Here is a 56213-nt window from a genome sequence, read left to right as displayed (position 1 = left end):
ACTTCAGCATGCCAGCGCTGACTGAAGGTGCCCCGCAGTGGCCGCAGCAGGTTGCGCCAGCCACCCAGGCGCCGGGCCAGCAATAGCGCACCGGACACCGACAGCATCAGCATGAACAGCGCGCCGACACCCGATACCCCATGGCCCGGTGTACCTAGAAACAGCGAGCGGTGCAGGTCTTTCACCCAACGTGAGAACGCGGATGGCTCGTAGGGCGTGAGGCCTTGGCCGGTCAACGGGTCGACCTTTTCGGCGCCGGCCTGACCGTTCTGGTTGTAGTAGACGATGATCGTCCCGGACGCTGTGCGCTGGATCTGCTCCACCCCCGGGAAGTGGCTGGCAACGCGCCCGGCCAGTTGGCCGACGTTGAGTTGCCCGGCCATGGTGGCGGTGCTGTGCAAGCGTTCCAGGGCCGGGTCGACAGACAGGAGCGCGCCGCTGATGGCCAACAGCATGACCAACAGGGCGGCGATCAGGCCAGGTAGGGAATGGAACTGGCGAAGCATGTTCAGCCTCCAGAAATGGCGGGTGCTACAGATCGTAAGTAAAGGAGTCGACGTAGGTGCTGCCGGCCGCCGGCTTGCCTGCGCCCTTGGACGTCAGGGGCACGCTGACATCGGCGCGGGCGTCACGTTTGTCCTCGACGGCGCTGTCGATGCGGATCTGATACCCGGCATCAATCAGGGTGTCTGCCAGTTCGACGCTGACTTTGAGCGTGCGCCCACTGCCGACACTGGCGCCGCTGACCCCGTCAAACTCGCTCTGGCTCATTGCGCTGCCACGGGCCCAATCGCCCAGGTGCTTGTAGTACTTGGCCTTCTTGCCGGCCACCCAGAGGGTTTTCTGATATTGGCCATTGGCGTCGGTGACGTAGATCGCCAGGTAGGCATCATTGCCGCTGTAGTCCTTGAGCTGTGTGGTCAAGGTCACTTCACGGGCCTGGGCCAACCCCGGCAGGGCAATGGCGCCGGCGAGGCAGGTTGCTGCGATGATCTTTTTCATGGAAGTGTCCTTTTGATCGTTAGGTCGAGAGCCTGGACCTGCTGGCTGACAGCAACCTGAAGGCAGGAAAAACGCGTCGACAGTTGGGGCGTCATTCGGTGAGCGGGCTGCCGAGGTAATCCCTGGCATCGCCGTCGTCCCGGAAATGGATCTCGAGTGTGTGCAGGCGCAGCGATGCCGGCGAATAGCTGGCTTCGATGGCATTGCCTTTGCGGTCCAACCCCTTGAGCTCGTAACAACCGTCGTCGACCTTGATGCGCTGTACGCTCCAGCCGTATTGCCGCTCTACCTGCTGACGCAAGGTTTCGCGCGGTTGCCAGTCGCTCACCGGGTCGCGGCAGTCGTCATCGGCAAGGGCGTAACCGCTGAGCAGCAGGCTCAACAGCGCGGCATTGGCAATAAAACCTGATTTCATGATCTGTCTCCTGCCGAGGTCGGCGTCTGTGGCATACCCTAAAGTGCATTCCTGACAATCAGCTGAATCTTCAGATTCACGTCAGGTAAGGCGATTAAGGTGCTGCATGACAACCATCACAGGAGGTGCCAGATGCGGGTTTTATTGGTCGAGGACGCACCAGGCTTGGGGGAGGCGGTGCGCGAACAGATCGCCGATGACGGTCACGCAGTCGATTGGGTGCAGCGTCTGGACCATGCGCGCAACAGCGTGCGCACCACGCCTTACGACCTGATCCTGCTGGACCTGATGCTCCCGGACGGTCGCGGGCTGGATTTTTTGCGTCAGCAACGCTCGGCAGGGGACGTGACCCCGGTGATTATCCTGACTGCCCAGGATCAGATTTCCGAACGCATCGCTGGCCTCAACGCGGGCGCCGACGACTACCTGGTCAAACCGTTCGACCTGTTTGAGCTCTCGGCCCGTGTGGCGGCGGTGGCTCGGCGCTATAGCGGCAACCCCAATCCGCAGATCAGGCTCGGTGATTTGCAGGTCGACATGAGTGCCCGTACGGTGCAGCGAGCCGGTGCGACGGTGGACCTCACGGCGCGGGAGTGGGCGCTGTTCGAGGCGTTTGTGCAGCGCCCCAGCGCGCTACTGTCCAAGTCGCAGCTTGAAGAACGGCTGTATGCCTTCGGCGCCGAAATCGAGAGCAATACCATCGAGGTCTATATCAGCCGTCTGCGTAAAAAACTCGGGCGCGACCTGATTGAAACCGTGCGCGGCATGGGCTACCGGTTGATGTCCGCATGAAGCCGTCATCAAGCCTGCAAAAACGTCTCGGCCTGGGATTAACGTTGGGCACGACCTTACTTTGGCTGGCGGCGACCGTCGGCGCCTGGCTGGTGGTGCAACATGAATTGAACGAGGCGTTCGACAGTGCGCTGGAAGAGACCGCGCAGCGCATCCTGCCCCTGGCCGTACTGGAAATCAGCAACCGGGAAAAACCTCGTGAGGCACAACATGTCGCCACCCTCAAAATGCACAAGGAATACCTGACGTATCTGGTGCGCGATGCCAAGGGCGAGATCCTGATGCAGTCCCACGACGCCAATCCGAAGATCTTCAATCAACAACCGGCCGAAGGCTTTTCAACCACTAAAAAATACCGTCTGTACGGCGCCAGTGCGCTGCGTGAGACGGTGTTCATCGAAATCGCCGAACCTCTTGAGCATCGCCGTGAAGCCGCGCGGGAAGCTTTGCTTGCCTTGTTGTTGCCGTTATTGGCGTTGATTCCCATCAGCCTGTTTGGCACCTGGATGTTTGTGCGCATCAGCCTGCGCAGTGTATTGGCCTATCGTCGTGCCGTGGAGGCTCGCGGCGTGGGTGATCTGTCGCCGATCAACGTGGCGCGATTGCCGGCGGAAATCGCCCCACTGGCCGAGGCGGTCAATCATCTGCTGGAGCGCTTGCGCAAGGCCTTGGAGACCGAACGCAGCTTTACTGCCAACAGCGCCCATGAACTGCGCACGCCACTGGCCGCGACGCTGGCGCAGATCCAGCGTTTGCGTCACGAAGCACCTGAAGGCCCGTTGCGGTTACGCGCGGCTAAAATCGAAAACTCATTGCGCGAGCTGACGCGGCTATCGGAAAAACTCATGCAGTTGGCCAAGGCCGAGGGGGGTGGGCTGTTGTCCGAAACGCCCCAGGACCTCATTCCGTTGCTGGCCCATGTGGTCGATGAATGGAATCACAGCAGTGGGCACCGGATCGAGTTGCACCTGCCAACCCAGACGAGTGTGTACTCGACGATTGATCCGGACGCCTTCGCAATCCTGTTGCGCAACCTGATCGAGAATGCGCTCAAGTATGGCGCCACGGATCAACCGGTCGAAGTCAGCCTCACCGACCAAGCGCTCCTACGGGTGGTCAATGGTGGCCCGACGGTGCCCGAGCCGGTGTTGCAGCGCCTTACCGAGCGCTTTGTGCGGGGTAACAGTGAAACCAGCGGCTCAGGGTTGGGGTTGGCGATCGCCAAAACCATTGTTCAGGGCGTCAACGCGAAAATACGGCTGGTATCGCCGGCGACAGGTCGAACAGAAGGATTCGAAGTCTGCGTCTGGTTTGCGCTCGCGTCGACTGTCGAAGGCTGAGGGCGATGCCAGATATCACCGTTGACTGGCTGTCCAGACACTCGATAAAGGGCAGGAGCGTTATGGCCAAGCTTGATGTCAGCCACTGTCAGATCGACAATCCATGAGTGACCGTGTGATGCGAACCGACAGGCGTGATCGCCTGAGGAGGTTTTCAAATGAGTCCCTCATCGCCCACCATCCTGCAGGACCGAGCCGCGGCCGGTCGACGTCTGGTGGAGCCGTTACTCCAATACGCGCATCGCCCCGATGTCATCGTCCTCGCCTTGCCCCGAGGCGGTGTTCCGGTCGCCTATGAAGTGGCCGCGGCACTGGACGTTCGTCTGGACCTGATGCTGGTCCGCAAGCTGGGCGTCCCATCTCATCAAGAGTTCGCCATGGGTGCCATCGCCAGCGGCGGAATCCAAATCCTCAATGAACATGCGCTGCGGGTTCACCCGATTGACCCGGCCACGTTCGATGACGTGGTCGCACGGGAAACCCGGGAGCTGCTACGCCGCGAGCAGGTTTACCGGGGAACGCGCGCGCCTGTGCAACTCAAGGATCAGGTGGTGATCCTGATCGACGACGGCCTGGCGACAGGCGCCTCGATGATGGCGGCGATCCACGCGGTGCGTGTGCACGCGCCGTCTCGCATCGTCGTCGCCGTGCCGGTGGCGCCGATTGAGACGGCGGAGGCGCTGCGCAGCGAAGTGGATGAGCTGATATGCCCGATCATTCCCGACTGGATGATGTCGATCAGTCGTTGGTACATGGACTTTACCCAGACCTCGGATGCCGAGGTCATCAAGCTGTTGCAGCGGGCGTGGCAGCGAGAGTCCAGCGCCGCGCAGCAGCGCTCCGGTCATCGTTGACAAAGATCAGAGCCCTCACTGGATAACGCGTTGCCCGGCGTGCTTCACTCAGCGTTATCGAGTCAAGGATTCTCAAAATGATGAGTGCTATCACCCCGGCAGTACTTGAAGATCTCGCGCCGCAAGGCGTCCTTCGCGCCGCGATCAATTTCGGTAATCCGGTATTGGCTCAGCAGGGCCAGGATGGATCGCCACAAGGTGTCTCCGTCGCATTGGCCAAGGCATTGGCGCAAGAGCTTGGCGTGCGTCTGGAGATGGTGACGTTCGATGCCGCCGGCAAAGTGTTTGCCGCGCTGGAGGAGGGGGCCTGGAACCTTGCGTTCCTCGCCATCGAGCCGGTGCGCGAGCAACAGATCGCGTTCAGTGCGCCCTACGTGATCATTGAAGGCACTTACCTGGTAGCGGCCGATTCGCCCTATGTGGCCGTCGAAGATCTTGATCAGCCAGGGTTGCGGCTGGCGGTCGGCAAGGGCGCGGCCTATGACCTGTTCCTCGCGCGCACCTTGAAACACGCGCAGCTGGCGCGGGCGGAAACCTCCGCCGCTGCGGTCGACCTGTTCTTCGACAAGGACCTGGATGCCGCGGCGGGCGTGCGCCAGCCGTTGCAGAAAGTAGCCGATGCGGACCCGCGTTATCGCGTGCTTGAAGGGGCCTTCACGGCCATTCGCCAGGCGATGGCTGTGCCTCGAGATCGAGAGGCAGGTGCTGCTTATGTGAGGGCATTTGTGGAGCGCAAAAAAGCAGAAGGCTTCGTGCACGCGGCGCTGAAGGCCAGCGGTCAGGCGGATGTCACGGTGGCGCCGCAGGCTTGAAGAGAATATCTGAAGGCTTACGTGACGCCATTGCAGACGATCTGTTGATGCTAATCCGCTATCGACGCCTGCTCATCGAGATGGCTCCTGTCGACCTTCTGCCCGCTCCAGTGTTTTTTTACCAGGCTGGCCAATAGCCCGGCGATTACACCCAGCGCCGATGCCGTGGCCAGCTCGACAAAGGTGTCGAGCGTCGGGGGCAGGTGCGAGGCGAAGTAGCCGACCACTCCCAGGAAGAAAGCCAGCACATTATTGATCACGGGCAGCACTTGCAGGGACAGCACGATCAGCGTTACCACCAGCACCAGCGGGGCGATGCTCCAGGCGCCCAGATAGGGCGCCAGTACCACGGCGGTCGCGCCCGCCACAATGCCGATGGCCAGGCCAATGAGGACGCAGGTCAGATTAATCGCCCCGTCGCGCGCCGTAATGCCGCGGGTAAAAAAGGCAATCCACCCAATGAACATGGCCCAGACGGGGACGTCGATCAGCAGCGCACAGACGGTAGCGGCGAGGCAGGCTACAACCGACTCGCCGAAAATGGCCTTGAATTGATTCATGCTTATGGAATGGCTCATGGCAATGTCACCTCGTCGCTGGTTTCACAGTCTGATTTCAGCGATCAACTGATCGACCCCCGCCAGCATGAACTCGATCGTTGTTTCGTCGACGAAGTGGCCGTTGTGGATTTTTTGATTAACCCCGGGAATGACGATCTGCGGGCCGCAAATGACCCTGGACAGCGTGGCCGACAGCGTTTCACGCAGTTGAGACTGGGCACGCACCCCGCCGAGCACGCCGGGTGAAGAGGTCATGATCAGCACAGGTTTGTTTTTCAGCGGTGAATTGAAGCCCGGGCGGGAGGCCCAATCCAGCGCATTTTTCAGCACGCCGGAAGTGCCGTAGTTGTATTCAGGCGAGCAGATGATCAAACCATCGGCTTGTGCGATGGCCTCTTTCAACGCCGCCACGGATGCCGGCAGCGCTTGCGTTTCAATATCTGCGTTGTACAGGGGGATGTCATTCAGCGCGAAGAGACTCATTTCTGCCTGATCGCCCAATCGAGCGCAAAGGGACTTGAGAATCGCAGTATTCGTTGACTGTGAACGCAGGCTGCCTGAAATACCGAGTAGACGAGGGGTGGCCATAAAAATCCTTCAATCCGAGAGATGAACAATCAAACAACTACACAGCCTGTTTCTCTGCGGGTGACACCCCGATCATCACAAACAGTGCCCGGGCAATGCGCTCACTTTTGTTGCGCCACGCGTGCCGTGTGCCATTTTGAATAACGATGTCGCCTGCCTTTACCAGACGGCTCTGACCGTTATCCAGCTCCAGCCACATTTCACCTTCCAGAATGATTCCGTAATCAATGGTGGCGGTGGTGTGCATGCCCGGATGGTCCGGCTCGAAGGTTTCGATCAAGCCCGGCAGTGCAGCGCTCAACTCGCCAAAGGCCTGGACGCCATCGACAAGGTTCTGCATGACGGTGTCGGGTGGGAAATCAAACATGGCGATGCTGGTGCCGCCCTGAGGAGGAATCAGCGACGCGTGATCAAGCGTCGGGTCGCGCTCATTTTCGAGGAGCGTCGGCTGGGCGGGAGTCGCCCACAGCTGGGCCATTGCGTGCCCCGGGATTGAGGCAAAGGACTGGGCCCTAGGGGCAAAGTCATCTGAAACGAACACGGAATTACCCTGTTCGTCGTGGCCGGTCACGATTCTTCTTATTTTCATAGGGATTACTCAACGGGCAGTCAAAGAGACAGCGAGGGGCGGTTGAACCGCTCCGCTCGCTGAGTTTAGTCAAGGACAGATGACGTAGTTGCTGAAACCGCCATGACGGTTTTCGATACCGGTAATCGCGCTGTTGACGTCCTCCAGATTGAACGCTGTGTTTTCGAAGAACGAAAGATCAAGCACTCCGGATTCAACCATGTCCGCCATGGCTTGGCCTTGTCCGGTGGTGAACCAGGCCGATCCGCTGATCTGGATGTCGTTGTCCATGATCCAGTGCAGATCGATCGGCACTTCGCCGGCGATGGCGCCGACGTTCACCAGGTGCCCACCGCGGTGGAGGGATTTAAGCGCCTGAGTCAGGCTCTCATGCGGTGCCCCTGGCCCCAGGGCGTCAATGACCACATCGACACCTTCGCCATGGGTAACTTCATAGGCCCACTCGTTGGTGGGAATCGTGCCGAGGGTGTGAATTTCGATCCGGCCCGGGGCGGCCAGGTCTTTCACCTTCTGGAACAGGTCCTGGTTTCGGGCGGTGCCGAGGATTTTGCGAACGCCCATGGCCAACGCCAAAGCGACGGCACCCAGGCCGAGTGTCCCGCTGATCCCGTTGATCAGCACCGTGCTGCCGGGGCCAGCGTTGGCCTTGAGCAATGCTTTGTAGGCGGTGCCCAGATAACCCAGTCGCGCGGCGGTTTCGAAGCTGATGTTGTCTGGCAGTTTGACCAGGCTGTATTGCGGGGCAGGGATGTACTCGCAAAGACCACCGTAGGGGTAGTCTTCGAACATGCGCGGGCTTTTCGGTGTGAAGCCGAAATAACCGTTGAACGTATAGGCGGTGCACGCAATGGTGTTGCCCGCGCGGCAGGCCCGGCATGAACCGCAGTGCCTTCCCGGGTTGACGTAAACCCGGTCACCGACCTTGAAGTCGTAGACCTGGGCGCCGACGGCTTCGACGACACCTGAAGGGTCCAGTCCGAAAATGGCAGGGAGTTTCGGCAGGGGGTTATGCGGGAACCATTTGACCCAGTTGGTGAGGATGTTGTGCAGGTTCGGCACGATCCCGCAGGCCTTGATCTTGACCAGCACCTCGGTCGGACGAATCTCGGGGACGGGCACTTGCTCGATGACCATGGGTTTACCGCCTTCATACAGACGTGCGGCGCGCATAGTTTTTGCAGTCATGATGTTCTCCAACACACATATTGTTTTTGTAGTGGTATGTAACCTGCAGCACGCTTCAAATCTTCGGCCCTAACGCAGCCCGTCTTCGCCCTTCACCTCGCTGGCAGCCAGACCACCGAGTCGCGCATGAATCCGCCCGCCCGTGGCCATGGCCAGGCCAAAAGCGATTTCACCGCGACGAGGGCCGTCCCATACGGTCATTTCAGCCACGCCGAAGTGGCTGCGAACATAGGCCGCCTGGATGTGCCCGAGCGGGATCATCACCCGGCAACCCGGGCCACCGATGGTCTTCGCCGCCGGCACGATCGCCTTCGGATTGCCGAGGGCTTCGCGCATGGCCCAGCCACCGGCTTCGTGCCAGACCGCACCGTGTTCCAACTCGCCGTCTTCGCCGACGATTGCACCCTTGCCATAGGCTTGTACATGCCTGGCGCCGCCCAGTGCATGAATCAGTTGCTCGGACAGCTGCGCGCCCAACGCTCTCAGTTCCTGCATGAACGGCAGCAGGTCCTCTACATATTGACCTGCGTAGGGATTGGCGACCACGGCGGTGGCGACCGCAATCCTGAGCGGGACCGACGAGCGAGGCCCGCCTTCATGGAACACTTCTTCGATGTCCAGTTTTACCTTGCGAACCATCACTAGCGACATGCCTAACCTCCAGAACCGAGAGCCTCAAGCGGCTCGTTATTTTTTTTAAAACCGGCCTTTTGCATTATGCATTTTATGATGTATGGTGCAAGAAATTAGTTTTTGTGCATAAAAAACAGGAGAAGAACATGAAGCTGATTTCGTACTGCAAAGAGGGGAAGGCCCATTTCGGCGCCGTGTCCGGTGACGGGGTGGTCGAGCTGACCCGGCGTTTTACGCAGGTTCCGGACCTTGCATCGTTTCTGGCCGACCCGGCCCTGATGCAGCAGGCTCGGCGGATCGTAGACGCCGCGCAACCCGACTACCCGTTTTCAAGCGTTGAACTGGAAGCCGTCATCCCTAACCCCGGAAAGGTGATTTGCGTCGGTATCAACTATGTGGCTCACGCCGAAGAGGCCGGCAGAAAGGTCGGGGAATTCCCGGTGATCTTTCAGCGTTTCGCCGAAACCCTTCTGCCCCACGGAGAACCGCTGGTAAGGCCGCAGGTGTCAGAGCAATTTGATTTCGAAGCCGAGTTGGCCGTGGTAATCGGCAAAGGAGGGGCGCATATCGATCCGGCCGATGCGATGGATCACGTCGCGGGTTACACCTGCTTCAACGACGCCAGCGTTCGCGACTGGCAGTTCCATACGCACCAGTACGGCATGGGCAAGACCTTCAGAAAAACCGGTGCGCTGGGCCCATGGCTCATTCCCGCTTCGGAAATTTCCGATTACCGTAAGCTGGTGGTACGGGGGGTACTCAATGGCGAGCAGTTGCAGGAAGGCAGTCTTTCAGAGTTGGCTTTCGACATTCCGCATTTGATTTCGTACGTGTCGAAGGCACTGGCGTGGAACCCGGGCGACATTCTGGCCACCGGTACGCCGAGCGGGATCGGCTTCAAGAGGAATCCACCGATCTTCCTTAAACCCGGTGATGTTTTCGAAGTGGTCATTACAGAGATCGGGACGCTATCGAACGGCGTTATTGACGAAGCCTAAGCGTTGTCCTCTACACAATCATAAAAACTGGAGGTTCCAAATGCCCGCCTTACCGACTATCAATTTCACTCACTCCGGCGTGTTTTGCGCAGACCTTGATCGCATGGTCGATTTCTACTGCCGCACCTTAGGCTTCATCGTCAGTGACAAAGGTGTCGCCTCAACGGGGCATCGGCTGTTTTTCATGACGCAAAACCCTGAATTGCATCACCAGGTCGTGCTCTTCGACGGCAAACCCGTCGACCTGCCTTTCAACCCGATCAATCAGTTGTCGTTCCTGCTGAACTCGCTGGATGACTTGAAGACTTACTACCAATTCGCCAAGAGCAGCGGCGTTGAAGGAATCGCTCAGGTGGATCACGGCAACGCCTGGTCGATGTACTTCAAAGACCCTGAAGGCAACCCCATCGAAATGTATGTGGATGCACCGTTCTACACCGCACAACCTTGCAAGGAACCCCTCGATCTGGAGCTACCGACCGAGGTCATCCTGGCCCAGACCGAAGCCATGTGTAAGCGCCGCCCAGGCTTCCAGACGCGAGAAGAGTGGAAGAACTCCATCCGCGCGAAGATCGAAGAACAGCGGGTTCGAATCGGCTGACAACGCGCCGATCTGTGAATGTTGAAGCCTGGTTGATGGGCACGCACACGCCTGTTCATCAACCAGAAGTCGCACTGGATAAAAACAAAAAGCGGAGTAGACGATGGACTACGATGTCATCATTGTTGGAATGGGTCCGGTGGGTGCTCTGTGCGCAAATCTGGCTGGCATGTGGGGGCTCAAAGCCCTCGTCGTGGACAAGTCCGAAACGGTGTACACCAACCCCAGGGCCATGGGGTTTGACCACGAAGTGATGCGTGTCTTCGGCAATATTGGCCTGGCCAATGAGATCGCCGAACATGTCATGCCTTATCGCCCCTCGGAGTACCGAACCACTGGCTCTGCGCTGATCAAGCGCATTGATGCCGCCAAGCCTCCTTTTCCGCTGGGTTGGGCACCGAACTATGTGTTCTCGCAGCCCCCCGTCGAGCGTGCGTTGCGCGGCAAAATTGCCGATTTGAAGTCGGTCACCGTGGAACTCGGTTCAGAGGTTCTGTCGGTCGATTCCACGGGCTCGCAAGCGGATGTGCGCATTCGGGCCAAAGACGGAACAGAGCGCACGCTGACGGCAGACTATGTGCTGGCGTGTGATGGCGGCACCAGCCCGATCCGCACCCGACTGGGCCTGAAGATGGAGGATCTGGCTTTTGATGAGCCGTGGCTCGTGGTCGATGTGATCCTCAATGAAGGGGCGGGCGAGCATCTGCCAAAGACCAACGTGCAGTTTTGCGAGCTGTCCAGGCCTTGCACCTTTGTCGTCGGGCCGGGTCAGCATCGGCGCTGGGAGTTCATGATCAATCCTGACGAACAACCGACGGAAATCTCACAGCCCGAAGCGATCAAGAAGCTGATCTCCCGCTGGTTGCCGGAGGGCGACTATCAGCTATGGCGGGCGTCGGCTTATCGATTCCATGCACTGATCCTGGAGCAGTGGCAGTCCGACCGGGTGTTCTTCCTCGGGGACGCGGCGCACATGACGCCGCCGTTCCTGGCGCAAGGCATGTGCCAGGGCATTCGCGACGCATTGAACCTGGTCTGGAAGCTCGCACTGGTGAAAGAAGGGCTGGCAGCCCCGGCGTTCCTGAATACCTACCAGACCGAACGATTTCCTCATGTCCGCCAAACAACGATGGCGGCCAAAGAGTTCGGTGGCGTGATTTGCGAACGCGACAGTGAGAAAGCCGCGATCCGCGATGCGCGGTTGATCCGGCAGATGACGGAGAACCCGGCAGGGACCATCAGGCAATCGCTGATTCCGGGGTTGTCTCAAGGGTTTGTCGCGCAGGTCGCGCCTGCCGGTGAGCTGTTTCCGCAACCGATGGTCATCAACCATGCCGGCAAGACGGCGCTGCTGGATGAGTTTACCGGCCAGTCCTTCCGGGTGGTCATTGCCCCCGGTTTTGACGCCAGCGCTTTACTGCGATGTCTGCGCAGCAGTCAGTCGCTCAAAGGTCTGCCCATTCATGTCGTGCGATTGGTCGGCCCCCAACAGTCAGGCCCACGCACTGCGGATGATTATCAGGAGGTCGATGGGGTGTTGGCGCAATGGCTTGAGAGCCGAGGCTGCAACGTCGTCATCGTGCGGCCGGATCACTACGTGTATGGCGGGGCGCTCACGGTTGCCTGGGCGATGGAGTTGCTGGAGGGGATGGAGCTTGCGCTGTGGAGCAAGAAGCCTGAACAGGCTGTGCAGAGTGATGGCGGCGCCAGCGACCCGATGATCAGGTTTGCGCAGGGACTAAGCCAGTAAGAGAAAAAACCCTTCGCTTTGCACTGCCCACGAAAGCAGTTGCATGGCGAAGGGCTTTTTCTGAAAGGTCAGGAATACGGTTTCTGGTACAACGATAAACCCTTGTGGGAGCGAGCTTGCTCGCGAAGGCGGTAGATCAGTCAACATCTCTGTTGAATGTGAATCCGTCTTCGCGAGCAAGCTCGCTCCCACATTTGAACGGCGTTATTTCTTCTTGATCTATTGAAGCGTGGCCTGTTGCCGCTCGATCGCTTCAATGGTTCGGTCCAGGGTGTCCTGAATGTGATTGCGCAGCAGCGTCACCGCTTTTTCAGAGTCCCGTGCCAGCGCAGCATCCATCAGATCCTGATGCTCATTGCCCTTGTGCCGTTGACGGATTCGCTGCTTGGCAGAGAAGCGTCTGTAACGCTCGGCCCGGTCAAACAGGGAGTCGATCATCTTCAGCATCAACGGCGATGGGCACGCCGCGAACAGCGCGAAGTGGAACGCCTTGTGCCGGGTAGACCAATCATCGTCGAGCACCAGCACGCCAGTCCCGAGTTTTTTCTCAACCAGATTCAAGCGGTGAAACGCGCCCAGTACATCGGCTTCCCAGGCGTCATCGCCAAACTTGATGGCATCGCCTAGCGCCTCGCATTCCAGCAAACAGCGCATCCGCGTGATGTCGCGAAAATCCGTGGTGGAAATCGGGGCAACCCTGAACCCCTTGTTATCGCTGGCTTCGACGACGCCGTCCTGCGTCAGGCGATTGAGTGCCTCACGAATGGGCGAACTGCTGAGCCCGTAGGTCTTGGACAGTTCGGCGACTTTGAGTTTTTCGCCGGGGGCCAGCTCGCAACAAACAATCGCTTTTTTCATCTTGGTCAATGCGACTTCGATCAGCGGACTGTTGGGGGAGGAGGGGATCATGATGTGTCATCCTGAAATTTGCACTAAACGGATTTTATGCGCAAAAAGTTGTTTGGTGCAAAGGATGAATGTCGCGTTGCGCACAAATTTTCCTGCGTCGCAAGGGAAAAATCGACGAGCCATCGCTCGGCCGCTCTAGACCGGCCCTTTGTCCCCAGCCACCTTCCAGCAATCCATTTCAACGCGCATGCCGCTGCTGTCCTGATGAACGTCCCGCCTGCCGCAACTCCCCGCCCCAGCTACCCGAATGAGCGCCCGAATGTTCTTGACATTGAATTTGTGCAGGATTACGTTTTGTGCACAAAGTGCTATTGAATGCAATAAATAACGTTTTGCGCATAAGTGGTCGGGCTCGTAAATCTGACCAGAACGGACAGGGAAGGAACGCCGCAGCACCCGTGGTATTCGCAGCCAATGCTGCGAGTGGATGACCTTTTACAAAAACAAAAAAACAGGAACATCTTCATGAAAACAGCCAACCAGCGGCTCTGCCCGTTGCCGGTTTCCAGCATCGCCTGCGCGGTCAGCGCAACGGTGCTGCTGAGCCTCTCAACGCCCTCGCACGCCTTCCAGATCGACACCGGTAATCCCGATCTTTCGGCGACCTGGGACAACACGATCAAGTACAGCAACGCGTGGCGCGTGAACAAACTTGATCACAAGGTCGCGGTCGGCCCAGGCACCTCCAACAGCAATCCCAACCTGGATGACGGCGACCGAAACTTTGATCGCGGGCTCATTTCCAATCGCCTGGATGTCTTGTCCGAATTCGACATCAAGTACAAAGACGTCGGTGCTCGTCTCAGCGCGGCCTCGTGGTACGACAATGTCTACGCCCACGACAACGATAACGACTCTCCCGGCACCGCCAACTCGGTGAGCGTCGAACACGATGAGTTCACCAGCGACACCCGCCGCATCCACGAACAGCACACTGAAATCCTCGATGCGTTTGTCTATGGCTCGAAGGAAATCGGCACGACGTCGTTGTCCGGGCGACTCGGCCAGTTCACGCAAATCTATGGTGAAAGCCTGTTCTTCGGCGCCAACGGCATCGCCAATGCGCAGTCCACCGTTGACCTGGTGAAGCTGCAATCTGTACCGAGCTCCCAGTTCAAGGAAATCCTGATGCCCACCAAACAGGTGTCGGGCAACTGGCAGTTGAACGACACGGTCAGCGTCGGCGCCTACTACCAATTCGAGTGGAACAAGACGCGTCTGCCCGCAGCGGGTAGCTACTTCAGCGGCGCGGATTTTGTCGGCGAAGGCGGGGAGCGGGTGTTCTTTCCTACCGGCGAGCTACGCCACGGCAAAGACATCGATGCCAAGGATTCAGGACAGTTTGGTGCGCAACTGAAGTTCGCCGTCGAGGACTGGGAATTCGGTCTGTACGCCGCGAAATACCACGAAAAGACCCCGGTGTTTTACTTCCGTCCGGCCGCGCTGGTCCCCGGTGCTGATGACACGTTCGTCAACGTTTATCCCGAGGACGTCAAAGTGTTCGGGGCGAGTTTCAGCACCCTGGTCGGCGAAGCCAACATCGCCGGCGAAACCTCGATTCGGCTCGATACGCCGTTGGCAGGTGTCGGCGGAACGATCATTACCGGGCTGGATTCCGACAATGATTCCAACCCGGCGTACCCCATCGGCAAGTCGTGGCATGCCCAGGTGTCGATGGTCAATGTCTACGGCGGAACCGCGCTGTGGGACGGTGCTTCGTTCGTCGGTGAACTGGCGTTCAACCGTCGACTGAGCGTGAGCAAAAATGCCGATCAACTGGACCCCAACACCACCCGCGATGCCTTCGCGCTGCGCTTCACCTTCGAGCCGCAGTACTTCCAGGTCTTCCCCGGCATCGACGTTCAAGCCCCGATCACCATTGGTTACAACCCTTCCGGGCGCTCCTCGGTCACGCCTCAGGCGTTCGGCCCGGAACATGGCGGGGACCTGACGTTGGGCCTCAAGGCTGATTACAAGAAACAGTGGTACGCCTCGCTGAGCTACACCAACTTTTTCGGTGAGGCGGGACCTGTCATCAACTCCTCCAACTCGTTCACTTACCAGCAAAACATGAAAGACCGGGATTTTGTGGCGCTCTCGATCCAGCGAACCTTTTAAGCAAAGAACAGGCGGGCCCTGATAATGACAAAAATTAAACTGCTGTTGCTTTCCACCCTGTCGATCTCAATCTGTGCCAGCACCGCGTTCGCGGCGGTGAGTCCTGACGAGGCGGCGAAGCTCAAAACCACCTTGACCCCCATGGGTGCCGAAAAGGCTGGCAATGCCGACGGCTCCATTCCGGCCTGGACAGGCGGACTGACCAAGGAAGTGGCCGGGGCAAAATCCGGCGATATGCCGGCCGATCCGTTCCCCGGTGAGAAGCCGCTGTTGCAGATCACCGCGAAGAACGCTGCGCAGTACGCGGACAAGTTGAACGAAGGGACGAAAGCCTTGCTGGCCAAATATCCTGACACCTTCCATCTCGATGTGTACCCGACTCATCGAACCGCCGCGGCCCCTGACAGCGTTTATCAAAACACCTTTACCAACGCGACCCAGTGCAAGACCACCAGCAATGGATTGTCGGTGGAGGGCTGTTACGGCGGCATTCCGTTCCCGATCCCGAAAACCGGCAACGAGGTGATCTGGAATTTCCTGCTGCGGGTCGAGGCCGAATCCATTCAGATGGGCTATGCCAACATCATCGGCAATGCTGACGGCACCCGGACTTTGGCCAGCCGTGGCGTCGAGAACTGGCAGTACCCGTATTACTTCAAGGACGGCGGCGTGGATAAGTGGTCAGGGCAGTATGCGCTGCTGCGTTTCCTGACCAACGAACCACCGTTCAAGGCCGGCGAGTCGCTGGTGACGCACGACAGCATCAACGCCCAGGAACCGCGGGAAGCCTGGCAATACCTGGTCGGCCAACGTCGCGTGCGCCGCGCGCCGACCGTGGGGTATGACACGCCAGACTTCGTGGCGTCGGGTGCCAACTACTTCGACGAAGTGCATGGCTTCATCGGCCATCCGGATCGTTATGACTGGAAACTGGTCGGCAAAAAAGAGCTGTACATCCCGTACAACGACAACAAATTCAACGCCGAAAAACGTGACGATGCCTTTGCGGCTAACCACCTCAACTCGGACAAGGTGCGCTGGGAACTGCATCGCGTCTGGGAGCTGGAGGCGACTGTCGCCCCGGGCAAACGCCACGCCGTGCCCAAGCGCAAATTCTTCATCGATGAAGACAGCTGGACGGTCTCGCTGGTCGATGGCTACGACGCCGAAGGCAAGCTGTGGCGTGTGTCCCAAGTGCTTCCATTTGTTGTGCCTTCCATCCCGGCGGTGGTGGTGAAACCGGTGGTGATCTACAACCTGCAAGCCAAGACGTACAGCGTCGTGCAAAGCCTGAACGGCGAAACCTACAGCGTTATCCCGCGCAAACCCGAGAACTTCTTTACCGGTAACTCAGTAGCGTCCGGGTCGGTGCGCTGAGCCTCGCAACAGCGTGTTCACACTTGTGTTCCATGGACGCAGCGCCACTGACGCGGCGTCCACCGAACCGCATCATCGAGGCTCGAAAATGCGTATTCAAACTCCCAGGCTTTTACATCTGCATCCGTTCAAGGCGTTCATGCTGAGCGTGTCTATCATCACGGCGCTCACCGGCACGGCTGCGGCGGCACAAACCGATGGACTGCCGGTGCAGCCATCGATCACCAGCGCCATGGCGGCGCAGTCGGTCATGTTGAGTGTCGCGAGGGCAGGGCAACGCCTCGTGGCCGTTGGCGAACGAGGGTTCATCATCGTTTCTGATGACAATGGCGGCACCTGGAAGCAAGTCAGTTCCCCGGTCAGCATGACGCTGGTCAAGGTTCGTTTCATCGATGACCGCGAAGGCTGGGCGGTCGGGCACGCCGGGGTTGTCTTGCACAGTCAGGATGGCGGGTTGAGCTGGAGCAAACAGCTTGATGGCGTCCAGGCAGCCGAGATCGAATTGCAGGAAGCAAAACGCTTCGACGATGCGGAAAAAATCGCTCAAGCACAGCAACTGGTGGACGATGGCCCCGACAAACCGATGTTGGACCTGCTGTTTCTGGACGCCAAAAACGGCTGGGTGGTGGGCGCGTACGGCCTCGCGTTTGTCACCCATGATGGCGGGCTCAGCTGGCAGTCGATCCGCTCCCGTCTCGATAACCCGAACGGATTGCACCTCTACAGCATCGAGCGGGTGGGCGCGGACCTCTTCGTCGCCGGCGAACAGGGCACGTTGTTGCGCTCAGGTGACGAGGGCCAGACCTTCGAGTCGCTGACTTCCCCCTATGAGGGCACGACCTTCGGTCTCCAGACGACCAGCAAGGGTTCGATTCTGGCGTTCGGGCTGCGTGGCAAAGCCTTCGAGTCCAAAGATCGCGGCGATACCTGGCAGCGTCTCGACACCTTGCAGCCCGTCACCTTGACCAGTGGCCTGCGTCTTGACGATGGCTCGGTACTGCTCACCGATGAGTCCGGCCGAGTGCTGCGTTTCGCGGACGGCGATACCAAAGCCTCTCTTCTTCAAGTGACTCAACCCGGTTACTTCACAGGCATGGCGCAAGCCGCGAACGGTGACCTGATCATCAGCAGTGCACGCGGCATGCTGTCGTCCGTGGTCGCAGTGGAATCGTCGGAGCACGATCAATGAACAGCTTTACGCGTACTGCCGAGCCCCACACCGTCCCTCAAACGGACACCTTCGATCCTTCTTCCGGCACCCTGGTTGAACGGCTGTTGTTCAATCACCGCCGCATCATTTTGGGCATCTGTGTCTTGCTCAGCCTGGTGTTCGGCTACCAGGCGCTGAGTTTGAAGCTCAACGCGGCCTTCGAGAAAATGATCCCGACGGATCACCCTTATGTGCAGAACTACCTGAAGAATCGCGGCCAGTTGGGGGAGGGCGGCAATACCCTGCGGATTGCGATCGAGGCCAGGCAGGGCAGCATTTTTGATGCCGCCTACCTTGAGACGGTCAAGAAAATCAACGACGAAGTCTTTTTGCTCCCCGGCGTTGACCGGTCGTACATGAAGTCCCTATGGACCCCGGCGACCCGCTGGATCGGCGTGACGGAAGAGGGTTTCGACGGCGGCCCGGTCATCCCTGACAACTACGATGGTTCTGCCGGCAGCCTGGAGCAGGTTCGACAAAACGTCGAACGGTCGGGCGAAGTCGGCCGACTCGTGGCTTCTAACTTCAAATCCAGCATCGTGCTTTTGCCGCTTCAGGACATCACCTCGGACGACGGAAAACCGCTGGACTACAACGCGCTCTCAAGCCAGCTCGAACAGATTCGGGCGAAGTACGAAACCGACAACATCAAAATCCACATCACCGGTTTCGCCAAGGTGGTGGGCGATCTGATTGACGGCATGCGGCAGATGCAGCTGTTCTTCGCCGCGACGCTGGTGATTTGCGGCATTGTGTTGTTCTGGTACACCCGCTGCATTCGCAGCACATTGTTGGTGCTGCTGTGCTCGATCATCGCCGTGGTCTGGTTGCTTGGGTTGCTGCCCACCCTGGGATTTGACCTTGATCCGTATTCGATCCTCGTGCCGTTTCTTGTATTTGCCATCGGGTTGAGCCACGGCGCGCAGAAAATGAACGGGATCATGCAGGACATCGGGCGCGGGGCCGACAAGCTGGTGGCGGCACGCTTCACCTTTCGCCGATTGTTTTTGACCGGGCTGATGGCGCTGGTGGCCGACGCCGTGGGTTTCGCGGTTTTGATGATCATCAAGATTCCGGTGATTCAGGATCTGGCCGTCGCCGCGACAATCGGCGTGCTGACGTTGATTTTCACCAACCTGATTCTGTTGCCGATTCTGTTGTCGTACACAGGTGTCAGCAAAGCGGCGGCTCAGCGTGAAGCGGCTAACGACAAGTTCTCGCAGCTGGACGCGCTTCATGCCCGGCACCTGTTCTGGGCTTTTCTGGATCGATTCACCGAGCGCAAATGGGCGAGCGGGGCCATCCTCATCGCCGTGATTCTTGGGGTGGCCGGCTTTGCCGTCAGCCTGCACGTGAAGATCGGTGACCTGAATCCCGGGGCGCCGGAACTGCGTCCGGAGTCGCGCTACAACAGCGACAACCGCTTCATGGTCAGCAACTTTTCCGCCAGCAGTGACAAGTACGTGGTGATGGTGAAGACGCCGCAGTACTTCTGCGCCAACTATCAGACGCTGGTGTCGGTCGATGCGCTGGAAGCCCAGCTGCAACAACTGCCGGGCGTGGTGTCCACCACGTCGTTGGCGGCGCTGAGCAAGCAGGCCGCAGCGGGCATGAATGAAGGCAGCATGACTTGGTATGAGATACCCCGTAACCAGGGGCTATTGAACGCGATCATCACCCGCGCGCCGCGAGAACTGTTCAATCAGAACTGCGACCTGCTGACGGTGTATGTCTACCTCAAGGACCACAAGGCCGACACGCTCACCAGTGTGGTGCAGACCGTCGAGCAGTTCGCGGCGACTCATAACACCGACCAGCTCCAGTTCCTCAATGCGGCGGGCAATGCCGGGATCGAAGCGGCCACCAACATCGTGGTGAAGCGTTCGAACGTGCAGATGCTATTCATGGTGTACGCCGCCGTCATTGCCCTGTGTTTTATCACCTTCAGATCCTGGCGGGCGGTGGTGTGTACGGTGCTGCCGCTGATGCTGACGTCGATTTTGTGCGAGGCCCTGATGGTCGGTCTGAACATCGGCGTCAAGGTGGCGACGCTCCCCGTCATCGCATTGGGCGTGGGCATCGGTGTGGATTACGCGCTGTATATCCTCAGCGTGACACTCACTAATCTGCGCAATGGTTCAAGCCTGTCCGATGCGTACTACCTGGCCCTGCTTTCCACGGGCAAAGTGGTGGTGATGACCGGGATTACGCTGGGCGTTGCCGTGCTCACCTGGGTGCTGTCGCCGATCAAGTTTCAAGCCGATATGGGCATTCTGCTGGGGTTCATGTTCATCTGGAACATGGTGGGCGCTTTGGTACTGGTGCCGGCACTGGCGCATTTTCTGCTCAAGCCCAAGAACCCGCCGTTGCCTGTGAATGGGTGATACCTGACGGCGAGAGCGGGTTCAGTTTCGCTGGACCCGCTGATCATCATCGCCACTGGCGACTCAAGACGGATGCGCGATCTCTAGCCAATCTTCAAACCGGGTCGCTCCGACAATGGGGTTATCGCCGGGCGTGAGGGACTTGTCATTGATCGGGGCGCCGAAGTAAGGAACCGTGTCGTCCGAAACAGCCTCGCGCGGGTCCTTGGTGTGTTTCAGGTATTCACTCACGAATTCGACAATGGGGCGGCGATCCGGCCCGGCCACTTCCACGGTCTGATTGATCGGCGCTTTTTGAGCGATAGCCGTCAGTGCGGCCGCGACATCGACCGAGGCCACTGGTTGCAACGCGGCGGACGTTAAATGGATGGTGTTGCCGTCCTCGCGACCTGAGTAAGCAATAGCACCAATGAACTCGAAGAACTGCGTGGCCCGCAGGATGGTGTAGGGAACGCCCGAGGCCTTGATAAGTTTTTCCTGGGCCATTTTGGCCCGGAAATAACCACTGTCGAGCATCCGTTCGGTGCCGACGACTGACAGCGCAACATGGTGTTTGGTGCCGGCAACCTTCTCGGCAGCAAACAGGTTATGCCCGGCGGTCTCAAAGAAATGCAACGCCGCGTGATCCTCGAATGAGGGGGAGTTGGCCACGTCGACCACCACGTCGGCGCCCTTGAGCGCGTCCGCCAGGCCCTCGCCGGTGATGACGTTGATGCCGGTACTCGGTGACGCTGATATGACTTCATGCCCCAGATCCTGGAGGTTCTTGCAGACTTTGCTGCCGATCAGCCCGCTTCCTCCGATGACGACGAATTTCATGACCAGTCTCCCGATGCGGTGAGTTGGGACAGTCATTAAACACCCGGACGGCGGCCCTATCGGGGCAGGCAATTGCGTGGGCCGACAGGTGGTCGGAAGTCTGAGTGGCAGGTGGAATTAACGGCGTTTATTTGCTTTAGTCCACCTATCGCTGGCATACCTGTACGGCGCCTTAGCTCATGGCGGGAGCCCCGACCGGAGAATTCCATGAAACACCGATTCCCGACCTGCGCCGTGCTGGTGGCCGCCCTTGCATTCGGCGCGCTGCCTTGCGTCCAGGCGGTCGAGTACACGCAGGTCAATGAAACCGCCAGCACGATCTCCTTCACGTATCAACAGTTCTCCTCGCGGGTATACGGCACGTTCGGCAAGTTCGAGGCCAGGCTTGATTTCGACACGGCAAAACCATCAGCAGGCCGGGCCGCGCTGACTATCCAGCTCGACAGCATCGATGCCGGAAGCAGCGACGCCAACAGCGAACTGAAAAAACCAGCCTGGTTCGACACGGCAACGTATCCAGTGGCGACGTTTGAATCGACCGGCGTGAAGGCACTGGGCAACAACCGTTACTCGATCACCGGCAAACTCACGCTCAGGGGAATCACGCACGTAGTGGAGGTACCGGTCCTCCTGAAGGCCGAGAACACCATCGGGATTTTCGATGGCCAGCTGACGCTCAAGCGCAGCGACTTCAAAATCGGTGAAGGTGAATGGGCCGACGGTGTTGTCTCGGACAAGATCAATATCCGGTTTCGGATGGTTGCGCCGGAGCAGTAACCGATCCCCCCTTTAGTGCGCCGCTATCGGCACCGTAACGGCCTGCCCGAGTGCCGCGCACCCAGCTTATCGCTTGCTTCGTAGGGGAAGGTTGCCGTGATCGCCGTTGTCTTTGCCGGTGCGGAAAGTCGGCAGCGCCACGGAGTTCACATAGGTGACACCGTCCCAGCCAGGCAAGGGCGTTGGCATCAACTGGAACTGACCCGGATGCTCGACATCCCAGCGCAGCAACATCGAGGTGTCCTCGTGCTGGGTGTTGTGGCAGTGCTCCATGTAGGTACCGGCGAACTCGCGGAAGTGGAGCGCCACCTCGACATCCACCGAACTGTCGATGCCTTCGCCGATGCGAAAGACGTCCTTGCGCGCCCCTTTCTCCCATTCCGGCGGCGCCTTGCCGTCGCGGCTGAGGATGACCCCTTCTTCGAAATGCACGTGCACCGGGTGGTTCCAGCCGTTGCCGCCATTCTTGATCTTCCACACTTCGAGTGTGCCGTCTCCGGAGAACCCGGCATTGGTCGGACCGGTGGCCAATTGCGGCGCGGCACTGATCCGGCGAGGGTCCATGTTGAAACCGGGACCACCGTCGGTTTTGATGGTCCAGGGGGCTTCGTCTGTGCCATCGGAGCGACCGAAAATGAACTCGCGATGCCGTGCCACTTTGAGTCTGGCCTGGTCGCTCGGATTGTCGCGGTCGATGGGCCGCGGGATCATGATCTTCCCGGCGGGTTTGCCGGGTTTGGCTGGCTCATAGGCCACCGGGTCAAAGCTCTGATCCTGGCCGGCGTAGGGCTGCACAAGCAGTTGCAGAAACTTGCCCACCACGGGGTCGCCCTTGTCCCATTGCGGCCCTTTGCTGGTTTGCTTGATCACGGCTTTGTATTTTTCGGACAGCACGTCCGCCAGCGCCAGTTCGTCCTTCTCCGGACCCTTGCCTGTGCGGTGTTCCATCAGGTTGACGAAGTAGATTTTGTCGCCGGTTTTGATGCCGTTTTTCGCAAAGTTGATGATGATGTCGAAGCGCTCGGCAACGCCTAGCGTCGGCAGGATTGCATTGTGGTCTTGCCGGTCGCCATCGCCATCCAGGTCCAGGCTGCCGTCGAAGGGCACGGCGTGCTCCATGAGGTTGCCGTCGTTGGCAATCAGGTGGAACGGCACTCGGTTGTAGGACACCCCCGATCCTGCAGGCCCTGGGAATTCGCCGCTATTGCCGCTGATTTCACGCACCACGGCAAACTTGAAGAAACGCGACACCGAGCCGTTCAAGATGCGGAACCGATAGCTGCGCGCCCGGACTTTCAGACGCGGTTGGTACTGCCAGTTGACCAGCATCTGATCCCCGAGAAAGCCGTCGGTGTTGAACGGGTTGAACCACAACTGACCGGCCTGATCCCACGCCTTGTCGGCGACCACCAGATTGACGTCATAGTCGCGGTTGCCCCACGGCAACGCCGAGCCACTGGGAAGTCGCAGGTTGACGCCGTCACTCACCGATTCATTACCGCGGTCCAGGGCGCTGTAATAGTTCATCATTGTCGCGTTGCCCTTGTAGACGTTCTGCGCGGTGAAATCGAGCATGTGGTCGTGGAACCAGTGGGTGCTCATGGTTTCGCGCCAGTCGCCACGGATCTTGATGCTGCCGTTTGCACACGTCTTCAGGCCCGGGCTGGTGTCGTTGACGTACAGCGTTTCGCCCGGTGAGCAGGGGAACGCTGCGCGCGGATCTTGCGCGGTGGTGTTGATGCTGTCGTAACCGGCCAGTTGCAGCGGCCAGCGATAATCGTAGTACTGCCCCGGAAAGAAAAACGCGTTGGCAAAGCCGTCGCTTTCGGCGGGGGAGTGACCGTTGTGTTCGTGGGTGCTGAGGGTGTGCAGGCCAAAACCGGCGTTGGCCGCCGGGTCGATCGGCAGGGCGTTGTAGTGACGCATCAGCAACGGTTGGCCGTTGCGGACCATCAGCAATTTGGGCGGCACAGTGCCGTCGAAGGTCCACAACGAGTTGTGATTCTGCACCGGCATTCTGGAGTGAAAACGCGCGTCGATGCCCCGAGTGGTGCCCGCGGTTTCAGGGATGTCCGAGGTTTGGTAGTAGAGCCCGCCGGGGGCGAATTCGCCGTTGGCGTAGTTGTGCAGTTGCTTTCTGTCCCGCAGGCCCTGATTGGTCCGTGCGCCCATTTGCACGGTCTTGAACTGGACCTGAGGATAAAACTCGTTCCAGCGCTGATGCGACCAGCCTTTTCCCGGTGGCCGACCTTCGGCGGGCGAGCCTACCGGATGACGATTGAGGAAGGCTTCGATCTGCGCCTTCCACGGGTTGCGGTCCAGCACGTTGGAAAACTGTGACGGGAACGGAAATAGCCCCGGCTGGCGCATGAACGCTTCAATCGCGGCACTCGACGGGCCGCTGCGGGCGACGTTGTTTGGATCCTGCTGAGGCGCCGGGCCGGTGGTGGGCACCGGGAATGTCAGGAGCGGTGGCGGGGTGGTCGGGTCGAGTTTTTCCGAACCGAGCTCTTCGAACAGCAGCAGTTGCTGGGTGAACGGTTCGGCCCCGAACAAGGGGCTGGGTTTCCCATTAGTGGGGAAGTTGAACGACGTCTGCAAGTTTGGCGGCAGCACGTTGTCGGCCCGCGGCGTGGTTCTGTCACCGAATACGCCGTTGGGCAGGGCCAATGCCCCTTGATTGGCCGGCGGCAAGGTTTTCAATGCCTCCAGCGCTGCCTTGGGATCGGCGGGAGGATTGACGAAGGCCGAGGGGTCTGTCGGTGGCGGAGGACCGAAGTCATCGAGCGGTGCAGCACTGGCCGTGGTCAGGCTGAAGGTGATCAGCAGTACGGAGAAGGCACCCGGACCCCGCAAGTAGATGAGCGAGCGGTGCTCCGGTGGTGCGATTTTCATGGTTTTCCCCTCGCGCCATGCCCAAATGGCAGCTGCGCTGCAAGGGCCGAAGCAAAAGCCGCACCATGCATCTTGAGGAGATTAAAACCATTAATAATCAGCAAGTTGTATGAGTTTTATGTTGTCAGCGTGTAAAGGCAGGGTTTGCAAGTGGGGGATATTCCTCACTGTTGGGGAACGATCATCAAGGCCAGGTTTTGCGGGTAAAGCTGAGACAGCACGTTATGATAGGCACGCCCGCGAACACATTCTTCACGTCCGCCCCAGAGTCAGAGCCACGAATGCCCCAGATCACCCATTTCAAAACCCCGTGCCCCGAGCACATCAATAGCCAGATCCTGCAAATGGTGGTCGATTACCTGACCGACATCAGCATGGTCGCTATCGCGCCGAGCAACCTGTTGTACAACGTGTACCAGTACGCGATCGGCTACGAGGTTCACCTCTATCTGGAGGCGTTGAACGGGGCGAAAGGGATTGCGGTGGAATTGCTCGTCGCGACCGACGATGACGACCCGGAGAAGGTCGTCGGCTTCTTGCTGTACCTGCCGGTCAAGGACGATCCTGATGCATGCGGCGTTGCGTTTATGGCGGTGAGTGCCAGCCATCGACGCCAAGGCATTGCCCGGCGGATGCTGCGGGAGATGGTCGGCCGCTATCCTCATGCCGAGCTGACGTGCGCGGTGGCCAAGGTGCCGTATTTTGAGGCAATGGGGTTTCAGGTAGTGGGCGTGCGCGCGACTCAAGTGCTGATGAACACCCGTGACCATGGCACCGACGGCTTGATGGCCCTGCTGGACGTGGCGCCGATCTACAGCTCGCTGGAGGTGCGACAGATTCATACGTACCTGCTGCAAAAACACGGCAAGCGCGCGATGCACGATGCGGAAAAGCAGCGTGACCGGCATCTGGACCAGATGACGCGAAAAGCGAATGAGTTTGTCCGCGAGCGACTGGAGGAACTCGGTTAACTGTGGGAGCAAGCTCGCTCCCACATTGGACTTGTGTTGGTTGTTGGATCGAATCCGATCAGACGCGCAAAGCCCGGCCAAATGCCGGGCTTTTTAGTGTCTGGAAATCGTGCAGATAAAAAAGAGCCTCAACGCTCTTTGATGGGGAGGAAGTAGAGCCCTTGAGGCTCAAGATGCGCATGAAACAAGTGGTGAGCTTGTTGGGGGTTCAGTTCACCCACCACTTACGCAGCGGCTTGAGCAAACAAGCGGCTGCGTAGAATCATCGTAGAAAAATGGGGTTTGGTGCTCAAGTACCGCTAGTCGAATCCATCTGTCCGGCGTCAGTTTTCGCGATGTTTCCAGCGTCGCCACGGGCACTTCTTTCGACCATGGCGGTGATGGTTTCGTACAGTTCGTCCTGTGCCTGCGCGGCGCTGATTTCTCCATTAGCGGCTGCGTGTGACAAGGCTTCCGCCGCGCCGAGCATCGCCCGTAATCCCGCTGCCTTGATCTCACCCGCGCCAGCGAAAGGGGCGAGGGCGGTTCGGCATTTGTTCAGGAAAATAGCTTCGTACTCGTGCTTGATCTTCTCCAGTTCCGGAGAGCTGGCGAGTGCTGCGATGACGCCGGGGATCTCGTTGCCCTGAAGCAGCACGCAGTCGACGTACGACGAAGCGATCACCCTGGCGGTGCCGGGCAAAGTCGGTTCGCTGTCCTGAAGCGCCGCATCCATCAGCGCTGTCTGCCGGGCATCGAAGTCTTGATAGAGCGCCGCCAACAGCCCGGGTCGCGTGGTGAAGTGATCGTACACCACCGGTTTGGTGATCCCGGCTAGCTCGGCGAGTCGCCCCAATGTCAGCGCGTCGGTGCCTTCTTCCCGAACGAGTTGCCAGGCGACGTCCAGCAACTGGCGTTGGCGGTCCTCCCGGGACATTCGTCGTCGCGGTTGCGGCGTGGAATCTTGCGCGTCTGTTTCGGTAGTTGACATGACTATGTACCAAAAGTAACTTACTGATCGTAACTTACCAAGAGTATATAAGGTCCGCCCTGTGCTCTCAATCAGGAGTTTCCAGCATGCACGCGCTTATTGTTGTGGCTCATCACGACCCTCGTTCGCTTACCCATAGCCTGGTGGCGCAAGTCGCTCAGGGCATCGCCCTGGACGATCCCGGTCATACCTTTGAAATCGCCGACCTCTCGGCCGAAGGGTTCGATCCGAGGTTCAGCGTCTCTGATCTGGCAGTGCATCACCGGGAAGCGCTGCCCCCTGCCGATGTGGTCGCCGAGCAATCGCGGATAGACCGCGCCGATGCGGTGGTGCTGGTTTATCCCGTTTACTGGTGGTCGATGCCGGCGCTGCTCAAGGGCTGGATTGATCGGGTGTTCGCCAACGGCTGGGCGTTCGATTTCACGGCGGATGCCAAGCTGGAGAAGAAGCTTGGTCACCTGCGGGTTCACCTGATCGGTGTGGGCGGTGCCGACGCTGCCACCTACGCCCGGCACGGTTATGCCGAGGCCATGAAGACGCAGATTGACCATGGGATTTTTGATTATTGCGGTGCTCAGGTGGTGACGTCCGAGTTGCTGCTCGAATCGGAAATTCAGGATCCGGCTGTGCATTTGGACGCCGCGAGAAGCCTCGGTCGCGAGCTCTTTGCGGCCTCCAGACGCCTTAGTCCTGTTAGACCTGCTCTCCCGGCCAACCCGCTCGACGCAAGGCGTTGAGCAGCGTCCCGGCGTCCAGTCCCGGCACCGCATGGCCATTGCCCTCGGCGGTGTCTGAGGCCAGCAAGGCATTGATGATCGCTTCCTCCACCGCTTCGGTGGCGGCCAGGAACAACTCGCTGATGTGGTCATTGTTGACCATGCTCAGGTTGTCGGTGGTCGGCGCGCGCTTACTCTCATAAGCGGCCGGCGGCACGTGCTGATTACCGGTGGCGAAGGCGATGAAAATGTCACCGCTGTGGTCTTCATTGCCGCCGCCGGTACGGGCCAGGCCGAGGCTGGCGCGCTGCGCGAGGCGCGTGCATTGGTGCGGCAGCAACGGCGCATCGGTGGCCAGGCAGACGACGATCGAGCCCATGCCCGGATGCGGCAAGGACGCTTTGAGGAACGGCGAATCGGCCTGTTCCATGTAGCGCCCGGCCGGGTAACCGTCAACGCGCAGTTCGTTGCGGATGCCATGGTTGGCCTGGACGATGGCGCCGACGGTCCAGCCGCCCTCAGCACTGCTCAGACGTCGCGAAGCGGTGCCGATTCCACCCTTGAATTCGTGGCAGATCATGCCGCTGCCACCGCCGACGGCGCCTTCGGTCACTGGACCGCCCACTGCCGTGCGCAGGGCTTCGGCCACATGTTCGACCTTCACATGGAAACCGTTGATGTCGTTGAGCAGACCGTCGAAGGTCTCCAGCACTACCGGCATGTTCCAGTAGAGTCGCCCGTCATCGGGCTGGTTCTGGCGATCCAGCGTCACCAGCGCATCGCGCACAACGCCCAGGCTGTGGGTGTTGGTGAAGGCGATCGGGCTGGTCAAAAGGCCGGCCTCGCGAATCCACTCAAGACCCGTGGCGTCGCCATTGCCGTTGAGCACATGGACGCCGGCAAAGCATGGTTGCAGGCTGGTGGAACCGGCACGCGGTTCGATCACGGTGACGCCGGTCAGGATGTCGCGGCCGTTCGCCGTGCGTCCTCGTACATTGCTGTGGCCGACCCGGACGCCGGGCACATCGGTGATGGCGTTGAGCGGGCCGGGTTGCAGTTGGCCGAACTGGATGTTCAGGTCGCGGGCACGTGGTTTCATCGTTTCTCTCATCTTCAATTCATTCAAAAAAGTTATTGGCTAACGCAATCCCTGTAGCAGCTGTCGAGCTTGCGAGGCTGCGTTCGGCTGCGCAGCAGTCGCAAAGTCTAAGTACGCGGTGCTTCAGGGGGATCGCGTTAACCGGATTCACGACTGCTTCGTCCGAACGCGGCCCGAACCGAACGCAGCCTCGCAAGCTCGACAGCTGCTACAGATCCCAATGGGCTTACTGACCGTTTTTGACTTTGCTCCAGATCCGCGTCCGCACGCGTTCGGTGGCGGGCGGCAGAGGCTGAAGGGTGAATAACGTGGCCATCGCTTCGGCCGACGGATACACGGCAGGATTGTTGCGGGTCGCTTCGGCCACCAGTGGCGTCGCGCTGCGGTTGCCGTTGGGGTAGGAGAGGTGATCGCTGACCGGCGCGATGACTTCAGGGCGCATCAGGTAGTCGATGAAGGCCAAACCCTGTTCCGGATGTGGCGCGTCCTTGAGCAACACCAATGTGTCGAACCACACCGGCGCGCCTTCTTTCGGCAGGCTGTAGGCGATCTTCACACCGTTGTTCGCCTGCTCGGCATTGGTCTTGGCCTCTAGCATCGCGCCGGACCAACCCACCGCCACGCAGATGTTGCCGTTGGCCAGGTCGCTGATGAACTTGGATGAATTGAAGTAGGCGATGTGCGGACGCAGCTTGAGCAGCAGCGCTTCAGCCTTCTTGTAGTCCTCGGGGTTGGTGCTGTTGGGTGGCAGGCCGAGGTAGTGCAGGGCGACCGGCAGCATTTCGGCCGGTGAGTCGAGCATGGCTACGCCGCATTGGCCGAGTTTGGCCAGGTTTTCTTCGTTGAACACCAGGTCCCAGGAATCCACCGGCGCCTTGTCGCCCAGCGCCGCGCGGACTTTGTCGATGTTGTAGCCGATGCCGTTGGTGCCCCACAGATAGGGCACGGCGTACTGGTTGCCCGGGTCGTTGTTGGCCAGTTTCGCCAACAGGTCAGCGTCCATGTTTTTGAAGTCAGGCATCTGAGCGTGGGGCAGAGGTGCAAGGGCGCCGGCCTTGATCAGGGTCGGCAGACTGAAGTTGCTGGCCACCACCACGTCGTATCCGCTGCGGCTGGTGAGCAATTTGCCTTCCAGCACTTCGGCGCTGTCGAAGGTGTCGTAGACCGGCGCGATCCCGGTGTCACGCTTGAAATCCTGCAGGGTCGTGGGACCAATGTAGTCATACCAGTTGTAGACGTGAACCGTCGGGCCGTCAGCGGCAACCGCCGATAGCGAGACCGACAAACAGACGCCCAGTCCGAGATTGATATGCGAGCGGTGACGACTCATGATGCGGCACTCCTGGCCTGCTGCAGGCCGGTGATGATCAGGTGCTTGCAGCGTATCGGCCGGGAGTGGACTCACCCATTCCCATCATGGGTTACTCGAAAGGGGTAGGGCGTGGACGCGTTGTTGAAAGAGTTACCGGTGCACCAGGGGCTGGCGCGGGTATTTGGTGCCGTGGGGCAGGACGGGTTCTGGCGTGCGCTGGTCGACACATTGCGGCTGCTGGTGCCGATGGACAACGCGTTGGTCGCGGTGATGCGGGCCGGGCGGGTACCGCGTCTGCTGATCGATTTCGACTCGAAGGGCGGTGCTAGCGAGCAAGAAGAACTGGCGGATTACAGCGCCGGCATGTACCTGCTCGATCCGTTTTATCAGGCCGCCTGTGCCGGTATCGCCGACGGTTTGCACAGCCTCGAATCGGTGGCCCCCGACCAGTTCCAGCAGAGCGAGTACTACCTGAGCTACTTCCGCACGGTGGTGGGCGGCGACGAGTTGCAGTTCATGATCAACGTCGATGGCGCCGTGCTCGGTTTGTCGTTGGGACGCTCGACGCGATTCACGCTTGAGGAACAGGGCCGCCTGCTTTGCGTGCGCGATTGGGTGCTGGCGGCGATGCGCCGTCACCTGCAATTGATGCCGCCGGAAGGACCGGCCGCCGAGGCGGTTGCCGGGGATCTGGCGACCCTGCTGGATCGCTTCGACGTGCGCCTGTCGGTGCGGGAAATCGAAACGGCGCGGCTGATTCTTCAGGGCTTCTCAAGCAAGGCCATCGCCCAGCAGATGGGCATTTCCCCGGAGACGGTGAAGGTGCACCGGCGCAATCTCTATCACAAGCTCAATGTGAATGGGCATGGTGAGTTGTTTGCGCTGGTGCTCAATCCTCCAGCCTGAACACCAACGCCTTCAACCCGCATTCAACATCGGCATCGGGAAACTCCGGCGGATTGTCCAGCCGTTGCTCGAAACGCAGGCTCGGTGCTTCGCGGGTGACGCCGTCGATGAGGAAGTCCGCACCGAACGCCGGATCGTTCATGCACGCCAGCACCGTGCCCTGAGGGCTGAGCAATTCCGGCAGTCGGCGCAGCACGCGCTGGTAGTCCTTGGTCAGCAGAAAACTGCCTTTCTGAAACGACGGTGGGTCGATGATCACCAGGTCGTAAGGGCCCTTGCCGATCACCTTGCCCCAGGACTTGAACAGGTCATGACCGAGGAACGTCACCTTGCTCAGGTCGTGGCCGTTGAGCCGGTGATTGTCGCGCCCACGACTCAGGGCCGGGCTGGACATGTCCAGATTGACCACGTGCGTCGCACCCCCTTCGATGGCCGCTACCGAGAATCCGCAGGTGTAGGCGAACAGATTCAGCACGCGCTTGCTCTGGGCATTGGCTCGCACCCAGTCGCGGCCGTAACGCATGTCGAGGAACAGGCCAGTGTTCTGTTTGCGGCCCAGGTCCACCCGATAATGCAAACCGCCCTCGGTGATCGTCATCTCGTCGATCGCGTCCCCCAACAGCCACTCGGTGGTGCTTTGCAGCAGGTAGCGATGTTGCAGCAAGAGCGTGTGCGCGCCGGATTGCGTCCACGCGGGCGATTGCGTGACGTCCATCAGCTTCTGTTTCAACGCTTCCAGCTGCGACGCCTCGGGTTCCTTGAACAGCGACACCAGCACCACGCCCTGCAACCAATCGACGGTCAATTGCTCCAGTCCCGGCCAGCACCGGCCACGGCCGTGGAACAGCCGGCGGGTTTCGGCGGGGGCAGTGGCCAGTGCTGTCAGCAGATGGTCATGCAGCGTGGAGAGGGCTTCAGCGTTCATCGGGTACGGTCGGCAATTGGAAGGGGGCGGCATTCTAAACACAATTGAGCCAAGGGTGGACCACGTAAAAACCTGTGGGAGCGAGCCTGCTCGCGATGGCGGCATTACATTCAACATCAATATTGACTGATCTACCGCTATCGCGAGCAGGCTCGCTCCCACAGGTTATTGGGGGTAGTTATCACGTTTTATTTAACTTTACGTGAGGATTTGGCGATCTGTCGGCTCGCATAATCGGCTCCAACGATCAACCGCCGGGAGCCGAACATGTCGCAGTTACCTGCTTCACCCACAGTCAGCACTCATCCCCGCTGGCTACGGCTGACCCATTGGCTGAACGCCCTGGCGGTGTTGGTCATGGTCACCAGCGGTTGGCGAATCTATAACGCGTCTCCGCTGTATGACTTCAGTTTTCCCAAGGCAATCACGTTGGGTGGCTGGCTCGGCGGCGCATTGCAATGGCATTTCGCGGCGATGTGGTTTCTGGCCGTCAACGGTCTTGTCTACCTGATCATCAACCTCGTCAGTGGTCGTCTGAAACGGCGCTTTTTCCCGGTTTCGCCTAAAGGTGTCCTGCATGACCTGTGGGCGGCATTGCGGGGCCGATTGGGGCATGCCGACCTGAGTCATTACAACCAGGTGCAACGGGTGGCGTACCTGTTCGTGATGGTCGACATCACGCTGCTGGTGATTTCCGGGCTGGTGTTGTGGAAGTCCGTGCAATTTCCGCTGTTGCGTGAACTGCTAGGCGGTTACGAAGGCGCGCGGCATGTGCACTTCATCGCGATGTCGCTGTTGGTGGCCTTTGTCGCGGTTCATCTGGTGATGGTCGCGCTGGTTCCCAAAACGTTGTGGGCCATGATTGTCGGTCGCAAGGAGGTCGTATGAAAAAGCGCATTCAAGGCTCAGGGCTGGACGAGTCGTCCATCCTGACAGACGCCAGAAAGATCCTCGCACCACAGATCGAAGATCGCTCACGGCGCTCGTTCCTGATGCGCAGCCTGACCCTCGGCGGCGTGGCCATGTTGTCCGGCTGCAACATCACCGACAACGAGAGCGTCGAAACCGCGTTGTTCTCCATGTCCCGGTTCAACGATCGGGTGCAAGGCTGGCTGTTCAATCCCAACGCCTTGGCACCGACTTATCCCGAGTCAATGATCACCCGGCCGTTTCCTTTCAATGCCTTCTACGGCATCGACGAGGCGCCGACGGTGGAGGAAGAGAGTTATCGACTGGAAGTGACCGGCATGGTCGCCGACAAGCGCAGCTGGCGCCTGGAAGAACTGCGCGCCATGGCCCAGACCGAACAGATTACCCGACACATCTGCGTCGAAGGCTGGAGCGCGATCGGGCGCTGGGGCGGCGTACGGTTCAGCGACTTCCTGAAGCGGGTCGGTGCCGACACGGATGCCAAATATGTCGGCTTCAAATGCGCGGACGACTACTACACCAGCATCGACATGGCCACCGCACTGCATTCGCAAACCTTGTTGACGCTGACCTATGACGGCGCGGTGCTGCCTCGCCAGTACGGCTTCCCGATGAAGCTGCGCATGCCCACCAAGCTGGGCTACAAGAATCCCAAACATATTCAGGCGATTTTCGTCACCAACACCTATCCGGGTGGCTACTGGGAAGACCAGGGCTACAACTGGTTCGGTGGCAGCTGATAGCGCCTGGCCACTTTACTGCGCAGCGCCCGCTGCGCTCATTCGCAACCTGTGCTTCAAGGAGTTTCATCATGAAAAAGTTAGCGACCACCGTACTGTCCATGTGCCTGGCGTTTGGCGCCGCGAGCGTGTTTGCCGCCGATGCAACCACCAATAACAGCATGAGCAACGACAGCATGAGCAAGGATTCAATGTCTAAAGACACCATGCACAAAGACACGATGAAAAAGGACGCCATGTCCAAGGATTCCATGAGCAAGGACGCGATGAAGAAAGACACCATGTCCAAGGACGGAATGAAGAAGGACGCGATGTCCAAGGACACCATGAAAAAAGACGCGCCGTCGTACTGATCCGAACTCCGTCAAATGGGGGTATGACTTGAAGTCATGCCCCCATGACTTTTAATGGTTACAGCCCCGCCAACCCCCAGTGTTAAAAAATCGCAAACACAGCTCATCAACAACAAAAAAGAGCGTTTGCACCCATGACTCATCCTCACTGCCACACCCCGCGCTCTTCGAACCCCGACATTTGCCACGCGACCTCCACGGTTCGCGTGCACTTCTGATCAACCCAAATCCCTGAAGAGTAATAACTCATGAAAGAACTCGACCTGTACATCGGTGAAGGCTTCGAAGGCCCGGGCGTGAATGCCGCGCACATCAACATTCTGATCGGTCCGCGCAACGGCCCGGCAGGGCAGGCGTTTGCCAATAGCCTGGCATCGCCAAGCCAAGGGCATTGCCCGTTCATGGTGATCGCCCAGCCGAACATTCCGGTCAAGCCAATGACCCTTTATGTCAACAAAGCCGCGATCAGCAGTGACCTGCACGGCAACGCCACGTGGGGCGCGTCGCAGGCCGGGATCGCCAAGGCTGTGCTTGAAGCGCTGCTGGACGGCACCTTGCCGCCGGAAGCTGAAGACGAGTGGGCCATCGTGACCGCGAACTGGGTCAACCCGGCCTGCGACGACCTGGATGCGGTTTACCTGAACAACTACAACGCCTGCCGCACGGCGATTCGTGCGGCGCTGACCGGCAAGCCGGAAACGGCGCAACTGGCGGATGTGGTCAATCACATCAGCAACCCTTTCTACACGCCAAAAGCCTGAGGTCCGCGCCATGCAATACATTCGTTTGGGCAACTCCGGCCTGCAAGTCTCCCGCCTGTGCCTGGGCACCATGAACATGGGCACCCCGGACTGGAAACCGTGGATCTTCGATGAGAAGAAAAGCGAGCCGATCGTCGCGCATGCATTGGACAACGGCGTGAATTTCATCGACCTCGCGGATTTCTATTCCGCCGGTGTCGGCGAGGAAGTGGTGGGGCGCATCGTCAAGCGCCTGGCCCGGCGCGAAGACCTGGTGATCACCACCAAAGTCGGTTACGGCACCCGCACCGGGATCAACGCCAGCGGTCATTCGCGCAAGCACATCATGGACAGCATCGACGCGTCGCTGAAGCGTCTGAACATGGATTACGTCGATGTGTTCATGCTGCATTACTTCGACGTAAACACGCCGGTCGAAGAAACCATGAGCGCCATGAACGACATCGTGCGTTCCGGCAAGGCGCGTTACATCGGTGTCTCGACCATGCTCACCGGGCAACTGGCGAAAATCCTCATGGCCTGCGAGCGCAATGGCTGGGTCAAACCGATCAACATGCAGCTGCAACTGAACTGCGCCTACCGCGAAGAAGAGCGCGAGATGATCCCGTTCTGTCGCGACCAAGGCCTTGGGGTGTCGGTGTTCAGTCCGCTGGCCCGTGGTTTGTTGACCGGTGACGTGCAATCGACTCGCAATCAGACCGACTTCTTCACCCAGCAGATGTACAGCGACGAAGCTTCGTTCGAGATCGCACATTCGGTCCAGCGCGTGGCCCGTGCTCGCGGTGTTTCCAACGCGCAAATCGCCCAGGCCTGGGTCGCCAATCATCCTGGCGTGGATTGCATGCTGGTGGGCGCCGACACCACAGAACAGTTCGACAGTGCCTTGGCAGCGCTGGAGACCAAACTCGATGCAGATGAACTGTACGAGCTGGAACGCAATTACACCCCGTGCGACGTGATCAACGATTACACCGCCGGTAAACGTATCTTGCGTTCGGCCCGTCCGGGTCTGGAGCGCTTCAATCTGACTGAGGCTGTGGCATGAGCGTGCTGATCCGTAACGGCAATTTCATCGATGGCCAATGGTCCAGCGGTGGTTCGACCTACTCGGTGTTCAACCCGGCCAATGGCGAGTTGATTACCGATGTGCAAAAGGCTGGCGCTGAAGAAACCAACCGAGCCATCGACGCCGCCAACCGTGCTTTGCCGGCCTGGCGCAAGTTGACCGCCAAGGAACGCAGCCAGAAGCTCAAGCGCTGGAGCGAGCTGATGTTGAGCAACCAGAAGGATCTTGCGACCTTGCTCAGTCGCGAACAAGGCAAGCCACTGGCCGAAGCCATGGGTGAAGTGGTTTATGCCGCGAGCTTTCTGGAGTGGTTCGCTGAAGAAGCCAAACGCGCTTACGGCGACGTGATTCCAAGCCACAAGGCTGATGCGCGGATCATCGTGGTCAAGGAAGCCATCGGTGTGGTCGCTGCGATCACCCCATGGAACTTCCCGCTGGCCATGGTCACCCGCAAGGTTGGCCCGGCACTGGCGGCGGGTTGCACAATGATTCTCAAGCCGTCGGAAGAGACGCCTTTATCAGCCTTCGCCCTGGCGGTGTTGGCGGAGCAGGCAGGCATTCCGGCCGGCGTGTTCAACATTGTTTCCGGCGACGCGGTTGCCATTGGCGGCACGCTGCAAGCCTCCGGCATCGTGCGTAAATTGTCGTTCACCGGCTCCACCCGCACTGGCAAATTGCTGATGCGTCAGGCCGCCGACACCCTGAAAAAAGTCTCGCTGGAACTGGGCGGCAACGCGCCGTTCATTGTGTTCGACGATGCTGATCTGGATGCCGCCGTCAAAGGCGCGATGGCCTCTAAATTCCGCAACACCGGGCAGACCTGCGTCTGTGTGAACCGCTTCTTCATTCAGGATGGCGTCTATGAAGCCTTCACCGGCAAACTCGCTGAAGCCGTTGCGGCGATGCGGGTGGGTAGCGCGCTGGAGGGTGAAACCGAGCAAGGCCCGCTGATCAACGCAGCGGCGCTGGCCAAGGTCGAACTGCATGTGGGCGATGCGCTGGAGAAGGGCGCCCAGTTGCTGTGCGGCGGTCGCCGTCACGCACTGGGCGGCACCTTTTATGAGCCGACCATCCTCACCGAGGCCAACAGCGACATGCTGATCGCCCAGGACGAAACCTTCGGCCCGGTGGCCGCGTGCTTCCGCTTCAAGGACGAGGCCGAGGTGCTGCAACGGGCCAACGACACGCCGTACGGTTTGTCGGCCTACTTCTATAGCCGTGACATCGGCCGGGTCTGGCGCATGGCCGAAGGCCTGGAAGCCGGCATGGTCGGGATCAACGAAGGGATCATTTCCACGGAAGTGGCGCCATTCGGTGGCATCAAGGAGTCGGGCCTCGGTCGCGAAGGTTCGAAGTACGGTCTGGATGACTACCTGGAAATCAAATACCTGTTGATGGGCGGCCTTTAAGACCCAGCCATAAACCACTGTGGGAGCGAGCTTGCTCGCGATGAGGCCATCACATTCGACATGGATGTTGACTGACACACCGCTATCGCGAGCAAGCTCGCTCCCACAATAAGAAATAAGAAATAAGAAATAAGAAATAAGAAATAAGAAATAAGCGATATCGGTTTCATTTCTCCGTCAATAACAACAATTGGAGACTTACATGTCCGTACAACCGGTAAAAATCGACGACCTGCCCATCGGGCGATTCCACCTCAAGATCGCCGGCCTGACCTTCGGCGCACATTTCACCGACGGCTACATCCTCGGCCTGATCGGTATCGCGTTTACGCTGCTGAGTCCGCAGATGCAGCTGGATGCGTTCTGGCAAGGGCTGATCGGGGCTTCGGCGCTGATCGGCTTGTTTCTGGGTAGCCTGTTTTTTGGCTGGATTTCCGACAAAGTCGGCCGGCAGAAAATCTTCCTCGTCAGCTTCGTGTTGATCACCATTGCCTCCGTGATGCAGTTCTACGCCGAAACGGCCATGGGCCTGTTTCTCTGTCGGGTGCTGATCGGTATCGGGCTGGGTGGTGACTTCAGCGTCGGCCACGCCATGCTGGCCGAGTTTGCGCCGAAGAAACATCGCGGCGTGTTGCTCGGTTCGTTCAGCGTGATCTGGACTTTCGGCTATGTGGCCGCAACCTTCGTCGGCACGGCCATGCTCAGCCTCGGGGACGATGCCTGGCGCTGGATGCTGGCTTCTTCGGCGATCCCGGCGGCATTGATTCTGATCGCCCGTATCGGCACGCCCGAGTCGCCGCGCTGGCTGGTGAATCAGGGTCGGATTGCCGAGGCGCGAGCGATCGTCAAGAAGCATCTGGGCGACAACGTCGAGCTCGACGAAACACAATCCACCGAAACCCGCTCCGGTTACGCGGTGCTGTTCAGTCGTGAATACCGCAAGCGCACCGCGTTCAATTGCCTGTTCTTCGTCTGCATCGTCATGCCGTACTTCGCCATCTACACCTTCCTGCCTTCGATTCTGCAGAAGATGGGCCTGGCCGAAGGCTTTGGTACCGAGTTGATGCTGAACATGCTGTTGATTCTGGGCGCGCTGATCGGGATCTGGTGCACGATCAAATTCTCTCGTCGGGGCTTTTTGATCAACTCGTTCATCATTCTCGCGGTGGCGTTGTTTCTGCTGGCGGTGTTGCCGGGCAGTGCGGCGTTTTTGATGGTGTTGGTGTTCGGACTGTTCACGCTGGTGCTTTCGGCCGTGAGTAACCTTGTGGGCGTATTCCCGGCCGAGAGCTTTCCGACCGAGGTGCGGGCTAGCGGGATTGGCCTGGCCACGGCAGTGAGTCGTCTGGGGTCGGCGATCAGCACGTTCCTGTTGCCGGTGAGCGTGGCGGGGATTGGTCTGAGCCTGACCATGGGCATTCTCGCGGCGATCCTGGCGGTGGGGGCGTTGCTGTCCTGGGCTTGGGCACCGGAAACCAAATCGCTGACACTGAGCCAGGCGTGCAAGGCGCAGAGCCCGGTGGAGGGTGGCGCGGTGGCGGTGAAAGTCCCAGCCCCGATCTAACTGACTGTCAAAGTTCCAATGTGGGAGTGAGCCTGCTCGCGATGAGGGAGTATCAGTCGACATCAAGGTTGACTGATCCACCGCTATCGCGAGCAGGCTCACTCCTACAGGGGGACGGGGTGTATCAGGGATTGCTGACTAATCCCAACCAATCGGTAAACAGCCGCACCTTCGACAACCCTTTTTTGTCATTCGCCACATCCAGCCAATAGCCATACGGCCCGATCACCTCCACCGGGGTGATCGGCAACAGGCTGCCATTCGCCAGTTCCTTCTCGATCATCTGTCGGTCGATCACCGCCAAACCACCCCCTGCCAACGCGGTATGGATCACCTGATCCAGCGTGCTGAATTCCAGTCCTTGCCCCGCATCAACATCGTCCCGGCCCATCGCGGCCAACCAGTTCTCCCAGACCTTCAAGCGTTTGCCGTCGTGCAGGATGTGCAGCAACGGAAACTGCCGCAGGTCAGGCGGCTGGCCGTCGTTGAACAGCTCTGGACTGGCCACGGCGATGTGACGCTCCATCACCAGCAACTGACTGCTGCAATGACTGGCGGCTTCGAGGCCGAAGCGGATATGGCAGTCGACTTCGGCGAGGCTGTCGTGGTTGGCCTGGTTAGTCACGCTCAGGCTGATATCCGGGTAGCGTTGGCAAAACACACGCAGGTGCGCCGACAACCAACGAGTCGCCCAGGTTGGCGGCGCGAGAATTCGCAAACGCTGACGCAGATTGGGCACGCGCACCGCTTGCAGGGCGCGCTCGATGTGGTCGAAGGCCTCCGCCAGATGCGGGGAGAGGGCGGTGCCGGTTTCGGTCAGTGACAAGCCTTGAGGTGTGCGGATGAAGAGCGCTACGCCGAGGTAGTCTTCAAGCTGTTTGATCTGCCGGCTGACGGCGCCCTGGGTGACGTTTAATCCCAAGGCCGCCTGGCTGAAGCTGCGATGCCGCGCGACCTCTTCGAAGACGCGCAGCATATTGAGAGAGGGCAGTTGACGCATGGAAGGATGACTCCACACCGGCCTCGGGTGTTGCATCGGGTCGGTTTTGTTTTTGGATGGTTTTGTGGTGCCTATCTGACTATTAGCAATGGGCTGATGCAAGTGTTGTTTCGGCTGACGCCATCGTCGGAACGCCGCCCGGAGCAAGCTCGCTCCCACAGTGATTTGCGGCGCACACAAAACCTGTGGGAGCGAGCTTGCTCGCGATGACTTTCTGGAAGACGCTAAATAAACCGGATCAGAAGTAATACCCGACGTTCACATACAACTGATTCTCCCACTGATCCGTCCCGCCAGCCCCCAGGCTCTGGGTATAGCTGCTGCCCCCAATGTACGGATCGTTCTTGCCAAACAACCATTCAGTCGCGATCCATAACTTGCTCACTGAAAACGAGCTGCCCAAAATCACCCGCTCCGAGGTCTTGAACTCGCTGGCGGATTTATCGAAGGCACTGTAGTTGACGTAAACCTTGACCCCGCTGACCTGATCGAACAGGTATTTGCCGGCCACGTCATAACTCACATCCGCCACATACAGGTTGCCGCGACTGGCGACGTTGTACGTGCCGTCGTAACCGCCCAGCGTCACCAGTTCATCAGTGCCGGCGTTGCGCGGCGACATCTGTTGCCGCGCCGCCTGCAACTGCACGCCCCACGGACCGTTCTTGCCCAAATAGTGAACGGCCACGGCGTTACGCCGGCCATCGTCATGGGTGTCCCTATTCTGAAGCGACGACGTCAGGCCGGAGAGGCCGATTTCAGACTTCCATGGTCCCAGGTCCAGCGCCTTGGCCACGCGCAGCACCACGGTGTTGCGCTCCTGGTTGTTGCTGCCGTCGGCGACATAACTGTCGGCTTCGGACACCACGCTGGAGTAGGTGACCCCGTTGCTGGTGCCTTTGCCTTGCCATGCCGGACGCAGGTAGTAGCCGGCCTGGATATTCCAGTCTCCGCTTTGCTGGATGTACTTGGCGCCGATCTGTTGCACATCCTCCAGGCCGATGACGTTACCCAGGGTTTCGTAGAACGTGCTGCCGAAGTACGGCTGCAAACCGAATGGCACCGTGTTCAAACCCACCTGCACTTGCTGGTCGGGGTTGAATTTGTAGCCGGCCCACGCGAACTTGGCGAACTGGATGTCACCGTAATTCTTGGTGTACTGGTAAGGGTAAGACCGTCCGTAGAAACGGTACTGAGCCTCACCGATCCAGCTGTCGGAGTTGTACTTGGCGCTGAGGAACACCGTGTCGAGGCCGAACTTCTGGATGTCTCGATCCGGATCGTAGTCCCAGCGGGCACGGACCGCGCCGCCGAGATCGAGATTGTCAGTGACCTGTACGGCCATGGCCGGTGCGGCGAAGGTGCAGAGTAGAGCGATGTGCAGAGGACTGAGGCGCAAAGAAGCAGGGAAGGGCATGGGGCAGCTCTCGGTTATTTTTATTAGAGATGCCGGCCAGTCTTGCGATCAGCGATGCGTTGAACAAACGATAAAAAATGCGAGTAAACCTTCGCCAGATGCATGTTACTGAGAAAATCCTGTAGGACAATGCACAGCGAGCGTGGGATGCTTTGCGTCTTGTCACTCATCCCGAGAGCCCTCCATGAAACGAAAAATGCCCGGCCTCAACGCGCTGAAAGCCTTTGAAGTCGCTGGTAGTACGGGCAGCTTCACCCGTGCCGCCGAATTGCTGAACGTGACGCAAAGCGCCGTCAGCCGGCAGGTGCGTCAGCTGGAGGAACAGCTCGAAGAGACGCTGCTGGAGCGCCGTCACCACCACCTCGAACTGACCAGCGCCGGTCGGATTCTATTGCGGGCCTTGCATCAGTCCTTCGACAAAATCGAACTGACGGTGCGCAGCATTCAGCAGAAAACCCATTCCAATCGCCTGCACATCAACGCGCCGCCCACCTTCACCAACCGCTGGTTGATGCCGCGTCTGGGGCGGCTGCGCGAGAAGCATCCGGAACTGGAACTGAGCATTACCACGCGCTTGCAGGACAGCCTGGCGGAAACCAGTACGCTGGATTGCGCGATCCGTTTTGGCGACGGTGAATGGGACGGCCTGGACAGCTCGCTGCTGATCCAGGAACGGCACATCGCGGTGTGTGCGCCGTCCTTGTATGCGCGGGAATGGAGCGAGCGGGGCATCGACCTCAATCGCTTGACGCTGTTGCATGTACTGGCCCGGGAGGACCAGCGCTACCTGACCTGGAAACACTGGCTGGACGCCGCGCGAATCACCGGCGTCGACACCCAGGGCGGTTATGAATTCGACCTGCTGGACCTGGCAATCCGTGCGGCCATCGACGGCCTGGGCATCACCATAGCTGACTGGCACATGGTCGCTTCGGAACTGGCCAACGGGCAGCTGACCCAAGTGCTGAACGTGCATGTGGAAGGGCACCAATCCTACTGGCTGGTGACCCGGCCCGAGCAGACGCTGATGCCGCAATTGCAGGTGTTTAGTCAGTGGTTGCAGGAAGAGATCTGGTTGGCGCAAAGGCAGCTCGAACCCTCCACCGCCGCACTCTAGTTCACACACAACCCCTGTAGGAGTGAGCCTGCTCGCGATGACGGTGTATCAGTCGACAACGTCATCGCCTGACACTACGCCATCGCGAGCAGGCTCACTCCCACAGGGAATTCCATCACCTTCGGAAGTAACCTGCATTTTTCGAATGTTACATCGCTCAATAAATCGTTTGTTCAACACCGGTCCAATGACAAGACTGCATTCACTGGATAAAAACAACGATGGGCGATGCACATGCGAACCGAGCGAAATTTTGTCAACGGTCACTTCATTGAACCTGCCAGCGAAGCGCTGATCGCAGTCTACAACCCGGCGACCGAAGCGCTGGTGGGCCATGTTTCAGCGGCGACCGCCGATGAAGCCACTGCCGCCGTCGAAGCCGCCGCGGGCGCCCAGAAAGTCTGGGGCAAACTCACCAGCATCGAACGCGCCGAACACCTGCGTTCCTTCGCCGACGCCCTCGATACCTGCGCTGAAAGCATCGGCGCAGCCCTGGCAGCTGAATCCGGCAAGAGCGTTGCCGATGCCAGCAACGAAGCCCGTTATGCCGCGCAGATCACCCGTTACCACGCCGAGTGGGCGCGCCGTATCGAAGGCGAGATCATTCCCAGCGACACCCTGAACGAAAACCTCTTTCTGCACCGCGAGCCGATTGGCGTCGTTGCCTGCCTTATTCCGTTCAACTATCCGGTCTATACGTTGCTGCGCAAAATCGCCCCGGCGTTGATTGCCGGCAACACGGTGGTGGTGCGTCCGAGCAACAACACCCCGACCTCGGCGTTCGAGATCGCCAAGGCTGTGCAGCAATCCGGTTTGCCCGCCGGCGTGGTCAATATCCTGACCATGGATCACGCCACGGCCGCCACCGTTTGCACCCATAAGGCTGTTGGTTTGATCACCCTGACCGGCAGCGTCAACGCCGGGCGCATCGTGCTTGATTACTGCAAGGCCAACATCGCCAAGCCGTCACTTGAGTTGGGCGGTAAAACCCCGGCGATCATCGAAGCCGACGCCGATCTTGAAGCCGCCGCTACCGCGATCGTAGCCTCCAAGACCACCCACTGCGGCCAGTTGTGCACGGCGGTCGAGCGGGTCTACGTGCAGGAAAGCGTCTATGAACAGTTCCTCGCGCTGCTGAAAGCCAAAATCAGCGCCGTGAAGTTCGGTGACCGTGCCACCGACGCCAATCTGATGGGGCCGTTGGTCAACGCCAGTTCGCAACAGAGCATCCACGCCATGGTCGAGCGCGCCATTGCCGACGGCGCTGTACTGGAAACCGGCGGTGTGCTGCCAGAAGGCAAGGGTCATTTCTACCCGCCGACGCTGCTTAGCGGCTGCCGTCAGGACATGGAAATCATCCAGGAAGAAATCTTCGGCCCGGTGCTGCCGGTGCTCAAGTACCGCGACATCGACGAAGCGCTGGCCATGGCCAACGATCACCAGTTCGGTCTGTCCTCGGTGCTGTACACCGAGAACTACCGCACCACGATGAAAGTCGCCAACGCCATCGAGGCCGGCGAGTTGTACGTCAATCGCACCCCGGCAGATCCGTACCAGGGCTTCCACGCCGGCTGGAAACGCTCGGGCCTTGGCGGCGATGACGGCAAACACGGCATGCTCGAATTCACCCAGACCCGTCTGGTCGTCATGAAGTATTGATCCACCTGCAACACGCCTCGCGCATCACCTATAAAAACAATTATCAGGGGCACCCGGACCACCGGGCTGCCCGAGGTCTCCTAGATGTCCAAGCATGCATCCACTGCTGCCGCTGTTCAGGGTTCGAACGCGGGTACAAAAAGCCACAGTGACAAGGGAAGTCGCTATTTCCAACTGATGCTATTGGTGCTGGCCGCCGGTGCGATCTATCCGATCCTGTACCTGCGCCAGGTCTACCAGACCACCATGCTCGAAGTGTTCCAGATCAACCACAGCGAGCTGGGTTATCTGTACTCGATGCTCGGGACGATTTTCCTCCTCAGTTACTTGCCGAGCGGTTGGCTGGCGGACCGCATTGCCCCACGCTTTCTGATCTTCTTCTCGCTGGTCGCCACCGGAGCGTTAGGCCTGTGGTACTCCACCGCGCCGTCGATGACCGGTCTGATGATCATCTTCGGTTGCTGGGGCCTGACCACCGGCCTGACGTTCTGGGCCTCGGTGCTCAAACGCGTGAAGATGATTGCTCATCACACTGAACAAGGTCGGTTCTTCGGCATCCTCGATGGCGGTCGCGGACTGGTCGAAGCCTTGCTGGCGACTGTCGCTTTGGGGCTGTTTGCCTTCGCCACCGAAACCCGTGGCGAATCGGCTGCCGAAGGTTTCAAACAGGTGGTTTACCTCTATGCCTTCACCTGTATCGCCATCGGCTGTGTGCTGGTGTTGATCAAGGACCCGAAGTCCATGGAAGACACGGCGCCGGTGGAGAAGGGCAAGTTCAACCTGCTCAGCGATCTGACGACCTTGGTGAAAATCCCTGAATTGTGGTTGGTGACGGCCATCGTGTTCTGCGGTTACCACATCTTCTGGGCCACCTACAGCTTCTCCGATTACCTGCAAGGCGGCGGCATGACCGCGGTCATGGCCGGCACCATCACCACCATCAAATTGTGGATGCGGCCGATTGGCGGTATCGGCGGTGGCTGGCTGGGTGACAAGTTCTCCAACATCTCGGTGCTGATCGTGGCGCTGTTCCTCGCGACGTTGGCGATGGTCGGCCTGATCGTGTTCCCGGCGCTCAACAGCATGGGCCTGCTGATCGGCACCGTGATCTTCATCGGCCTGATGACCTACGCCATTCGCGGCTTGTACTGGGCGATCCTCGACACCTGCAACATCCCGCTGCGCATCACCGGCCTGGCTATCGGCATCGTCTCGGTGGTCGGTTACCTGCCGGATGCCTTCATTCCCTTGATCAACGGCTACCTCACCGAGCATTTCCCCGGTGCCTTTGGTTACAAGCTGTATTTCGGCTACATCGCTTTCGTCGGTCTGCTCGGAACCCTGGCAGCCCTGACCCTGCGCGCTCGAATCAATCGTAAAACTTTGAACAAAACAGGTGCCTGAGATGAAAATCGTCGCCCTTGAAACCCATATCGTTGCCGTACCGCCACCGCACATCGGTGGCATGTACTGGCTGTTCGTCAAGCTCAAGACCGATTGCGGTATTGAAGGCGTGGGCGAAATCTACGCCGCGACCTTCGGCCCCAAAGCCATGCTGCCGATCATCGAAGACGTGTTCGAACGCTACTTGCTCAACCACGACCCGCACCACATTGAGCGCTTCTTCCGTCAGGCCTATTCGAGCGGTTTCACCCAGCGTCCGGACCTGACCATGATGGGCGTGGTCAGCGGCCTGGAGATGGCCTGCTGGGACATCATCGGCAAAGCGGCGAACAAGCCGGTGTATGAACTGCTGGGCGGCAAGGTCAACGAACGCCTGCGTTCCTACACCTACCTGTACCCGGTCAACAGCAAGGGCGAGTACGACTACGACGACCCGGACCTGGCCGCTGAATGCGCCATCGAGAACATGAACAAAGGCTTCACCGCCGTGAAGTTCGACCCGGCCGGACCGTACACCGCGTACTCCGGGCACCAGATCTCGCTGGAAGTGCTGGAACGCTGCGAAACCTTCTGCCGCAAGATCCGCGAAGCGGTGGGCGACAAGTGCGACCTGCTGTTCGGCACCCACGGGCAAATGGTGCCGTCCTCGGCGATCCGCCTGGCCAAGCGCCTGGAGAAATACGATCCGCTGTGGTTCGAAGAACCGGTGCCGCCGGGCCAGGATGAGGCCATGGCGCAAGTCGCGGCCAAAACCAGCATCCCGATTGCCACCGGCGAACGGCTGACCACCAAGTACGAATTCTTCAAGCTGTTGCAGGCGGGTGGTGCGTCGATTTTGCAGATGAACGTGGCCCGCTGCGGCGGTCTGCTGGAAGCAAAAAAGATCGCGAGCATGGCCGAAGCGTATTACGCGCAGATCGCGCCGCACCTCTACAACGGGCCGATTGGCGCGGCGGCGAGTTTCCAGTTGGCCACCTGCACGCCGAACTTCCTGATCCAGGAAAGCATCATGACCTGGGGCGGGTTCCATGCCGAAGTCCTGACCAAACCACTGCAATGGGAGGACGGTTACATCATCCCGTCCACCGAGCCGGGCCTGGGCGTGGAGCTGAACATGGACGTGGTGCGCAAGCATTCGCCGTACACCGGCGAGCGTTTGCACCTGCAAATGGCGCCGACACCGGCTGATGTCAAAGACACATCGCCAGCTCGAGGCTGACGGGATTTGCCGCCCACAATGGAACTGGCGCAGTTCCATTGTGGGAGCGGGCTTGCTCGCGAAGGCGTCGTGTCAGTCGACATTAATATTGGCTGACCCACCGCTTTCGCGAGCAAGCCCGCTCCCACAGGTTTTGCGTCGTCCCTGACTGTTGGGGCGGCTTTTTTTGTAAAACGACTTACGCGGTAACCGTGCATGACTTACGACTACATCATCGCTGGCGCAGGCGCCGCAGGCTGCATCCTTGCCAATCGGCTCTCGGCGTCCGGGAAACACTCGGTGTTGCTGCTGGAAGCGGGCGGCAAGGACAGTTCCCTGTGGTTCAGGATCCCGGTCGGCTTCGCCAAAATGTATTACAACCCGACCTTCAACTGGATGTACTACAGCCAGCCGCAAAAACAGCTGAACAACCGCGAAATCTATGCCCCGCGGGGCAAGGTACAGGGTGGTTCGGGCTCGATCAACGCGATGATCTACGTACGTGGCCAGGCCCATGACTTCGACGACTGGGCGGCTAACGGCAATGAAGGCTGGGGCTTCAAGGACGTGCTGCCGTACTTCCGCAAACTGGAAAACCATCCGCTGGGCGACAGCGAGTACCACGGCGGCAGCGGCCCGATCAGCATCACGCCGATGAAGGGCCAGACCCATCCGATTTGCGATGTGTTCCTAAAGGGCTGCGATGAACTGGGTTATCCCCATAGCGATGACTTCAACGGCCCGAAATTTGAAGGTTCGGGCATCTACGACGTCAACACCCGCAACGGTCAGCGTTGCTCCAGCAGTTTTGCGCATCTGCATCCGGCATTGAGCCGGCCGAACCTGACGGTCGAGCATTACGCGCTGGTGGATCGGGTGTTGTTTGATAACGGCCGGGCGACCGGGATTTCCATCACCCAGCACGGCGTGGTGCGGACCTTTACCGCCAACAAGGAAGTCATTCTTTGCGCCGGTGCCGTGGACACGCCGAAGATCCTGCAATTGTCCGGTGTCGCGGATCAGGCGCTGCTGGCCAAACACAACATCCCGTTGGTCAAACACCTGCCGGCGGTGGGGCAGAACCTGCAAGACCACCTGTGCGCCAGTTACTACTACAAGGCCAACATCCCGACGCTCAACGATCAACTGAGCTCGTTGTTCGGTCAGTTCAAACTGGGTTTGAAGTACCTGTTCACCCGCAAGGGCGCACTGGCGATGAGCGTCAATCAGGCCGGCGGATTCTTCCGTGGCAACGAGCTACAGGCCAACCCGAACCTGCAGTTGTACTTCAATCCGTTGTCGTACCAGATCCCGAAAAACAACAAGGCCAGCCTCAAGCCGGAACCCTACTCAGGCTTCTTGTTGTGCTTCAATCCCTGCCGGCCGACCAGTCGCGGGCACATCGAGATCGCCTCGAAAAATCCGCGGGACGCGGCGTTGATCGACCCGAATTACCTGAGCACGCAAAAGGACATCGACGAGGTGATCCAGGGCAGCCGCTTGATGCGCAGAATCATGCAGGCGCCGGCACTTAAAGGCATTACCGTCGAAGAAGTGCTGCCGGGGCCGGCCATCGAAAGTGACGAACAGATGCTGCAGTATTTTCGCGAAAACAGCGGTTCGATCTATCACCTGTGCGGTTCCTGCGCGATGGGCGCGGACGAACAGAAGTCGGTGGTCGACAAGCGCCTTAAAGTCCATGGTTTAGACGGTTTGCGCATTGTCGATGCGTCGATTTTCCCTAACGTGACCTCTGGCAACACTCACGCCGCCGTGCTGATGGTGGCGGAGAAGGGCGCCGATCTGATTTTGCAGGACGCCTGATTTCATCGCCCGGTTGTATCAAAAATGAATTTCCGCCGAGTCCGCTGCTCATACCTGATAGGCAGCGGATTTAAGCGCGCGAAATCATTTAGGCAATCAGGGAGTGGCACAGTCATGGGACCAGTATCGACGGCGGGCGATCATCTCCTTGGCGGGTTGATTCTTGTGGTTGAGGACGACCCGCTGATCCTGGAGTTTCTCTGCGAAATTCTTCAGGAGGAAGGGTTTGTGGTTGAACCGCAGACCAGCGCGGATGCCGCGTCGAAGTATCTGGAGCAACACTCCGAAGGCGTCCGTCTATTGCTCACGGACATCACCATGCCGGGCAAACTCAATGGCGCGGACCTGGCCAATCTGTTTGGCGACCGCTGGCCCGACAAACCAATCATGATCATGTCCGGTTACGAAACGCCGGAAAGCGCCGGGGTCAGGCATTCGGTGTCGTTCATCAAGAAACCATGGGCGCTTGGGCAGTTGCTGGACTGTGTGGAAGGTGCCTTGAAGTCGAAACGTACCCTTTAGAACCTGCGGCACATCAGACCACTACAACCTGTCACGATGCGCCTTGTGGCGGGCCTATACTTCAAGAGTCGGCACACTCGGTGCGACCTGCAATCGTGTTTGATGTATGGGGTGACGCGTCGAGTGATCGTTCACGCAGGCCACGGCCTGCCTTCGTCGTAGGGAGGATAAGATCATGGCGCGTAAATACATCGACTGCCGCGAGTTTCCAAGCGATGCCAAATGCTCGGTCGCACTGTCCGCAGACTCTGAAAACGAACTGCTAGAGGCCGCCGCACAGCATGCGGTCAGTGTTCACAAGCACACCGACTCACCGGAACTGCGTGCTCAACTGAAGACGATGTTTCACGACGGCACCCCGCCTGTTGAAGCACCGCGTCCCGCTTAGCAAAAAAGTCCTCTGCAGGAGTTGCCGAAGGCTCGGGCCGCGTTCGGCAGCTCCTCGCAAATGCTACATTGTTCGGCGAACCCGCCTGGCACTTGCGAGAGGTAGCTCCCCCTTGTCTGCTCAAGAATCTGTCTTCAACACCCCGTACCGCGCTTTTCTGTTTGATATGGATGGCACCGTCCTCAATTCCATCGCCGCTGCCGAGCGGATCTGGGCGGCCTGGGCCTTGCGCCACGGCGTCGATGTCGACACCTTCCTGCCCACCATCCATGGCGTTCGCGCCATTGACACCATCAATCGTCTGGCGTTGCCCGGGGTGGATGCCGAGGCTGAAGCGGCGTTCATCACCGAGGCGGAAATCGAGGATGTCGAGGGGATCATCGAAGTGCCTGGCGCGGCGAACTTCCTGAAGTCGCTGCCCGTCAACCAGTGGGCGATCGTCACCTCGGCGCCGAAGGCATTGGCGCTGCGGCGGATGGCGGCGGCGGGTATTCCGCAGCCTTTGGTGATGGTCACTGCCGAAGACGTCAGTGCCGGCAAACCCGATCCCGCAGGCTATCGACTGGCGGCCAAGCGTTTGGGCGTTGAACCGGCCGATTGCCTGATTTTCGAAGACGCCACCGTGGGTATTCTCGCGGCCGAGGCGGCGGGCGCGGGCCTGATCGTGGTGACCGCGACCCACGACCATCCGCTCCAGACTCCGCATGCGACACTGGCAAGATATACGTCGGTGACCGCTGTAGTGGATCCCGACGGCCCAATCCGCCTACACGCAATCTAATGTGGGAGCGGGCTTGCTCGCGAATGCGGTGTGTCAGGCACATCGATGGCGAATGACACACCGCTTTCGCGAGCAAGCCCGCTCCCACATTGGGGTTGTGTTGTTTCAGTAAACCCCGGGAATCAACCGCCAACTGCGGGCGCAATAAGCCTCGTATTCGCCGCCGAATTGCGCCCGTAACAGCCCTTCTTCGGAGTGAATGCGGGCGATCAGCGGGATCAGCGTCACCGCGGCCAGCAACAGGCCAACGCCGGAACGAAAGGCCAGTGCCCAGCCCATGGCAGTGATCATCAGCCCCAGGTAACTGGGGTTGCGCAAGGTGCGATAAATCCCGTCGGTGACCAGCGTGTGGCCCGGCTGAATCGCCACCAGTCCACTGAAACGCTTGCCCAGCACAAACACCGGCCACAGCCGCAGTGTGCCGCCGATGATGAACAGCAACGCCCCGAGCCAGCGCACACCTTCGCCACCAAAAGTCCAGAAGTCGATCCGGTCGGTATAGGCCGGCAAGTACCCGCTCAATAAACCGATCACCCCGAACGCCGGCAGCACCCAACGATTGGCCCGGTCTTCACGTTCGCCGGAACTCAGGTTGACCTCAGTGAACAAGGACGCGATGGCCATCACCAAAGTGGCAAACACAATGACCACCAGCGGTGCATGAGAGAAAAACGCCGAGAATCCGCCAAGCCCCCATACCGCGAGCCCAAGGTAGGCGAGGGTGGAAACAACGGCGAAAAACGCCAGTTTGGCCGAGATTTTCATAAGCACCTCGTGCTGATTCTTTTCAGTTTAGAGGCCCGGCGCCCCTCACGCGTTCAACCCGGCCCTGGCATTACGCCGAATCACCTGCGGCGGCTGCCCGAACGCCCGAAGGAAGGCTTCGCGCATGCGGCGGCAGTCGCTGAAGCCGGACTCTTCAGCGATCTGATCGAGGGTCAGTCGCCCGCGTTCCAGCATCTGCCGTGCCGTTTCCAGGCGCAGGTTCTCGATGGCTTTGGCCGGTGATTGACCGGTTTCCGCGCGGAAGGCCCGGCTGAACTGCCTAGGGCTGAGGCGCGCGACGTCGGCCAGATGCTCCACCGACAACGTCTCGGTGAGGTGTTCTCGCGCATAGCCGAGCACGGTTTGAATGCGGTCGGATTTCGCTTCCAGCTCCAGCAGCGCCGAGTGCTGCGACTGGCCGCCCGCGCGGCGGTGGTACATCACCAGTTTCTGCGCCACGGAACGGGCCAGTGCGGCGCCGTGATCCTTTTCCACCATGGCCAGCGCCAGGTCGATGCCGGCGGTCATCCCGGCGGAGGTCCAGATCGATCCGTCGACGACGTAGATGCGGTCTTCTTCGACCTTGATCGATGGAAACCGCACTTGCAGCTCCCGTGCATATGCCCAATGAGTAGTGGCGCGCCGTCCGTCGAGCAAACCGGCCTGGGCCAGGACGAACGCCCCGGAGCAGATCGACGCCGTGCGCCGCGCGGTTTTAACGTTTGCGCGCAGGTAGTTCAGCACGCCTTCAGGTGCCTGCTCGAGGATGGCATCGCCACCCACCACAATCACCGTGTCGAACACCCGCTCACCGAAGGCCTCGGTGCCGACGCTCAGCCCACCGGAAGCACGCAACGTGCGGCCGTCTTCAGACAATACGCTGACGTCATAAAGCGCCTCGCCCGCGCTGAAATTGGCGTACTCGAACACCGGCATGGCCGCCAGCGCCATGGACTGGAACCCTTCAAACACTACAAATGCCACGGAAGTCATCGAGATGTCCTCAAATGCTCATGTCCGAAAAACGTATTTTAAACGTCATTTGAGACGAGCGTTAGACCCTTTATAACGATTCACACCCGGCGACGTTATCGCCTCACTGTGAAGGAAATCGACATGGCCCTCTCATCCAAAGGTACCGCTCTGATCACTGGCGCTTCTTCGGGCATCGGCGCGGTGTATGCCGACCGTCTGGCCCGGCAAGGTTACGACCTGATTCTGGTCGCCCGCAGCCAGGCGAAACTGAACGCCCTGGCCAGCCACCTGAGTAACGAAACCGGCCGCGCCGTGGAGGTGGTCGCCGCTGATCTGAAAGACAAGGCCGACGTGCGGCGGGTCGAAGAAATTCTACGCTCCGACGCCAGTATCACCCTGTTGGTCAACAACGCCGGGGTCGGCGCTGTCATGCCGCTGCTCGGCAGCCCGGTGGATGACATGGAAGACATGATCACCCTCAACGTGACCGCGTTGATGCGCCTGGCTTACGCGGTAGTGCCAGGCTTCGTCGCTCGCGGCACCGGGACGGTGATTAACATTTCCTCGATCGTTGCTATCGCCCCGGAAATTCTCAACGGCGTGTACGGCGGGACCAAGGCGTTTGTCCTCGGCCTGAGCCAATCCATGCACCGAGAGCTGGCCGACAAAGGCATTCGGATCCAGGCCGTGCTGCCCGGTGCCACTGCCACCGACTTCTGGAGCGAGGCCGGCAACCCGGTGGAAAACCTGCCGCAAGAGATCGTGATGTCTGCCCAGGACATGGTCGACGCCGCGTTGACGGGCCTGGCGCAAGGCGAAGTGGTGACCATTCCGGGCCTGCACCAAGGCGACCAGTGGGACACCTACGAAGCCCAGCGCCAGACGCTTTCAGGCTTGTTCGGCAATTCCACGGCAGCACCGCGTTATCGCTGAAGCGGTAGCCGCCGGGCAGGGTGAACTAAGCTTGGAGTAGGACTGTTCACCCTTAAGGAGCTTCGCCATGCTTCACATCAGGACGCCCTTGATTCTGCATCCAGACCTGTCGACCCCGTCCCGGCGAATCTGGCTCAAGCTGGAAAACCTGCAACCGAGCGGCTCATTCAAACTTCGCGGTATTGGGCTCTTGTGCAGCCAGGCGGCGGCGCAAGGTAAACGCAAAGTGATCTGTCCTTCCGGCGGCAATGCCGGGTTCGCCACCGCCGTGGCGGCCGCCAGACTGGGATTGAAAGCCTGCATTGTGGTGCCGAACACCACGCCGGAAACCACCCGCGCAAAAATCCGGAAAACCGGTGCCGAGGTGATCGTCCATGGCAAGGTCTGGGACGAAGCCAATCTACGGGCCAAAGAACTCGCGCAGGGCGCTGACACCGAATACGTGCCAGCCTTCGATCACCCGGTGTTGTGGGAAGGGCACAGCACGATGGTCGATGAAATCCTCGAGGATTGCCCTCAGGTCGATGCAATCGTGATGTCGGTAGGGGGCGGAGGTTTGCTGGCGGGGATTCTCACCGGATTGATTCGCCACAAGCGCATGGACTGCCGGATCATCGCGTGTGAAACCCAGGGTTCAGCGTCTTTTGCCGCCGCTGTCAGCGCCGGACATCCGGTCAAATTCCCCCGGATCGATACGGTCGCCAAGTCGCTCGGCGCTACGTTGGTGGCCGCCTGGCCGGTGCAGCACATCCTCGATTTCCCACACGAATGTGTCGCGCTCAGCGATGACGAGGCGATCATGGGCGTGGTGCGTTATGCCAACGACCTGCGTCAGTTGGTCGAGCCGGCGTGCGGCGTTTCGTTGGCGATTGGATACCTGGACCATCCGGCGATTGCCGAAGCCCATGATGTGGTGATTGTGGTGTGCGGCGGCGTGAGCATCAGCGCGCAACTGGTGGCGGGTTGGGCGCGATTATCCACCGGTGCTGAAGCAAAGTAGGGCTGCAAACGCTATCCGGGCGCTGCAAGCCCCACCGCTACTTTTTCAGTCTTTATTTGCCTGCTGCTACGCCTTCCTGGACGAGGATTGCTCTGGCCAGGTCTTCGTCGCTGGCGTTGAGGCCGGGATTTTCCTGACGAATCTGCTTCAAGTACGACTCCAGATAAACACCACGAATCGCGCCGCCACTGGCCACGAAGCTGGAGGCGTCATCCCGGGCAGGAATCATGAGTTTGTGGTCCTTGAAGGTCGAGTACAGCGATGCGGAAACCCCGGCTGACGTGGCGACATCGCCCGCATCCACTTTGGCCATAGCGGAGCCGAAGGGTAAACACAGCAAAAGGGAAGAGATGATAATCAGACGGCGCATGACGGTGTCCTCTGAAAGCGTGAAGCAAAAAAGGAAGTACCTCATCTGTAGGATGCGTGGCGGTCGTCAGGAGTTCCCTGCCGAAGCGTTATCAGTCCAAAGCCTGGACCTGAAAAAGCTCAGCCCCTCGCCGCACACACAATAACTTTCACCAATAACGCTGGATCAGCCCGCGTTGCGTCGCCGCAAGCGCGTGCCGGAGCGGCGGCAGGGAAGGGCGGAAGCCGAGCCATTTGCGCGCGACCGGGTCTGTCAGGCCCATGACGCGGCGCACAAGTCGTTCCAGATACTCAAAACGCTTTGGATTGGCCGGGTCGTTGATCGAACCGAGCTCCACCGTGCCCGCCACCCTCAGGCGGCCGGCCATGGGCGTCATGTAGAACGCGCTTTCCACCGGGCAGCAGGGGCAGTTGAGCAAGGTGTCTTGCAAGTCGAATTCGATGTGATAACCGCGCTCGGTATCTAGCGGAATGTGATCCCCGACCTTGCGTGCCAGCGCCGCCGACCAGCACCACGCCGCGGTCCTGGCACAGACGGGCGAAGCGCGAGCCGGTCCTCACATTGATGTTGAATGTGCAGACGCCATCGCGAGCAGGCTCACTCCCACAGGGAATTAAGTTGATCACAAATTCTGCGGCCACCCGAGATTCAATGTGGGAGCGAGCTTGCTCGCGATAGCGGTGCGTCACTCACATCGAAGTTGAGGATGCAGACGCTATCGCGAGCAAGCTTTGCTCCTACAGCAGCGGGATGCTGTAGCTCACGATCAAGCGATTCTGGTCCTGGTCACGGGACGCCTCGCTGTTGGACTTGCCGTTACGCCATCCGAATCCAACCCCTTTAAGCGAACCGGACTGAATCACGTAGTCCAGGCTGATATCCCGCTCCCATTCCTTCTGGTTATCACCGGATGTCGTCTTGATATCGTCCCCGCTGAGGTACATGACGGACGCTTTCAGGCCCGGCACACCCAAGGCGGCGAAGTCATAAGCATACTGGCCGAAGGCTGTGCGTTCGCCCGCACGGGTGAAGGTCTGAATCAGGCGGTCGGTGTACAGATAAAGGCTGGAGCCGCCGGCACCCTTGTTGGCCAGCCCGCCCTGATTGAGCTGCGTGAAATTGCTGCCACTCGAAACGCTTTGATAGCCCGCGGTGAGGCCATGGCCACCCACCGTGTAAATCAGCGCGGCGCTCCAGGTTCGGTTATCGATCTCGCCATCATTGCCTTGGGTGTAGCCGCTGATTTTGTAGCCTGATGTCCCCGAGCTGTTTGCACCGGACGAGTCCGTCTTGAAGTAGCGCAAGTCGGTTTTCAGCGATTGACCTTCCGCGATCGCCAGTGTGTGGATCAGGCCGAAAAACTGCTGGGTGTAGTAGTCGTCCAGGTTGGCGTAGTAATACTGGGCGGTCAGGTCCTTGGTGACTTTCCAGTCGCCCCCGGCGAAGTCGAACGCGTTGCTTTCGCGGGTGCCACCCGTGGCGGCCAACCCCGTCTGATCGCTTGAGCCCCGGCCTGTTGCGTGTTCGATTCGGCCTCCCGTGAGGGTCAAGTCCTTGAACTCGCCCGAGGTGATCTGGCCACCTTCGAAGGTCTGTGGCAGCAGGCGGCCGTCGTTGGACACCAGGATCGGCAGCTTCGGCATCAGCGTGCCCAGGCGAAGTTCGGTTTTCGAGACTTTGACCTTGCCGGTCAACCCCAACCGGCTCCATTCGTCGACGGCGCTGTTGTCGCTGTCTGAAGGAATCATGCTGCTGCCGACGTGCCGTCCCTTGCCGCTGTCCAGCGTAATCCCCATCAGGCCCAGTGCGTCGACGCCAAAACCAACCGTGCCATCGGTGTAGCCCGACTTGTAATCCAGCATGAACCCCTGCGCCCACTCTTCGGTTTTCGAAGGCGCGGCGGTGCCGTCACGGTTGTCGTTGTTGAAGTAGAAATTTCTCATCCCCAGGGTGGCTTTGCTGTCACTCAGGAAGTCGGCGTGCGCCTGGGTGCTGAGTGCAATGGCACCCAATGCAAACGTCACCACCGTTTTCTTGTTACTCATCTGAATCGCCCCTTTATTTTTGTAGTTTGAATTTGGGAGGGTGGCTCCCGCAGTAGCGGGTGCCGGCAACGTTCGATGCCTGCGGGAGCGTTATTCGCCTGGCTTAAATACCCAACACGTTGGCGCCGATGCACGGATCAATCCCGCGTTCCAGACGACGCTGGTGGACGATCACGGTGATTTCCATCGAGCCGGTGGTCACTTCGAAGTCGAGGATGTGGCCGCCGTACGCTTGAAAGGTGGCGTCACCGGCAACACCGTGCATGTGGATCGAAGGCTGGTCGTTCTTCCACGCCACGGAGCCGGTGATGCTGGCCATCTCGACACTGTTCAAGGTCTTGGCGTCGAAGTCCTTTTTGTCCTTGTTCCAGAAACCGAACTTCACGTTACCGAAGCCGATACCGCTGATGGACGCGCTGGGGATTTTCTCGGCGATGGCCAGTTTGGTCAGCTCCTTGAAGGCGTTATCGCCCATGCGCAGCACC

The 56213-nt window shown here is 59.5% G+C and carries 53 protein-coding genes and 2 pseudogenes (2 of these 55 running past the window's edge); 32 read left to right on the top strand and 23 right to left on the bottom strand.

Features of this window, described 5'->3' with window-relative positions; translation table 11 throughout:
- The 3 genes from AC3IUE_RS21020 to AC3IUE_RS21010 form a co-directional block, all read right to left on the bottom strand.
- Positions 1-506, bottom strand: partial view of a PepSY domain-containing protein gene (locus AC3IUE_RS21020; RefSeq protein WP_489263603.1) — the 5' portion only. 1675 nt of this gene lie to the left of the window's left edge; 506 of the gene's 2181 nt are visible here — the first part of the coding sequence; it begins with the start codon at positions 504-506; the stop codon falls past the left edge of the window.
- Positions 507-531: 25 nt separating this feature from the next.
- Complete coding sequence (locus AC3IUE_RS21015; RefSeq protein ID WP_489263602.1) at positions 532-1002, bottom strand: DUF2271 domain-containing protein; 471 nt, start codon at positions 1000-1002, stop codon at positions 532-534.
- A 91-nt stretch (positions 1003-1093) separates the two neighbouring features.
- Positions 1094-1417 carry a PepSY domain-containing protein gene (locus AC3IUE_RS21010; protein ID WP_149631324.1) on the bottom strand — a complete coding sequence of 108 codons (324 nt, stop codon included), beginning with the start codon at positions 1415-1417 and terminating at the stop codon, positions 1094-1096.
- Between the two features lie 132 nt (positions 1418-1549).
- Between AC3IUE_RS21010 and AC3IUE_RS21005 the strand changes: the two genes are divergently transcribed.
- From AC3IUE_RS21005 to AC3IUE_RS20990, 4 genes are all read left to right on the top strand, one after another.
- Positions 1550-2209: a response regulator transcription factor gene (locus AC3IUE_RS21005; protein ID WP_046046664.1), complete on the top strand. Its 660-nt coding sequence runs from the start codon at positions 1550-1552 to the stop codon at positions 2207-2209.
- Entirely contained in the window at positions 2206-3549 is a 1344-nt protein-coding gene (locus AC3IUE_RS21000) for a sensor histidine kinase (protein ID WP_489263601.1), read from the top strand. The genes AC3IUE_RS21005 and AC3IUE_RS21000 overlap by 4 nt, the downstream gene beginning before the upstream one ends.
- A 158-nt stretch (positions 3550-3707) precedes the next feature.
- A complete protein-coding gene (locus tag AC3IUE_RS20995) occupies positions 3708-4403 on the top strand; it encodes a phosphoribosyltransferase (protein WP_489263600.1) in 696 nt (231 codons plus the stop codon).
- 80 nt (positions 4404-4483) lie between these two features.
- On the top strand, positions 4484-5215 hold the full coding sequence (locus tag AC3IUE_RS20990; RefSeq protein ID WP_489268912.1) for a transporter substrate-binding domain-containing protein: 732 nt from the start codon (positions 4484-4486) through the stop codon (positions 5213-5215).
- Between the two features lie 50 nt (positions 5216-5265).
- On the opposite strand, the gene AC3IUE_RS20985 is transcribed toward AC3IUE_RS20990, so the two are convergent.
- From AC3IUE_RS20985 to AC3IUE_RS20965, 5 genes are all read right to left on the bottom strand, one after another.
- The gene (locus AC3IUE_RS20985; protein ID WP_489263599.1) at positions 5266-5793 is read right to left on the bottom strand and encodes a DUF1097 domain-containing protein; all 528 of its coding nucleotides are present in this window, start codon (positions 5791-5793) and stop codon (positions 5266-5268) included.
- Between the two features lie 24 nt (positions 5794-5817).
- Positions 5818-6363 carry an NADPH-dependent FMN reductase gene (locus AC3IUE_RS20980; RefSeq protein WP_489263598.1) on the bottom strand — a complete coding sequence of 182 codons (546 nt, stop codon included), beginning with the start codon at positions 6361-6363 and terminating at the stop codon, positions 5818-5820.
- 37 nt (positions 6364-6400) lie between these two features.
- Positions 6401-6952, bottom strand: a complete 552-nt coding sequence (locus tag AC3IUE_RS20975) for a cupin domain-containing protein (RefSeq protein WP_489263597.1) — start codon at positions 6950-6952, stop codon at positions 6401-6403.
- Positions 6953-7021: 69 nt separating this feature from the next.
- On the bottom strand, positions 7022-8137 hold the full coding sequence (locus tag AC3IUE_RS20970) for an alcohol dehydrogenase catalytic domain-containing protein (protein WP_489263596.1): 1116 nt from the start codon (positions 8135-8137) through the stop codon (positions 7022-7024).
- Between the two features lie 69 nt (positions 8138-8206).
- The gene (locus AC3IUE_RS20965) at positions 8207-8788 is read right to left on the bottom strand and encodes an amino acid synthesis family protein (RefSeq protein ID WP_489263595.1); all 582 of its coding nucleotides are present in this window, start codon (positions 8786-8788) and stop codon (positions 8207-8209) included.
- A 128-nt stretch (positions 8789-8916) separates the two neighbouring features.
- On the opposite strand from AC3IUE_RS20965, the gene AC3IUE_RS20960 reads away from it, so the two are divergent.
- The 3 genes from AC3IUE_RS20960 to AC3IUE_RS20950 all read left to right on the top strand — a co-directional run bounded on the left by AC3IUE_RS20960 (position 8917) and on the right by AC3IUE_RS20950 (position 12119).
- Positions 8917-9768, top strand: a complete 852-nt coding sequence (locus tag AC3IUE_RS20960; protein WP_489263594.1) for a fumarylacetoacetate hydrolase family protein — start codon at positions 8917-8919, stop codon at positions 9766-9768.
- A gap of 40 nt (positions 9769-9808) precedes the next feature.
- Positions 9809-10369, top strand: coding sequence for a VOC family protein (locus AC3IUE_RS20955; RefSeq protein WP_436274251.1), 561 nt, complete (start codon positions 9809-9811; stop codon positions 10367-10369).
- Between the two features lie 103 nt (positions 10370-10472).
- The gene (locus AC3IUE_RS20950; protein ID WP_489263593.1) at positions 10473-12119 is read left to right on the top strand and encodes a bifunctional 3-(3-hydroxy-phenyl)propionate/3-hydroxycinnamic acid hydroxylase; all 1647 of its coding nucleotides are present in this window, start codon (positions 10473-10475) and stop codon (positions 12117-12119) included.
- A gap of 219 nt (positions 12120-12338) precedes the next feature.
- On the opposite strand, the gene AC3IUE_RS20945 is transcribed toward AC3IUE_RS20950, so the two are convergent.
- Positions 12339-13028: a GntR family transcriptional regulator gene (locus tag AC3IUE_RS20945; protein WP_134098866.1), complete on the bottom strand. Its 690-nt coding sequence runs from the start codon at positions 13026-13028 to the stop codon at positions 12339-12341.
- 465 nt (positions 13029-13493) lie between these two features.
- On the opposite strand from AC3IUE_RS20945, the gene AC3IUE_RS20940 reads away from it, so the two are divergent.
- From AC3IUE_RS20940 to AC3IUE_RS20925, 4 genes are all read left to right on the top strand, one after another.
- Positions 13494-15146, top strand: a complete 1653-nt coding sequence (locus tag AC3IUE_RS20940) for a DUF1302 domain-containing protein (RefSeq protein ID WP_489263592.1) — start codon at positions 13494-13496, stop codon at positions 15144-15146.
- Between the two features lie 24 nt (positions 15147-15170).
- On the top strand, positions 15171-16523 hold the full coding sequence (locus AC3IUE_RS20935; RefSeq protein ID WP_489263591.1) for a DUF1329 domain-containing protein: 1353 nt from the start codon (positions 15171-15173) through the stop codon (positions 16521-16523).
- Positions 16524-16611: 88 nt separating this feature from the next.
- The gene (locus AC3IUE_RS20930) at positions 16612-17712 is read left to right on the top strand and encodes a WD40/YVTN/BNR-like repeat-containing protein (protein ID WP_489263590.1); all 1101 of its coding nucleotides are present in this window, start codon (positions 16612-16614) and stop codon (positions 17710-17712) included.
- Positions 17709-20117: an efflux RND transporter permease subunit gene (locus AC3IUE_RS20925; protein ID WP_489263589.1), complete on the top strand. Its 2409-nt coding sequence runs from the start codon at positions 17709-17711 to the stop codon at positions 20115-20117. The genes AC3IUE_RS20930 and AC3IUE_RS20925 overlap by 4 nt, the downstream gene beginning before the upstream one ends.
- A gap of 63 nt (positions 20118-20180) precedes the next feature.
- On the opposite strand, the gene AC3IUE_RS20920 is transcribed toward AC3IUE_RS20925, so the two are convergent.
- Positions 20181-20936: an SDR family oxidoreductase gene (locus tag AC3IUE_RS20920; RefSeq protein WP_489263588.1), complete on the bottom strand. Its 756-nt coding sequence runs from the start codon at positions 20934-20936 to the stop codon at positions 20181-20183.
- Between the two features lie 207 nt (positions 20937-21143).
- On the opposite strand from AC3IUE_RS20920, the gene AC3IUE_RS20915 reads away from it, so the two are divergent.
- Entirely contained in the window at positions 21144-21713 is a 570-nt protein-coding gene (locus tag AC3IUE_RS20915; RefSeq protein WP_489263587.1) for a YceI family protein, read from the top strand.
- A 96-nt stretch (positions 21714-21809) separates the two neighbouring features.
- On the opposite strand, the pseudogene AC3IUE_RS20910 reads toward AC3IUE_RS20915, so the two are convergent.
- A pseudogene (locus AC3IUE_RS20910) lies at positions 21810-24608 on the bottom strand (multicopper oxidase domain-containing protein); the annotation flags it as partial.
- A 281-nt stretch (positions 24609-24889) separates the two neighbouring features.
- Between AC3IUE_RS20910 and AC3IUE_RS20905 the strand changes: the two are divergent.
- On the top strand, positions 24890-25579 hold the full coding sequence (locus tag AC3IUE_RS20905) for a GNAT family N-acetyltransferase (RefSeq protein ID WP_489263586.1): 690 nt from the start codon (positions 24890-24892) through the stop codon (positions 25577-25579).
- 289 nt (positions 25580-25868) lie between these two features.
- Here the strand turns inward: AC3IUE_RS20905 and AC3IUE_RS20900 are convergent, their stop codons facing one another.
- A complete protein-coding gene (locus AC3IUE_RS20900; RefSeq protein WP_461999017.1) occupies positions 25869-26549 on the bottom strand; it encodes a TetR/AcrR family transcriptional regulator in 681 nt (226 codons plus the stop codon).
- An 86-nt stretch (positions 26550-26635) separates the two neighbouring features.
- Here AC3IUE_RS20900 and AC3IUE_RS20895 point away from each other — a divergent pair, with 86 nt between their 5' ends.
- Complete coding sequence (locus tag AC3IUE_RS20895) at positions 26636-27286, top strand: NAD(P)H-dependent oxidoreductase (protein ID WP_489263585.1); 651 nt, start codon at positions 26636-26638, stop codon at positions 27284-27286.
- Here AC3IUE_RS20895 and AC3IUE_RS20890 read toward each other — a convergent pair.
- Positions 27243-28364, bottom strand: a complete 1122-nt coding sequence (locus AC3IUE_RS20890) for a DmpA family aminopeptidase (protein ID WP_489263584.1) — start codon at positions 28362-28364, stop codon at positions 27243-27245. The two genes, AC3IUE_RS20895 and AC3IUE_RS20890, sit on opposite strands and share 44 nt — an antisense overlap.
- A gap of 226 nt (positions 28365-28590) precedes the next feature.
- Positions 28591-29694: a polyamine ABC transporter substrate-binding protein gene (locus AC3IUE_RS20885; protein WP_489263583.1), complete on the bottom strand. Its 1104-nt coding sequence runs from the start codon at positions 29692-29694 to the stop codon at positions 28591-28593.
- Between the two features lie 111 nt (positions 29695-29805).
- On the opposite strand from AC3IUE_RS20885, the gene AC3IUE_RS20880 reads away from it, so the two are divergent.
- Positions 29806-30582 (top strand): helix-turn-helix transcriptional regulator, encoded by a 777-nt coding sequence (locus AC3IUE_RS20880; protein ID WP_489263582.1) that lies wholly within the window; start codon positions 29806-29808, stop codon positions 30580-30582.
- Here the strand turns inward: AC3IUE_RS20880 and AC3IUE_RS20875 are convergent.
- Positions 30566-31507: a class I SAM-dependent methyltransferase gene (locus AC3IUE_RS20875; RefSeq protein WP_489268910.1), complete on the bottom strand. Its 942-nt coding sequence runs from the start codon at positions 31505-31507 to the stop codon at positions 30566-30568. The genes AC3IUE_RS20880 and AC3IUE_RS20875 overlap by 17 nt on opposite strands.
- Before the next feature lie 267 nt (positions 31508-31774).
- On the opposite strand from AC3IUE_RS20875, the gene AC3IUE_RS20870 reads away from it, so the two are divergent.
- The 7 genes from AC3IUE_RS20870 to AC3IUE_RS20840 all read left to right on the top strand — a co-directional run bounded on the left by AC3IUE_RS20870 (position 31775) and on the right by AC3IUE_RS20840 (position 38330).
- Complete coding sequence (locus AC3IUE_RS20870; RefSeq protein ID WP_046046651.1) at positions 31775-32395, top strand: cytochrome b/b6 domain-containing protein; 621 nt, start codon at positions 31775-31777, stop codon at positions 32393-32395.
- Positions 32392-33177, top strand: coding sequence for a molybdopterin-dependent oxidoreductase (locus AC3IUE_RS20865; RefSeq protein WP_489263581.1), 786 nt, complete (start codon positions 32392-32394; stop codon positions 33175-33177). Before AC3IUE_RS20870 ends, AC3IUE_RS20865 begins: the two co-directional genes overlap by 4 nt.
- Before the next feature lie 71 nt (positions 33178-33248).
- The gene (locus tag AC3IUE_RS20860; protein ID WP_489263580.1) at positions 33249-33530 is read left to right on the top strand and encodes a pentapeptide MXKDX repeat protein; all 282 of its coding nucleotides are present in this window, start codon (positions 33249-33251) and stop codon (positions 33528-33530) included.
- Positions 33531-33778: 248 nt separating this feature from the next.
- Entirely contained in the window at positions 33779-34291 is a 513-nt protein-coding gene (gene fae, locus AC3IUE_RS20855) for a formaldehyde-activating enzyme (RefSeq protein WP_008043405.1), read from the top strand.
- A gap of 10 nt (positions 34292-34301) precedes the next feature.
- A complete protein-coding gene (locus tag AC3IUE_RS20850; protein ID WP_056741901.1) occupies positions 34302-35336 on the top strand; it encodes an aldo/keto reductase in 1035 nt (344 codons plus the stop codon).
- Positions 35333-36766 carry an NAD-dependent succinate-semialdehyde dehydrogenase gene (locus tag AC3IUE_RS20845; RefSeq protein WP_489263579.1) on the top strand — a complete coding sequence of 478 codons (1434 nt, stop codon included), beginning with the start codon at positions 35333-35335 and terminating at the stop codon, positions 36764-36766. Before AC3IUE_RS20850 ends, AC3IUE_RS20845 begins: the two co-directional genes overlap by 4 nt.
- Before the next feature lie 202 nt (positions 36767-36968).
- Positions 36969-38330 (top strand): MFS transporter, encoded by a 1362-nt coding sequence (locus tag AC3IUE_RS20840; RefSeq protein WP_489263578.1) that lies wholly within the window; start codon positions 36969-36971, stop codon positions 38328-38330.
- Between the two features lie 124 nt (positions 38331-38454).
- On the opposite strand, the gene AC3IUE_RS20835 is transcribed toward AC3IUE_RS20840, so the two are convergent.
- Both AC3IUE_RS20835 and AC3IUE_RS20830 read right to left on the bottom strand, forming a co-directional pair.
- The gene (locus AC3IUE_RS20835; protein WP_056741898.1) at positions 38455-39330 is read right to left on the bottom strand and encodes a LysR substrate-binding domain-containing protein; all 876 of its coding nucleotides are present in this window, start codon (positions 39328-39330) and stop codon (positions 38455-38457) included.
- Positions 39331-39568: 238 nt separating this feature from the next.
- A complete protein-coding gene (locus AC3IUE_RS20830) occupies positions 39569-40747 on the bottom strand; it encodes a hypothetical protein (protein ID WP_489263577.1) in 1179 nt (392 codons plus the stop codon).
- A gap of 184 nt (positions 40748-40931) precedes the next feature.
- Between AC3IUE_RS20830 and AC3IUE_RS20825 the strand changes: the two genes are divergently transcribed.
- From AC3IUE_RS20825 to AC3IUE_RS20790, 8 genes are all read left to right on the top strand, one after another.
- A complete protein-coding gene (locus tag AC3IUE_RS20825; protein WP_489263576.1) occupies positions 40932-41864 on the top strand; it encodes a LysR substrate-binding domain-containing protein in 933 nt (310 codons plus the stop codon).
- A 234-nt stretch (positions 41865-42098) separates the two neighbouring features.
- Positions 42099-43523: an aldehyde dehydrogenase gene (gene aldA / locus AC3IUE_RS20820; protein WP_489268908.1), complete on the top strand. Its 1425-nt coding sequence runs from the start codon at positions 42099-42101 to the stop codon at positions 43521-43523.
- Positions 43524-43607: 84 nt separating this feature from the next.
- The gene (locus tag AC3IUE_RS20815; RefSeq protein ID WP_489263575.1) at positions 43608-44927 is read left to right on the top strand and encodes an MFS transporter; all 1320 of its coding nucleotides are present in this window, start codon (positions 43608-43610) and stop codon (positions 44925-44927) included.
- 1 nt (position 44928) lies between these two features.
- Positions 44929-46146, top strand: coding sequence for a mandelate racemase/muconate lactonizing enzyme family protein (locus AC3IUE_RS20810; protein WP_489263574.1), 1218 nt, complete (start codon positions 44929-44931; stop codon positions 46144-46146).
- A gap of 195 nt (positions 46147-46341) precedes the next feature.
- Positions 46342-47949, top strand: coding sequence for a GMC family oxidoreductase (locus AC3IUE_RS20805; protein WP_046046631.1), 1608 nt, complete (start codon positions 46342-46344; stop codon positions 47947-47949).
- A gap of 114 nt (positions 47950-48063) precedes the next feature.
- Positions 48064-48471 carry a response regulator gene (locus AC3IUE_RS20800; RefSeq protein WP_056741893.1) on the top strand — a complete coding sequence of 136 codons (408 nt, stop codon included), beginning with the start codon at positions 48064-48066 and terminating at the stop codon, positions 48469-48471.
- Positions 48472-48646: 175 nt separating this feature from the next.
- Positions 48647-48859, top strand: coding sequence for a DUF1059 domain-containing protein (locus AC3IUE_RS20795; RefSeq protein ID WP_008156959.1), 213 nt, complete (start codon positions 48647-48649; stop codon positions 48857-48859).
- Between the two features lie 112 nt (positions 48860-48971).
- Positions 48972-49640, top strand: a complete 669-nt coding sequence (locus AC3IUE_RS20790) for an HAD-IA family hydrolase (RefSeq protein ID WP_489263573.1) — start codon at positions 48972-48974, stop codon at positions 49638-49640.
- 105 nt (positions 49641-49745) lie between these two features.
- Here the strand turns inward: AC3IUE_RS20790 and AC3IUE_RS20785 are convergent, their stop codons facing one another.
- Together AC3IUE_RS20785 and AC3IUE_RS20780 are read right to left on the bottom strand one after the other, a co-directional pair.
- Positions 49746-50405: a methyltransferase family protein gene (locus tag AC3IUE_RS20785; RefSeq protein WP_489263572.1), complete on the bottom strand. Its 660-nt coding sequence runs from the start codon at positions 50403-50405 to the stop codon at positions 49746-49748.
- A gap of 45 nt (positions 50406-50450) precedes the next feature.
- On the bottom strand, positions 50451-51398 hold the full coding sequence (locus tag AC3IUE_RS20780; RefSeq protein ID WP_489263571.1) for a GlxA family transcriptional regulator: 948 nt from the start codon (positions 51396-51398) through the stop codon (positions 50451-50453).
- A 123-nt stretch (positions 51399-51521) separates the two neighbouring features.
- Here AC3IUE_RS20780 and AC3IUE_RS20775 point away from each other — a divergent pair, with 123 nt between their 5' ends.
- Both AC3IUE_RS20775 and AC3IUE_RS20770 read left to right on the top strand, forming a co-directional pair.
- On the top strand, positions 51522-52313 hold the full coding sequence (locus AC3IUE_RS20775) for an SDR family NAD(P)-dependent oxidoreductase (protein WP_489263570.1): 792 nt from the start codon (positions 51522-51524) through the stop codon (positions 52311-52313).
- Positions 52314-52380: 67 nt separating this feature from the next.
- Entirely contained in the window at positions 52381-53313 is a 933-nt protein-coding gene (locus tag AC3IUE_RS20770; RefSeq protein ID WP_489263569.1) for a pyridoxal-phosphate dependent enzyme, read from the top strand.
- A 52-nt stretch (positions 53314-53365) separates the two neighbouring features.
- On the opposite strand, the gene AC3IUE_RS20765 is transcribed toward AC3IUE_RS20770, so the two are convergent.
- The 4 genes and pseudogenes from AC3IUE_RS20765 to AC3IUE_RS20750 all read right to left on the bottom strand — a co-directional run.
- Complete coding sequence (locus tag AC3IUE_RS20765; RefSeq protein WP_046046782.1) at positions 53366-53683, bottom strand: DUF2388 domain-containing protein; 318 nt, start codon at positions 53681-53683, stop codon at positions 53366-53368.
- A 148-nt stretch (positions 53684-53831) separates the two neighbouring features.
- Positions 53832-54182: pseudogene (locus AC3IUE_RS20760) on the bottom strand (FAD-dependent oxidoreductase); the annotation flags it as partial.
- A gap of 238 nt (positions 54183-54420) precedes the next feature.
- A complete protein-coding gene (locus tag AC3IUE_RS20755) occupies positions 54421-55728 on the bottom strand; it encodes an OprD family porin (protein WP_489263568.1) in 1308 nt (435 codons plus the stop codon).
- A gap of 103 nt (positions 55729-55831) precedes the next feature.
- A protein-coding gene (locus tag AC3IUE_RS20750) for a PPC domain-containing DNA-binding protein (RefSeq protein WP_489263567.1) crosses the window boundary here: on the bottom strand, positions 55832-56213 show its 3' portion. Its footprint extends 191 nt past the window's final position; only the last 382 of its 573 coding nucleotides appear in the window; its start codon lies off the right edge, out of view; the stop codon is at positions 55832-55834.

This window comes from Pseudomonas sp. GL_093 (assembly GCF_057837605.1).
The sequence above is the reverse complement of the archived record's forward strand: the minus strand, read 5'-3'. Positions and strand labels throughout refer to the sequence as shown.

Coding starts and splice junctions, on each gene's coding strand:
- AC3IUE_RS21015 (WP_489263602.1), bottom strand. CDS start 1,002: ATGAAAAAGATCATCGCAGCAACCTGCCTCGCCGGCGCCATTGCCCTG.
- AC3IUE_RS21010 (WP_149631324.1), bottom strand. CDS start 1,417: ATGAAATCAGGTTTTATTGCCAATGCCGCGCTGTTGAGCCTGCTGCTC.
- AC3IUE_RS21005 (WP_046046664.1), top strand. CDS start 1,550: ATGCGGGTTTTATTGGTCGAGGACGCACCAGGCTTGGGGGAGGCGGTG.
- AC3IUE_RS21000 (WP_489263601.1), top strand. CDS start 2,206: ATGAAGCCGTCATCAAGCCTGCAAAAACGTCTCGGCCTGGGATTAACG.
- AC3IUE_RS20995 (WP_489263600.1), top strand. CDS start 3,708: ATGAGTCCCTCATCGCCCACCATCCTGCAGGACCGAGCCGCGGCCGGT.
- AC3IUE_RS20990 (WP_489268912.1), top strand. CDS start 4,484: ATGAGTGCTATCACCCCGGCAGTACTTGAAGATCTCGCGCCGCAAGGC.
- AC3IUE_RS20985 (WP_489263599.1), bottom strand. CDS start 5,793: ATGAGCCATTCCATAAGCATGAATCAATTCAAGGCCATTTTCGGCGAG.
- AC3IUE_RS20980 (WP_489263598.1), bottom strand. CDS start 6,363: ATGGCCACCCCTCGTCTACTCGGTATTTCAGGCAGCCTGCGTTCACAG.
- AC3IUE_RS20975 (WP_489263597.1), bottom strand. CDS start 6,952: ATGAAAATAAGAAGAATCGTGACCGGCCACGACGAACAGGGTAATTCC.
- AC3IUE_RS20970 (WP_489263596.1), bottom strand. CDS start 8,137: ATGACTGCAAAAACTATGCGCGCCGCACGTCTGTATGAAGGCGGTAAA.
- AC3IUE_RS20965 (WP_489263595.1), bottom strand. CDS start 8,788: ATGTCGCTAGTGATGGTTCGCAAGGTAAAACTGGACATCGAAGAAGTG.
- AC3IUE_RS20960 (WP_489263594.1), top strand. CDS start 8,917: ATGAAGCTGATTTCGTACTGCAAAGAGGGGAAGGCCCATTTCGGCGCC.
- AC3IUE_RS20955 (WP_436274251.1), top strand. CDS start 9,809: ATGCCCGCCTTACCGACTATCAATTTCACTCACTCCGGCGTGTTTTGC.
- AC3IUE_RS20950 (WP_489263593.1), top strand. CDS start 10,473: ATGGACTACGATGTCATCATTGTTGGAATGGGTCCGGTGGGTGCTCTG.
- AC3IUE_RS20945 (WP_134098866.1), bottom strand. CDS start 13,028: ATGATCCCCTCCTCCCCCAACAGTCCGCTGATCGAAGTCGCATTGACC.
- AC3IUE_RS20940 (WP_489263592.1), top strand. CDS start 13,494: ATGAAAACAGCCAACCAGCGGCTCTGCCCGTTGCCGGTTTCCAGCATC.
- AC3IUE_RS20935 (WP_489263591.1), top strand. CDS start 15,171: ATGACAAAAATTAAACTGCTGTTGCTTTCCACCCTGTCGATCTCAATC.
- AC3IUE_RS20930 (WP_489263590.1), top strand. CDS start 16,612: ATGCGTATTCAAACTCCCAGGCTTTTACATCTGCATCCGTTCAAGGCG.
- AC3IUE_RS20925 (WP_489263589.1), top strand. CDS start 17,709: ATGAACAGCTTTACGCGTACTGCCGAGCCCCACACCGTCCCTCAAACG.
- AC3IUE_RS20920 (WP_489263588.1), bottom strand. CDS start 20,936: ATGAAATTCGTCGTCATCGGAGGAAGCGGGCTGATCGGCAGCAAAGTC.
- AC3IUE_RS20915 (WP_489263587.1), top strand. CDS start 21,144: ATGAAACACCGATTCCCGACCTGCGCCGTGCTGGTGGCCGCCCTTGCA.
- AC3IUE_RS20905 (WP_489263586.1), top strand. CDS start 24,890: ATGCCCCAGATCACCCATTTCAAAACCCCGTGCCCCGAGCACATCAAT.
- AC3IUE_RS20900 (WP_461999017.1), bottom strand. CDS start 26,549: ATGTCAACTACCGAAACAGACGCGCAAGATTCCACGCCGCAACCGCGA.
- AC3IUE_RS20895 (WP_489263585.1), top strand. CDS start 26,636: ATGCACGCGCTTATTGTTGTGGCTCATCACGACCCTCGTTCGCTTACC.
- AC3IUE_RS20890 (WP_489263584.1), bottom strand. CDS start 28,364: ATGAAACCACGTGCCCGCGACCTGAACATCCAGTTCGGCCAACTGCAA.
- AC3IUE_RS20885 (WP_489263583.1), bottom strand. CDS start 29,694: ATGAGTCGTCACCGCTCGCATATCAATCTCGGACTGGGCGTCTGTTTG.
- AC3IUE_RS20875 (WP_489268910.1), bottom strand. CDS start 31,507: ATGAACGCTGAAGCCCTCTCCACGCTGCATGACCATCTGCTGACAGCA.
- AC3IUE_RS20870 (WP_046046651.1), top strand. CDS start 31,775: ATGTCGCAGTTACCTGCTTCACCCACAGTCAGCACTCATCCCCGCTGG.
- AC3IUE_RS20865 (WP_489263581.1), top strand. CDS start 32,392: ATGAAAAAGCGCATTCAAGGCTCAGGGCTGGACGAGTCGTCCATCCTG.
- AC3IUE_RS20860 (WP_489263580.1), top strand. CDS start 33,249: ATGAAAAAGTTAGCGACCACCGTACTGTCCATGTGCCTGGCGTTTGGC.
- fae (WP_008043405.1), top strand. CDS start 33,779: ATGAAAGAACTCGACCTGTACATCGGTGAAGGCTTCGAAGGCCCGGGC.
- AC3IUE_RS20850 (WP_056741901.1), top strand. CDS start 34,302: ATGCAATACATTCGTTTGGGCAACTCCGGCCTGCAAGTCTCCCGCCTG.
- AC3IUE_RS20845 (WP_489263579.1), top strand. CDS start 35,333: ATGAGCGTGCTGATCCGTAACGGCAATTTCATCGATGGCCAATGGTCC.
- AC3IUE_RS20840 (WP_489263578.1), top strand. CDS start 36,969: ATGTCCGTACAACCGGTAAAAATCGACGACCTGCCCATCGGGCGATTC.
- AC3IUE_RS20835 (WP_056741898.1), bottom strand. CDS start 39,330: ATGCGTCAACTGCCCTCTCTCAATATGCTGCGCGTCTTCGAAGAGGTC.
- AC3IUE_RS20830 (WP_489263577.1), bottom strand. CDS start 40,747: ATGCCCTTCCCTGCTTCTTTGCGCCTCAGTCCTCTGCACATCGCTCTA.
- AC3IUE_RS20825 (WP_489263576.1), top strand. CDS start 40,932: ATGAAACGAAAAATGCCCGGCCTCAACGCGCTGAAAGCCTTTGAAGTC.
- aldA (WP_489268908.1), top strand. CDS start 42,099: ATGCGAACCGAGCGAAATTTTGTCAACGGTCACTTCATTGAACCTGCC.
- AC3IUE_RS20815 (WP_489263575.1), top strand. CDS start 43,608: ATGTCCAAGCATGCATCCACTGCTGCCGCTGTTCAGGGTTCGAACGCG.
- AC3IUE_RS20810 (WP_489263574.1), top strand. CDS start 44,929: ATGAAAATCGTCGCCCTTGAAACCCATATCGTTGCCGTACCGCCACCG.
- AC3IUE_RS20805 (WP_046046631.1), top strand. CDS start 46,342: ATGACTTACGACTACATCATCGCTGGCGCAGGCGCCGCAGGCTGCATC.
- AC3IUE_RS20800 (WP_056741893.1), top strand. CDS start 48,064: ATGGGACCAGTATCGACGGCGGGCGATCATCTCCTTGGCGGGTTGATT.
- AC3IUE_RS20795 (WP_008156959.1), top strand. CDS start 48,647: ATGGCGCGTAAATACATCGACTGCCGCGAGTTTCCAAGCGATGCCAAA.
- AC3IUE_RS20785 (WP_489263572.1), bottom strand. CDS start 50,405: ATGAAAATCTCGGCCAAACTGGCGTTTTTCGCCGTTGTTTCCACCCTC.
- AC3IUE_RS20780 (WP_489263571.1), bottom strand. CDS start 51,398: ATGACTTCCGTGGCATTTGTAGTGTTTGAAGGGTTCCAGTCCATGGCG.
- AC3IUE_RS20775 (WP_489263570.1), top strand. CDS start 51,522: ATGGCCCTCTCATCCAAAGGTACCGCTCTGATCACTGGCGCTTCTTCG.
- AC3IUE_RS20770 (WP_489263569.1), top strand. CDS start 52,381: ATGCTTCACATCAGGACGCCCTTGATTCTGCATCCAGACCTGTCGACC.
- AC3IUE_RS20765 (WP_046046782.1), bottom strand. CDS start 53,683: ATGCGCCGTCTGATTATCATCTCTTCCCTTTTGCTGTGTTTACCCTTC.
- AC3IUE_RS20755 (WP_489263568.1), bottom strand. CDS start 55,728: ATGAGTAACAAGAAAACGGTGGTGACGTTTGCATTGGGTGCCATTGCA.